The 57,671-nt window shown below is 31.1% G+C and carries 45 protein-coding genes (2 of these 45 cut by a window edge); 24 read left to right on the forward strand and 21 right to left on the reverse strand.

Features of this window, described 5'->3' with window-relative positions; translation table 11 throughout:
- Window positions 1-1,782, reverse strand: partial view of a SpoIIE family protein phosphatase gene (locus NH26_RS04565; RefSeq protein ID WP_044222188.1) — the 5' portion only. The gene continues 390 nt to the left of window position 1, outside the view; 1,782 of the gene's 2,172 nt are visible here — the first part of the coding sequence; it begins with the start codon at window positions 1,780-1,782; the stop codon falls past the left edge of the window.
- Window positions 1,783-1,904: 122 nt separating this feature from the next.
- On the opposite strand from NH26_RS04565, the gene NH26_RS04570 reads away from it, so the two are divergent.
- The 3 genes from NH26_RS04570 to NH26_RS04580 all read left to right on the forward strand — a co-directional run bounded on the left by NH26_RS04570 (window position 1,905) and on the right by NH26_RS04580 (window position 4,272).
- Window positions 1,905-2,813 (forward strand): ROK family protein, encoded by a 909-nt coding sequence (locus NH26_RS04570; protein WP_044222190.1) that lies wholly within the window; start codon window positions 1,905-1,907, stop codon window positions 2,811-2,813.
- 135 nt (window positions 2,814-2,948) lie between these two features.
- On the forward strand, window positions 2,949-3,530 hold the full coding sequence (gene purN, locus NH26_RS04575; protein ID WP_044222192.1) for a phosphoribosylglycinamide formyltransferase: 582 nt from the start codon (window positions 2,949-2,951) through the stop codon (window positions 3,528-3,530).
- A 25-nt stretch (window positions 3,531-3,555) separates the two neighbouring features.
- Window positions 3,556-4,272 (forward strand): YebC/PmpR family DNA-binding transcriptional regulator, encoded by a 717-nt coding sequence (locus NH26_RS04580; protein WP_044222195.1) that lies wholly within the window; start codon window positions 3,556-3,558, stop codon window positions 4,270-4,272.
- A gap of 50 nt (window positions 4,273-4,322) precedes the next feature.
- Here NH26_RS04580 and NH26_RS04585 read toward each other — a convergent pair whose 3' ends face one another.
- The 5 genes from NH26_RS04585 to NH26_RS04600 all read right to left on the reverse strand — a co-directional run bounded on the left by NH26_RS04585 (window position 4,323) and on the right by NH26_RS04600 (window position 10,708).
- On the reverse strand, window positions 4,323-6,944 hold the full coding sequence (locus NH26_RS04585; protein WP_044222197.1) for a hypothetical protein: 2,622 nt from the start codon (window positions 6,942-6,944) through the stop codon (window positions 4,323-4,325).
- Window positions 6,917-9,301, reverse strand: a complete 2,385-nt coding sequence (locus tag NH26_RS04590; RefSeq protein WP_044222199.1) for a hypothetical protein — start codon at window positions 9,299-9,301, stop codon at window positions 6,917-6,919. Before NH26_RS04590 ends, NH26_RS04585 begins: the two co-directional genes overlap by 28 nt.
- A gap of 9 nt (window positions 9,302-9,310) precedes the next feature.
- Window positions 9,311-9,481 (reverse strand): hypothetical protein, encoded by a 171-nt coding sequence (locus tag NH26_RS25605; RefSeq protein ID WP_174549702.1) that lies wholly within the window; start codon window positions 9,479-9,481, stop codon window positions 9,311-9,313.
- Between the two features lie 231 nt (window positions 9,482-9,712).
- Window positions 9,713-10,033 carry a thioredoxin gene (gene trxA, locus NH26_RS04595; protein WP_044222201.1) on the reverse strand — a complete coding sequence of 107 codons (321 nt, stop codon included), beginning with the start codon at window positions 10,031-10,033 and terminating at the stop codon, window positions 9,713-9,715.
- A 96-nt stretch (window positions 10,034-10,129) separates the two neighbouring features.
- Window positions 10,130-10,708 (reverse strand): nitroreductase family protein, encoded by a 579-nt coding sequence (locus tag NH26_RS04600; protein WP_044222203.1) that lies wholly within the window; start codon window positions 10,706-10,708, stop codon window positions 10,130-10,132.
- A gap of 157 nt (window positions 10,709-10,865) precedes the next feature.
- Between NH26_RS04600 and NH26_RS04605 the strand changes: the two genes are divergently transcribed.
- Together NH26_RS04605 and NH26_RS25365 are read left to right on the forward strand one after the other, a co-directional pair.
- The gene (locus NH26_RS04605; RefSeq protein WP_044222205.1) at window positions 10,866-12,044 is read left to right on the forward strand and encodes a proline dehydrogenase family protein; all 1,179 of its coding nucleotides are present in this window, start codon (window positions 10,866-10,868) and stop codon (window positions 12,042-12,044) included.
- A gap of 151 nt (window positions 12,045-12,195) precedes the next feature.
- Window positions 12,196-12,345: a hypothetical protein gene (locus tag NH26_RS25365; protein WP_158021885.1), complete on the forward strand. Its 150-nt coding sequence runs from the start codon at window positions 12,196-12,198 to the stop codon at window positions 12,343-12,345.
- A 2-nt stretch (window positions 12,346-12,347) separates the two neighbouring features.
- Here the strand turns inward: NH26_RS25365 and NH26_RS04610 are convergent, their stop codons facing one another.
- A complete protein-coding gene (locus NH26_RS04610) occupies window positions 12,348-14,873 on the reverse strand; it encodes an ABC transporter permease (RefSeq protein WP_044222208.1) in 2,526 nt (841 codons plus the stop codon).
- A gap of 102 nt (window positions 14,874-14,975) precedes the next feature.
- Between NH26_RS04610 and NH26_RS04615 the strand changes: the two genes are divergently transcribed.
- Window positions 14,976-16,409, forward strand: coding sequence for a voltage-gated chloride channel family protein (locus tag NH26_RS04615; RefSeq protein ID WP_044222211.1), 1,434 nt, complete (start codon window positions 14,976-14,978; stop codon window positions 16,407-16,409).
- Window positions 16,410-16,483: 74 nt separating this feature from the next.
- On the opposite strand, the gene NH26_RS04620 is transcribed toward NH26_RS04615, so the two are convergent.
- Together NH26_RS04620 and NH26_RS04625 are read right to left on the reverse strand one after the other, a co-directional pair.
- A complete protein-coding gene (locus NH26_RS04620) occupies window positions 16,484-17,326 on the reverse strand; it encodes a bifunctional methionine sulfoxide reductase B/A protein (RefSeq protein WP_044222214.1) in 843 nt (280 codons plus the stop codon).
- A 2-nt stretch (window positions 17,327-17,328) separates the two neighbouring features.
- Window positions 17,329-17,991: a hypothetical protein gene (locus tag NH26_RS04625; protein WP_044222217.1), complete on the reverse strand. Its 663-nt coding sequence runs from the start codon at window positions 17,989-17,991 to the stop codon at window positions 17,329-17,331.
- Window positions 17,992-18,161: 170 nt separating this feature from the next.
- Between NH26_RS04625 and dapA the strand changes: the two genes are divergently transcribed.
- On the forward strand, window positions 18,162-19,085 hold the full coding sequence (gene dapA / locus NH26_RS04630) for a 4-hydroxy-tetrahydrodipicolinate synthase (protein WP_044222220.1): 924 nt from the start codon (window positions 18,162-18,164) through the stop codon (window positions 19,083-19,085).
- Window positions 19,086-19,149: 64 nt separating this feature from the next.
- On the opposite strand, the gene NH26_RS04635 is transcribed toward dapA, so the two are convergent.
- Complete coding sequence (locus NH26_RS04635) at window positions 19,150-20,610, reverse strand: LysM peptidoglycan-binding domain-containing protein (protein WP_044222223.1); 1,461 nt, start codon at window positions 20,608-20,610, stop codon at window positions 19,150-19,152.
- 308 nt (window positions 20,611-20,918) lie between these two features.
- Between NH26_RS04635 and NH26_RS04640 the strand changes: the two genes are divergently transcribed.
- Complete coding sequence (locus NH26_RS04640) at window positions 20,919-21,836, forward strand: DMT family transporter (protein WP_044222227.1); 918 nt, start codon at window positions 20,919-20,921, stop codon at window positions 21,834-21,836.
- Here the strand turns inward: NH26_RS04640 and NH26_RS04645 are convergent.
- A complete protein-coding gene (locus NH26_RS04645) occupies window positions 21,814-22,482 on the reverse strand; it encodes a hypothetical protein (RefSeq protein ID WP_044222229.1) in 669 nt (222 codons plus the stop codon). The genes NH26_RS04640 and NH26_RS04645 overlap by 23 nt on opposite strands.
- Window positions 22,483-22,591: 109 nt before the next feature.
- Between NH26_RS04645 and NH26_RS04650 the strand changes: the two genes are divergently transcribed.
- Window positions 22,592-23,443 (forward strand): hypothetical protein, encoded by an 852-nt coding sequence (locus NH26_RS04650; RefSeq protein WP_158021886.1) that lies wholly within the window; start codon window positions 22,592-22,594, stop codon window positions 23,441-23,443.
- Window positions 23,444-23,481: 38 nt separating this feature from the next.
- Here NH26_RS04650 and NH26_RS04655 read toward each other — a convergent pair whose 3' ends face one another.
- The 5 genes from NH26_RS04655 to NH26_RS04675 form a co-directional block, all read right to left on the reverse strand.
- Window positions 23,482-26,001: a TonB-dependent receptor gene (locus NH26_RS04655; protein ID WP_044222235.1), complete on the reverse strand. Its 2,520-nt coding sequence runs from the start codon at window positions 25,999-26,001 to the stop codon at window positions 23,482-23,484.
- Between the two features lie 254 nt (window positions 26,002-26,255).
- Complete coding sequence (locus tag NH26_RS04660) at window positions 26,256-27,461, reverse strand: BaiN/RdsA family NAD(P)/FAD-dependent oxidoreductase (protein ID WP_044222238.1); 1,206 nt, start codon at window positions 27,459-27,461, stop codon at window positions 26,256-26,258.
- A 75-nt stretch (window positions 27,462-27,536) separates the two neighbouring features.
- Window positions 27,537-30,047 carry a YfhO family protein gene (locus NH26_RS04665; protein WP_052431949.1) on the reverse strand — a complete coding sequence of 837 codons (2,511 nt, stop codon included), beginning with the start codon at window positions 30,045-30,047 and terminating at the stop codon, window positions 27,537-27,539.
- A gap of 90 nt (window positions 30,048-30,137) precedes the next feature.
- On the reverse strand, window positions 30,138-31,322 hold the full coding sequence (locus NH26_RS04670) for a glycosyltransferase (protein ID WP_044222241.1): 1,185 nt from the start codon (window positions 31,320-31,322) through the stop codon (window positions 30,138-30,140).
- A complete protein-coding gene (locus NH26_RS04675; protein ID WP_044222243.1) occupies window positions 31,322-32,182 on the reverse strand; it encodes a hypothetical protein in 861 nt (286 codons plus the stop codon). Before NH26_RS04675 ends, NH26_RS04670 begins: the two co-directional genes overlap by 1 nt.
- A gap of 132 nt (window positions 32,183-32,314) precedes the next feature.
- Here NH26_RS04675 and NH26_RS04680 point away from each other — a divergent pair, with 132 nt between their 5' ends.
- Genes NH26_RS04680 through NH26_RS04690 form a run of 3 tightly spaced genes read left to right on the forward strand, consistent with a single transcriptional unit; the run spans window position 32,315 to window position 35,695 of the window.
- On the forward strand, window positions 32,315-33,193 hold the full coding sequence (locus NH26_RS04680; protein ID WP_044222246.1) for an N-acetylneuraminate synthase family protein: 879 nt from the start codon (window positions 32,315-32,317) through the stop codon (window positions 33,191-33,193).
- Between the two features lies 1 nt (window position 33,194).
- Window positions 33,195-34,355: an acylneuraminate cytidylyltransferase gene (locus tag NH26_RS04685; protein ID WP_044222249.1), complete on the forward strand. Its 1,161-nt coding sequence runs from the start codon at window positions 33,195-33,197 to the stop codon at window positions 34,353-34,355.
- A gap of 2 nt (window positions 34,356-34,357) precedes the next feature.
- Window positions 34,358-35,695, forward strand: a complete 1,338-nt coding sequence (locus NH26_RS04690) for a flippase (RefSeq protein ID WP_044222252.1) — start codon at window positions 34,358-34,360, stop codon at window positions 35,693-35,695.
- A 2-nt stretch (window positions 35,696-35,697) separates the two neighbouring features.
- Here the strand turns inward: NH26_RS04690 and gldG are convergent, their stop codons facing one another.
- Window positions 35,698-37,365 carry a gliding motility-associated ABC transporter substrate-binding protein GldG gene (gene gldG, locus NH26_RS04695; protein WP_044222256.1) on the reverse strand — a complete coding sequence of 556 codons (1,668 nt, stop codon included), beginning with the start codon at window positions 37,363-37,365 and terminating at the stop codon, window positions 35,698-35,700.
- 314 nt (window positions 37,366-37,679) lie between these two features.
- On the opposite strand from gldG, the gene NH26_RS04700 reads away from it, so the two are divergent.
- The 5 genes from NH26_RS04700 (at window position 37,680) to NH26_RS04720 (ending at window position 45,556) form a co-directional block, all read left to right on the forward strand.
- A complete protein-coding gene (locus tag NH26_RS04700; RefSeq protein ID WP_044222259.1) occupies window positions 37,680-39,107 on the forward strand; it encodes a CCA tRNA nucleotidyltransferase in 1,428 nt (475 codons plus the stop codon).
- 16 nt (window positions 39,108-39,123) lie between these two features.
- Window positions 39,124-40,149 carry a uroporphyrinogen decarboxylase gene (gene hemE / locus NH26_RS04705; protein WP_044222262.1) on the forward strand — a complete coding sequence of 342 codons (1,026 nt, stop codon included), beginning with the start codon at window positions 39,124-39,126 and terminating at the stop codon, window positions 40,147-40,149.
- A gap of 185 nt (window positions 40,150-40,334) precedes the next feature.
- Entirely contained in the window at window positions 40,335-41,360 is a 1,026-nt protein-coding gene (locus NH26_RS04710; protein ID WP_044222265.1) for a type I restriction enzyme HsdR N-terminal domain-containing protein, read from the forward strand.
- A gap of 71 nt (window positions 41,361-41,431) precedes the next feature.
- Complete coding sequence (locus tag NH26_RS04715; protein WP_044222268.1) at window positions 41,432-42,619, forward strand: thioredoxin family protein; 1,188 nt, start codon at window positions 41,432-41,434, stop codon at window positions 42,617-42,619.
- A gap of 315 nt (window positions 42,620-42,934) precedes the next feature.
- Window positions 42,935-45,556 (forward strand): Ig-like domain-containing protein, encoded by a 2,622-nt coding sequence (locus tag NH26_RS04720; protein WP_052431950.1) that lies wholly within the window; start codon window positions 42,935-42,937, stop codon window positions 45,554-45,556.
- Between the two features lie 32 nt (window positions 45,557-45,588).
- Here NH26_RS04720 and NH26_RS04725 read toward each other — a convergent pair whose 3' ends face one another.
- Both NH26_RS04725 and NH26_RS04730 read right to left on the reverse strand, forming a co-directional pair.
- The gene (locus tag NH26_RS04725) at window positions 45,589-47,106 is read right to left on the reverse strand and encodes a caspase family protein (protein ID WP_044222271.1); all 1,518 of its coding nucleotides are present in this window, start codon (window positions 47,104-47,106) and stop codon (window positions 45,589-45,591) included.
- Between the two features lie 181 nt (window positions 47,107-47,287).
- Window positions 47,288-48,205 carry a WD40 repeat domain-containing protein gene (locus NH26_RS04730; protein ID WP_044222580.1) on the reverse strand — a complete coding sequence of 306 codons (918 nt, stop codon included), beginning with the start codon at window positions 48,203-48,205 and terminating at the stop codon, window positions 47,288-47,290.
- Window positions 48,206-48,292: 87 nt separating this feature from the next.
- Here NH26_RS04730 and NH26_RS04735 point away from each other — a divergent pair, with 87 nt between their 5' ends.
- Entirely contained in the window at window positions 48,293-48,925 is a 633-nt protein-coding gene (locus NH26_RS04735; protein WP_044222274.1) for a 4'-phosphopantetheinyl transferase family protein, read from the forward strand.
- A gap of 2 nt (window positions 48,926-48,927) precedes the next feature.
- Here the strand turns inward: NH26_RS04735 and NH26_RS04740 are convergent, their stop codons facing one another.
- Window positions 48,928-49,929: a phosphatase domain-containing protein gene (locus NH26_RS04740; RefSeq protein ID WP_044222277.1), complete on the reverse strand. Its 1,002-nt coding sequence runs from the start codon at window positions 49,927-49,929 to the stop codon at window positions 48,928-48,930.
- A gap of 513 nt (window positions 49,930-50,442) precedes the next feature.
- On the opposite strand from NH26_RS04740, the gene NH26_RS04745 reads away from it, so the two are divergent.
- Both NH26_RS04745 and NH26_RS04750 read left to right on the forward strand, forming a co-directional pair.
- On the forward strand, window positions 50,443-51,579 hold the full coding sequence (locus NH26_RS04745; protein ID WP_044222280.1) for a DNA polymerase III subunit gamma/tau: 1,137 nt from the start codon (window positions 50,443-50,445) through the stop codon (window positions 51,577-51,579).
- 5 nt (window positions 51,580-51,584) lie between these two features.
- Complete coding sequence (locus NH26_RS04750) at window positions 51,585-52,259, forward strand: hypothetical protein (RefSeq protein WP_044222284.1); 675 nt, start codon at window positions 51,585-51,587, stop codon at window positions 52,257-52,259.
- 37 nt (window positions 52,260-52,296) lie between these two features.
- On the opposite strand, the gene NH26_RS04755 is transcribed toward NH26_RS04750, so the two are convergent.
- Complete coding sequence (locus tag NH26_RS04755) at window positions 52,297-52,782, reverse strand: glutathione peroxidase (protein ID WP_044222287.1); 486 nt, start codon at window positions 52,780-52,782, stop codon at window positions 52,297-52,299.
- A 264-nt stretch (window positions 52,783-53,046) separates the two neighbouring features.
- Between NH26_RS04755 and NH26_RS04760 the strand changes: the two genes are divergently transcribed.
- The 4 genes from NH26_RS04760 to NH26_RS04775 form a co-directional block, all read left to right on the forward strand.
- Window positions 53,047-53,700, forward strand: coding sequence for a hypothetical protein (locus NH26_RS04760; RefSeq protein ID WP_139262862.1), 654 nt, complete (start codon window positions 53,047-53,049; stop codon window positions 53,698-53,700).
- Between the two features lie 62 nt (window positions 53,701-53,762).
- On the forward strand, window positions 53,763-54,365 hold the full coding sequence (locus NH26_RS04765; RefSeq protein WP_044222290.1) for a hypothetical protein: 603 nt from the start codon (window positions 53,763-53,765) through the stop codon (window positions 54,363-54,365).
- Window positions 54,366-54,599: 234 nt separating this feature from the next.
- Window positions 54,600-55,445 (forward strand): hypothetical protein, encoded by an 846-nt coding sequence (locus NH26_RS04770; RefSeq protein ID WP_044222293.1) that lies wholly within the window; start codon window positions 54,600-54,602, stop codon window positions 55,443-55,445.
- A gap of 75 nt (window positions 55,446-55,520) precedes the next feature.
- Window positions 55,521-57,671: the 5' portion of a leucine-rich repeat domain-containing protein gene (locus NH26_RS04775; protein ID WP_084812061.1), read on the forward strand. The gene runs 438 nt beyond the window's last position; the window shows 2,151 of its 2,589 coding nt (coding positions 1-2,151); the start codon lies at window positions 55,521-55,523; the stop codon falls past the right edge of the window.

A 57,671-nucleotide genomic window follows, 5' to 3' on the forward strand; every position in this document is an offset into this window, starting at 1 on the left:
CATTCCATCGTTATTGTCGTTATCTTCTTGTTGAAGATTATGAACAACTAAGTTATTCAACTCCTCTAGAATTTTTGAAGGCTCAACAATTTTTCGACCTCTTACAATTTCATACAATAGACTATTACCCATCATAGACATCAGAGCTCCAGGAACTCCATGACCAGTACAATCCACACAAGCATAAATTTTCCATCCTTCTATTTCCACAAACCAGTAAAAATCTCCACTGATTATATCTTTAGGCTGGTTAAATATAAAATTTTCTGGGAACGCCTTTTCAATTCTCTGAGAAGAGGTTAAAATCGATTTTTGAATCAAATGAGCACTCTTAATGCTACTATTTATCTTATTATTTTGATAATTGAGTTGTTTACCTTGCTCTTTTGAATGGGCTAAAGTATCTCTAAGAATATCATTTTTAGCAATCAATTCTTTATTCATTGACTCCATCTCAATCTTCGTGATTTCCAATTGGTTATTAGAAAGAGAAAGTTGGTTATTAAGTTTCTTCGTTTTCTTTTGAGTAAGAAAAGTAACGTATATAAAAATCAGTAATAAAAATAGAATAGCTACCGCGAAGTATAATACTTGTGTCCTTTGCTGAAGTTTTAATGTTTGACTAAACTCTAATTCTTCTAGTTTTACATTTTCATTTTTTTGAGTTTCAACCTCATAAAAAGTTTGCATATCAACTACAGCTTCTAGTTTTTCCCTATTAAATAAGCTATCAGATAGTACCAAACTCTTATTATAAAAATAAATAGATTGATCTTTATTGATGTATTTTAAAGTATGTGCAAGTTTTATTGAAATGATATATTCCCTTTCAAGGTGCTTAATTTGTTTACTAATAATGTATGCTTTTTCATAGGCTTCATATGCCTTTTCATAAGAATTCTCTTTTTGATAATAATTCCCAAGGTCTGTATAAGCATTTAACTTAGCATATAATATTTCTTTTTTATTCGCTTCCTTAACCGCATGAAGTAAGATTTTCTTGGCCAACTTCATGTCTTTTAAAGCTATCGCTAGTTCACCTTTGAGCAATAATAATTGAATGTATCCTTCGAAATCATTTTCTGGAGTAACAAACCCTTCCCTATCAATTGTTTGTATTATTTTTCTTAGCTCATTATACTCTTGCAACTCAACATGAATCTTCCCTTTATTTAGTAGAGCTAAACTTTTTAAATAATTTATTTGATGGCTATTCTTTTTATCTTTAAGCTTTTTAAGCTGATCAAAATTATTGTAAGCTGTTACATACTTTTTGAATTGCATATTGATTTCTCCAATATCAATTAATATCGAACCCTTCTTAACTACATCATCATACTCACTCACAATCTTTAAAGCCACTTTTAAAAGATTTAAAGCAGAAACCAATTTATTTTGTCCTAAATAAATTCGAGCTAGATGAATATTTGATTCTGCTAACAATTGAAGATTATAGCTATCTTCTGCAATTGTATAGGCCTTTTTACCATAATACTCAGCAGAATCTAACATACCCTCTAATCTAAAGTAATGAGTATATTGAATATTTAACCAATGTTGATCTTCTACTTTCGATTTTTCAGTTATCAAAAGCTGGTATATATCTAAAGTCTTCTTGATACTATCTAAATTACTTTGTTCGAACAATCGTTCCACGTCCGAAGTTACCTTATTCGATAAATCAAAAGTATGAGGTCCCTTTTGAGCAAAAAGCTTTAAAGGCAACATCATCCCGAGGATGAAAACTAGAATTATATATTTAGCACAGCTATTTTGATTCATTTCAAAGATAAAAAAGTAATAATCGTCAAATAATTAAAAAATACTTCTGTTTTATATCAAAAAAAGAAAATGATTTAGTAAAATTATAAAAGAAATATATTTAACCCAATCTTAGGTAACATATGAAACAATATTTAGGAGTAGATATCGGTGGTACAAATGTGAAATTTGGTGTTGTTGACACCAATGGTAATATTATCAAGAAAAAAAAGTATCCCACGGTATCTGTATCAGAAGGTGGCGATTTTTGTGCCAAATTCTCTAAGTTGCTTGCAAAAAGGTTACAAAAATTCCCAGATATTCAATCTGTAGGAATTGGTATCCCTGGTACTATCTCATCTGATGGTTCTTCTACACTAGATTTACCTAATGTAAATGGACTTTCAAATAAGCCTCTTGTGTCAATTTTAAAAGAAGATTTTCCAGATCTTCCTATTGTCATGGATAACGATGCTAATGCTGCTGCTTTAGGAGAGTTAGAATTTGGAGGTGAAGAACTACCTGACACTTATATTTTCATCACATTAGGAACTGGTGTTGGCGGTGGTTGTGTTATCGATGGCGAAATTTTTAAAGGAGGTGATGGTAATGGACTAGAAATTGGTCACATCATGTCATCTACTGGTAAAACCATTGAAGAAAATATCGGTAAAGCTGGTATTATAGAAATGGCTCAAAAGTATAAAGAAGAAGGTATTCTATCCACAAACCTTCCTGATGAATTTGACGCTAAGATGGTTGCTACATTAGCACATGATGGTGACGAATTAGCTTTAAAAGTATTTGAAGAAATGGGGAAATCCGTTGGAGAGTTAATTGTTTCTCTTGTAAGAGTACTTGATATTAAAACTATCCTAATTGGAGGTGGTGTATCAGAAACCTTTGATTACTTAAAAGGCAACATGTACTCTGTTATAAATGAGTTCTTACCAAATTACTATACTGATAAATTAGATATCAAATTAGCTACATTAGGTAATAATGCAGGTATCATTGGAGCTGCATCTTTAGGAGTATCTGCTCTTAAATAAATCATCTAATTATAGAAAATAGTCTATTTACGAGAAATGAGAATCAAATTTAATTTGGTTCTCATTTTTTAATATAATTATATTGATTTGTAAGTAATCACTAAGGTTTTATCTTTGCATAAACTTAATATTACAATGATAAAAATTGCAATTTTTGCTTCGGGAACAGGTTCCAATGCGTTAAAAATAATTCAACATTTTGATCAAAGATCTGATATTGAATTTGTTGTATTAGCCAATAGAAAAGAAGCTGGTGTTTTAGAAAAAGCCAAACAACTAAATGTTGATGGACACTACTTTTCTAAATCTGCTTTTTCTGATGGTACTGTTCTTGATTTTTTAAAAAAAGAAGACGTTAACTTCATTATTCTTGCAGGTTTCTTATTACTTATCGATAAAAACATTTTAAATTATTTCGATCAAAAAGTAGTAAATATTCACCCAGCTTTACTTCCTAATTATGGTGGTAAAGGTATGTATGGAATAAATGTACATAAAGCGGTGGTTAAAAATAAAGAATCTGTTTCTGGTATTACAATTCACTATTGTAACCAAGAATACGACGAAGGTCAATATATATTACAAGCAACTACGGCAATTGAAGCTACTGATTCTCCTGAAGAAGTGGCTGCTAAAGTATTAAAATTGGAACATTTTTATTTTCCAAGAGTTATCGAACAATTAATTAGTGAGTTTTCTTTACAGGAAGCTAACTAAATGATCTTATATAAATATAATTACAATGGGAAGAGCATTTGAATTTAGAAAAGGCAGAAAATTAAAACGTTGGGCTCACATGGCAAAAACATTTACTCGTTTGGGTAAAGATATTGTTATTGCTATTAAAGAAGGTGGTTCTTCTGATCCTGATTCAAACTCAAGATTACGTGCAGTTTTACAAAACTGTAAGGCAGAAAATATGCCTAAAGATAATATTGATAGAGCCATCAAACGTGCACATGATAAAGATACATCAAATTATGATGAAAAGCTTTTTGAAGGATATGCACCTCATGGTATTGCAATATTAGTTGAAACGGCTACTGATAATAATAACAGAACTGTAGCTAATGTTCGTAGTTATTTCAACAAATGTAACGGTAGTTTAGGTACTTCTGGTTCTGTAGAGTTTATGTTCGATCACAAATGCCACTTTAAAATTGCTAAAGGGGAAATTGATGAGGAAGAATTAGAACTAGAACTAATTGACTTTGGTGCTGAAGAAGTTTTCGTTGACGATGAAGACGATACAATTATGATTTATGGAGAATTCTCAAGTTTTGGTTCTTTACAAAAATCTTTAGAAGAAGCTGGACACGAAATTGTAAAATCAGGATTAGACCGAATTCCTACAGTAACTAAAAAACTTACTCCAGAACAAGAAGAGGAAGTAGACAAGTTACTAGAGAAATTAGAAGACGATGATGATGTACAAAATGTATTTCATACAATGGAATAAAATAGGAAAGGCAGTGAATATTCACTGCCTTTTTTTATGTTATATAGTATTTACTGAAGGTTAAATGTGGAATGAAAATCATACTCCTCTCCTACGTATCTATTCCACTGCTCATGAGATAAAGCTTCCACCTTATTTTCTGATACTGTATTCAAAAGATTTTTTAGATGAAGTTCCCAAGTCCGAATTTCTCCATTCATTGCTGCAGTCAATAACTTATCTTCAAGAATTGTAGCCGTCAAAACCCAATGATTATGCCCCACTAAAGCAATTGGATCATTTTGAGCTTTATCCAAAGCCCATATTTTACAAGTCCCATCAAAACTCAAGCTTATAAACATCTCATTATTGATAGCGATAAGCTCTTTAATACGAGAACCATGCTGATGAAATTCTTTTATGAAAGAGTAATTATCATTTGGATCAAAAGATTGTATTGCTCCGTTCTCAAAACCTATCAATAAATAATTATTGATTCTATTTAAACATGATATAGAAGTTGAAAATTTTGTAATTACCTGCAATGAGTCTGAGTATTTTATCAAAGAACCTTTATCTGTGCTCACTAACAAAAACTTATCATAAGAAAGCATATCAGTAACTTTACCAAACCCATCTATACTCCCTAATTTATTCAATTGTTTAAAATCAAAACTATAAATTGTAGAATTTTCATCTGATAAAAATATCTGATGATCACCTTCAATAATTAGTGGTATAAACTTTATCTTATCAAAGTCATTTGCTATCATATTAAAATCTTTATCATATACTGATAAATTACCTCGATGATCTATTAATACGATATTGCCCTGAATAAATTTAGCTTCATTTATAATCTGATTTAAAGCAAATAACTTTTCATCATTTATTAATGAAAAAACATTCCCTACTCCATCAATCATTAGTACATCATTATCTACTTGAAGTAACTTTCTAATACTGTTTTCCTGATGTCCAATGACATTATAATGCTTACCTTCATTTCTTTCTAAAGATTTCAAAAGCGTACTATAATAAGAGGCATCTTGGTTTTCTCCTCCATTATTTAAATACCCTTTTACTGCATGTAAAGCTAGAGATAAACTAATTGTATCATCTGTAACATTATGGGCTGCAAATGCTAAAGCTTTTGACGTAGATAAATTCTGAAGTCTTTCGTTTTCTCGATTCGCTTTTAATGTTTTTCTCTGTTCTTCTTTCGCCACTAACAAAGCAGCATTTGCCATTTCCTTTTGAATAATTACCTCTTGATAAGCTTTCTCTGTATTCTTCTTAGCAACTAAAGCATTCTGCTTTTGAATTTTAGCTATTTGTGTGGCTTTTTCAGCAGTTTTCTGAGCTTTAAAAGCATTCTCTTTTTCTTTATTGGCTATGTTCTTTTGATTTTGAGCTATTTGTGTTTGTTCTTCAGCAATTGATAAAGCTTCTATTGCATTAAGCTTTTCTTTTTCTGCAATGAGTGACTTTTGAAATGAAAACACTAACAATCCGATTGAATAAAATAGTACGATTATTCCTGTAAAAAATAAAAACCTACGTAACCACAATGATTTCTTTTCCACTCGTTTATCTGCTTTATTATAGGCCTCCTGTTTCTTTACTTCCAGGTAATAATGTTCTTCTAATACAAACCACTCTTTCGGAAAAAAACATTTAATAGAGGCCTGATAAACATCACTTTCAATAAACTGTTTAATCTCTTTAAATAACTTACTATCAATTTTTTGTTGATGAATTTCATTATAATTCCTTAAAATTGTTCTTGCCATATCATTACATTTCTGGTATTGTTTTGTAATGATTTGTATTTCATCAGAGTATTTGAAAACTTCTTTATTATTTAAAAGAATAATATAATTGTCATCCTTATTTATTATCGAAAAAAGAGACTTATAGAATGGGATCTGCTCTATAAATTTTAATACCTCATTATTTGATATATTAATACTGTCTTTTTGTATAAAATCATTGAAAGAACATTGAGAAAACCTAGTGACTAAATCAATACAATAGTGTTTATCGTTATTAAAAAGGACTTTATACAATACCTTTTCAATTACATCATCTCTTTGATTACTGTCTAAAAGCATCTCTAAAAAAAGAGGCAGTTTATTTTCATAAAAGATATAATCTAATAGAAATTTAATCTGATAAGTAGCATAAAAAGATAATGCTTTCGACAATTTAGAAATAAATGAAGGGGACACATCTAATCTCAAGTGCTGTAATCGGTCATTAATCTCTTCAATAGTATATGCATATTCTTTTATCTGAATAACTTTATAATCCTCTTTTAAAACTAAAGTAGTGTAATCCTGATTTAAGGTACTATACACTATTTTTTTTATATGATCACCAGAGATAGATTGAATCTTTTTAGATTTAATATTTTTAAAATTGACAAACAAAAGATATTGAATGGTATCATCCGAAATCAGTTTCTCTACTTCTATATTTTGATTATTACTATCTACAAAAATTTCAACATCAGGGATAAAGTAAATCACCTTTCCATCTTGTTGTTTTTGAGTAAGTTTTAAATTTTCATTATGCAAATGAATATCTATTTCACTGGGGTATAAAAATAGAAAAGATTCTTCCTGATTTTTTAAAATATAGTCTTGAATATAATGATGATATGTTATTTGTTTTGAAGCAGTAAGTTCCATTGTATTAAAAGATTCGTTAAGCGGTTTTTGAGTTGATTTAAAAGAACTTTTTCGGAAGTAGTAAGCATTTCTATAAGTTCTCTTTTTAAGAGTGTTTTTAGTTTTTTCAATAAATCTTCCAGTAATATCATTTCTTGTAAGGATAGATAATAGATATCTATTTTTTGATGAACACCTTTAATATTTGATACCTCTCCCTCAATTTTGTTTCTAAAACTTTCTTTTTGAAATCTTGGTAAAAAGGCGGGAAAAATTAATGACAACCTATGGTCAAAAAAATCTAATGGCAAATGATCTTCAAACCCATTTATTTGATGATATGCCATTACTTTATCATCGATTTTTTTTACTTCTCTGTAGTTTAGAAAATACTCAACCCATAGCTCCTTAATTTTATAAGTTTTCCTAACTTCTTTCCATGATTCTAAAGAGGTAAAAGTGATATTTGAAGATGGTATTTTGAAACAAATCCAATTATTCAGATTTTCATCTTGAGTTACATAAAAATTATCTTCTGAGTTAAAATGTTCCTCTATTAGATGTTTTATCGAATTAAGTGATTCTATCTTAAAATATTGATCACTTTTCATGATTGGTTTAGCATTCGAATCTGTTAAGTACCAACCAAAATTGGGTTCATGAAATAACGATAATAAATTTTGATGTTCTATTAAAAACCCTCCTTCTAATGAAGAGAGCTCATTAACGATTTTCTTTTCAAAAGACTGCCCCAAACTGATCGCCTCATCTTCTGATGATACTGTTGCTAAAACTTTACCTTCTAGTTCTAATTGAAAACATTGATCTACTTGCTGATAATAAATTGAAATGCGATCATTTAATTGATGAAGTAAGACTTCATCAATTATTACTGAACATGAATCAGGGAATGAATTATTTGAACTTGGTCCAACCCATTCTGATACCTCAGTATCAATTGGTAATAAATGCGGTATTATTTCGATCCTTTCACTTTCAAATGTGGAAACAAAAGTATCAGACACCAGAGATTGTATGCCTAAACGACTACCTAATTGTTTTAATAAAGGAACGTTTGAATCTCCTAAAAAAATATTTTCACCTCTACACCTATCCAAGATATATTGAGAAAGGTCTTTTAAAACTCTTCTTTTAAAGGATAGTATTTTATGCTGTTTTTCCTGGTTTGATTGATAAAAAAAATCATCTTCAATTAATCTATCTTCTAAAAAGATATTATACAAAGAAAGGTAAAAGTTGAGTTGATCATTCGTCTCTTCAAAAGTATCAATCCAATAATTTGATGTTTGATATGAAAAATAATCTGATAAGCTTAATAAATGATTAATCTGATCATCATATACTTTTTGAAAACTTTGAAGCAGTACATCAAAGGCCTTATTCTCTACTATCTTATCATATAACACCGAGGGTAATAGCTCTTTTATATTCTTTTTATCAATATTAAAATTTAAAGGAGGTCTTTGAATAAACTCTTCTTTCTTCTCTTTCTTAAAAGAAAAATCAATAGAAGAAAATGAATCTAAGAGTTTATCGTTAAAGGAATTAATAAACTGAATCCTGATGTTTTCATTTTTAATAATTGGGAAATATGTTTTGACATTTAGTAACTCAATCACTTGATTATTAACTGTAATCTCATCAAGGTGTACATTATTTATCCCCTTAATACTTAATAAAGAAGTCTTTAATTCATTTATATCATACCCTTTTGTCATTTGAATAAAATTTGGGTAATCATTTATCTGTTTTGTTTTATAAATGAATTGATATAAACGCTTTCCAAATTCTTCGCTAATATATTCTAGTTGAAATGTATCATTTAGATATATGGTCAGATCAACTGTTACATCAGATTCCTTAATAAATTGAATTTGATTTATTCTTTCAGAGAGGTTTCGATATTCTTGGTATTTAATGATGACCTCTTTTTCAATTGCTGTATCATTATAGAAAGGTAAAATGTATACATCAAACCAGCCATTAATAAAGTGGTTCTCTTTCTTAAGAGGTAAGAAAAATAATTTATCAATAGCTTGTAGATCATTAAGCATCAACCTCTGTAAATTTTCAACAGAAAAAGAGGATAGATTTTTAAAATAGTGTTTAGGGTATATAACAGAACTATTATCTTCTGAAATTAGAGAGTCCCAAAAAGATGCATTAGAACGAATAATTAAGTCAGAGAATAACGCTGACATACCTTCTATTAAGGTTATTCCTGTATCATGTAGCTCGTAGTTATTCCATTGAGTAGTTAAGTTTTTAAGACTATCAATGGCTTCTTTAAAGCAATGGTATGGATTTGAAATGTTCTTAATGACATCCTCTTGAGTAATCTGAGGATGATATAACATGAGAGTAGTTTACTTGTGATTTTTGGATTTTTTTGAACAGTTACAATCTTTTTCCGGCTGAATTAATTGCTTGTTGATTTTACCAATTAATTCATAGACTTCATAAAAGGGACGTTGACCTAATACCTCAATAATTAGTTGCACTTCGTTTTCTGTAAACGAAAAAGAATTAGTTTTCATAGTTAGATTAATTTGTTAAGCAATGTCGAAAACCAAATATATTAAAGAAGATAGAATCGTTTTAAGTCTAAGTTGTTTGTTCTTTAATCTATTCAGTAAGAATCGTGATGTAAAATTGAAAAAATAATAAGTAAGATCATAAAAAATTAATATTCAACATTTTGCACACCCAAAAAATTACATAAAAAAAGGCCTAAACATTAATGTTTAGGCCTTTTTTCTGTGATTTAATTACAGTTGTGCTGTGATTTTATCAGCGATTTCAGCTTTAGAACCTGCACCAATGTGCTTGTCTACTGCTTCACCGTTTTTAAATACCAACATTGTTGGAATAGAACGGATACCGAATTTAGCTGCTGCTTGCGGGTTAGCATCAACGTCTAACTTTCCGATTACTGCATCTGTTAATTCTGTTGCCAATTCTTCAATAATTGGAGACATCATTAAACATGGTCCACACCATGTTGCCCAAAAGTCTACTAAAACTGGCTTATCTGATTTTAATACTACTTCGTCGAAGTTAGCATCTGTAATTTCTACTGCTTTTCCCATAATGATATTTTTACTACATATGAACAAATTGTCATCTATTCAACTATCTTAAATAACGTCACAGATTACATTTGGTTGCACAAATGTAGTAAATTATCATTCATTTACCCAAGTAACTTTGTCAGATATATTATCTCTATTACCAAGTTTTTCATTATTAGAAATAGTTCCAATATAAAATAAACCCATTAGCTCATCTTCAGAATTTAATCCAAAATATTCTTGAGATTGAGGAAATTTTATTAAACCACCTGTAGACCAATAACCTCCATAACCTTTAGCCGAAACTCCTAGTGCTAAATTTTGAACTGCACATGCTACGGCTAACATTTCTTCTTGCTTTGGAATTTTGGGGTTATCCCCCCTTTTCATGATGATGGCAATTACATAGTTTGACAGCAGTGGTAGTTTTTTTAATTTTTCATACCTCTTTTCTTCAAACAGTTCTTTTGGTGTATTATCCTTATACACTTCGCCTTGAACGTTAGAAAGTTGTTTCAAACCTTCTTCAGCAAAAACAACAAATCTCCAAGGTTGTGTTAAGCCATGGTTAGGAGCCCAATTGGCATCTTCTAAAATGTCTAAAATATCTTCTTTAGGTAAATGCTCTTGTGTATATTCTAATGGATAGAAAGACCTCCTATTTCTAATAATTTGTGAAATTTGTTTGTACATAGTGTTATTAAATTTTATTATCCAAAAATAAATAAGTTGAATAAATTTTTCCGAAAATAAACTTATTATTTACAACAAGTTCATATACATTTGTGTTATATTAAGGTTAAACCCACCTTTCTAATTACTAACTCACATATAAACATAAATTATAACTATGGTTGACACAAACACAGTTAATTTTCAAGATACGAAAACTGCCTTTGAGTGGAGAAATGACATTGAATTAAAACAAACTTATGCCCTATTTGCTATGATGGGATCTCCCAGTTTAGTAAAAGTTGGGACGGCTTGTTTAAATTTTGCATTTAATATTAACTTACCAATTAAATCTTTAGTTAAAGAAACACTATTCAAACAATTTTGTGGTGGTGAAACTATTGAAGATAGTACCCAAACTATTGGATTACTAGGTAAGTACAGTATTGGATCAATTCTAGACTACTCAGTGGAAGGGGCAGAAACAGATGAAAGTTTTGATCATACAGTGGCTGAAATAATTCAAACCATTGAAAAATCAGCAGAGGATAATAATATTCCTTTTTCAGTATTTAAACTAACTGGTATTGCCAAAATAAGTTTATTAGAAAAAATTAATGATGGAATTACGTTATCTGTAGAAGAAAAAGATCAATGGGAAAAAGTGGTTCAAAGAGTTGAATTACTTTGTAAAACCGCTTTCGAGAAAGATGTTCGAATTTTTATTGATGCAGAAGAAACATGGATGCAAGGTCCTGTAGACCAATTAGCCCTTGATATGATGCGTAAATACAACAAAGATAAAGCTATTGTTTACAATACTTATCAAATGTATTTACACGCAAAATTAAAACAGCTAAAAAATGATCTTGACATTGCTCAAAAAGACGGTTTTATCTTAGGGGTAAAATTAGTTCGTGGTGCATACATGGAAAAAGAAGCAGAAAGAGCGGAGAAGTTGAACTATATTAATCCTGTTCAACCGTCAAAAGAAGCAACAGATAAAGATTACGACAGTGCACTTGAGTTCATAATGGAAAATCATAATGCTTTTGCTCTATGTGCAGGTTCTCATAATGAACAATCAAACCATCTTTTAGTCGAGTTATTAAATAGATATGGAATAAAGGAGAATCATCCAAATTTCTTTTTTGCTCAGTTATTTGGAATGAGTGATCATATTTCTTTTAACCTTTCAAAAAGTGGTTACAATGTCGCTAAATATCTTCCTTATGGTCCTGTAAAAGAAGCATTACCCTACCTCTTTAGAAGAGCTGAAGAAAATACTTCTGTTGCAGGTCAAGCAAGTAGAGAATTAACTCTTGTAGGAGAAGAAATTGCAAGAAGACGAAAATAAATTATACATTATTTCATTCTTATAAAACTCATTTATTCATCATTTGATGATAAATGAGTTTTATTTTTTATGGAATTGTACTATAAATAACAAAAATATTTATAAATTGGAATCAAATAAACTACTATAAATTAATCTTATACGAAATACAATGAAAGCAAGACTGTTATTTTTTGTAATAGGCTTATTCTTTTTAGTTGGTGTACATCATTATTTAACTGAAAAACAAGAAGTCTCAAATAAGGAAGCCAAAATAAATTATTCTAGTACTTATAAGAGTAATCAAAGTACCGTTGAATAACACTATTCATCCCTAAGTACTGTAAGAGGACTTACTCTTGTAATATTTCTCATATAGATAATTCCAACTAGAATAGTCAAGACAACTATTGCTAATGTTATTACAATGCTTTCTGATAAAGCAATGTAAAATGGTATATCAAATACGAAATAGGCTAATAGCCAGCTTCCTATCCATCCGAGTAGCATACCAGTAATAGAAGATAATAAGCCGATGAAACTATATTCAACTAAGCTTATTATGATCAAATTTTTTCTCTTTGCACCCAAACTTCTTAAAATACCTGCATCATTTTTACGTTGGTATTTACTAATTGACAAACTACTCCACAAAACGAGGAACCCTGAGAAAATGCATATTCCTCCTAGCCACTGAAATACAAAACTCACTCTATCTAGAATATCATTTATAGATTGAAAGATAACTGCTAAATCTATGGTAGAAATATTTGGAAAAGACTTCAACACTTTCGATTGAATGATACTCACTTTTTTCTTATTTTTCACATTGGCTCCTATCACATGAAATGCCGGAGCAGCTTCTAACACACCTGCAGGAAATAAAACTACAAAGTTAGCTTCCATACGAGCAAAATCTACTTCTCGAATATGGTTAATGTAAGTCTTCATTTTAAAACCTTGTACATCAAATATTAAAGTATCTCCTAATGTAAGTCCAGCTGATTCTAAATAAGAATTGGAAATCGATATAGGAATTACCTCATTTATTGAAGCTTGACCAATCCATTCACCCTCAAAGGTCTTTTCATTTTCTTTTAAATGATCACGGTAGGTTACACGATATTCTCTATCGAAAACCCATCGTTTAATTTTTCTTGTAGAATCGCTTAAAGCTTCCTTCTTTTCTTGATTATTAAGTGAAATCAAGTTCATTGTAACCACTGCTGCATCTTGTTCTACTGTAACAGAATCTTTACTTAACAAATGAGACAATTGCTCGACTTGATTTTTTTGTACATCATAAAAAATAAGGTTTGTATCTCCTTCCTTACCTACATTTTGTACTTTATCAATCAGAATTCCACGAATAGATACCATACAAATAATTAAGAAAACCCCTAATCCTATGGTAATACCAAGGATTAAAGTTTGATTGTTGGGGCGGAACAATTGAGATAATCCAAATTTAAAATTAAAGGATAGATGAGATATTCTTGTATTCTTTAAAAAAGTAATAAATAGCTTACTAATTAAGGCTAGTAAAGCGATTACAATAATAATGACCGATAAAAAGAGAATTGCCTTAATTACATCATCTAACTGCCAATAGGCAAAACCAAAGATAAATACTCCAATTAAGATACTCAGTATTACTTTTTGCACTAAGTTTTTGGTGTTTTGAAGTTGGTTTAAATTCCTTAATACAAACACAGGAGTAACATTAAGTATTTGTAATAATGGATACCATCCAAATAAAACAGAGATCACAACACTTAATAATACCCCATAAATACATGCTGATAAAGAAAAATCATTACTGACATCTACCATCAGTAAATCTGAAAACAAAATTGGAAAATATAGTTGAAGTGCAGAACCTATTATTGCTCCAATAATTCCACCTACTAAGCCAAGAAATCTTATTTGTAAAGAATAAATTAAAAAAGCTTCTCTAGTAGTTGCTCCTAAACATCTTAAAATTGCTACTGATTTCAATTTACCTTTGATATAAATAAATATACCACTAGAAACCCCTAAGCAGCCTAATAGTAAGGAAACAAAGGCAACTAATTTTAAAAAGGAATCGATATCATTAAAAAATCGTCCTATACGAGCTGTATTGTTTTCTGTAGTGGCCACACGAATTTTATTATTTTCGAGTAGCTTATCTTTAGATGACAAAAATGACTGAATATCAAAGTCTTGAGGATATTTAAAGAAATAACGATAATTTACTCTGCTACCTCTTTGAATTAATGCAGTTTCATTCAAATATTTGAAAGGGAAATATACAATAGGCACTGTAGCAGCCATAATACTACTTTGTCCAACCCCTTTGGTGATTGTACCTGCTACTTCAAATTTAGTTTGACCAAATTGTATGGAATCACCTACTTTAGCTTGTAACTGATACAATACCATACTATCAACTAAAACAATTTTCTCCTCATTTTCCCATCTTGACCAAGCATTTTGTGGTGAAACCTGCAACTTTCCGTAATAAGGAAAACCTAATTCTAAAGCTCTTAAGTCAACTAATCTATTTTTATCTGTATTTTCATTATAAGCTATTGATGCAAAATTAAATTGCTTAGTATACTGGCTTTCAAGGGTATCAAAATTAATTAAAATAGAATCATTAATAAGGTAATTAGTTCTAACTTCAAGGTCAGCACCTAATATTTCTTTCGATTGATTATCAAGGTCTTTTTTTACATTTTCTGAAAAAGTCATCATTGCAACCAAACTTGCAATACCTACAATTATAGAGGTAATAAATGGGCCAATTTTAGAAATACTTTGTTTAAGATCTCTATATGCATTGTTTACAACAAATTTTATCCTCATAATTCTTTAATGAACTATTATAAGTTCACTTTGTTTGTTTATAATCTCGTAAATAATTTTAACTTTACTTGTTAAGTTCATTATCTAAATTAAATAACTTTTATGGCATTTTTAGGTTATACCCATGATCAATTTCCAAAGTGGGTAAAAAAAGTCGAACAATTCCCAGTATTACTTTACATTTTAAAATGGGTTCTTATTGGAACTTTAGTTGGTGGGTTAACCGGCATAGGTTCTGCTTTATTTTTATGGGGACTACATTGGGCTACTTCATGGAGAGGTGATCATCAATGGATAATTTTTGCTTTACCAATAGGTGGTTTCTTAATAGGTGCTTGTTATTATTATTTAGGACAAAATGTAGTGAAGGGTAACAATCAGTTATTGGATGAAATCACTCGTCCAAATAAGATTATACCATTAAAAATGGCCCCTCTAGTTACAATAGCAACTATTGCCACTCATCTTTTTGGTGGATCTGCAGGACGAGAGGGTACAGCTGTTCAAATGGGTGGAGCCATTGCTGATCAGTTTACTAAAATCTTTAAACTCGATAAATATGACAGAAAGATTCTTATCATTTCTGGTATTGCAGCTGGTTTTTCATCGGTATTTGGTACTCCTTTAGCAGGTGCTATTTTTGGTCTTGAAGTTTACATCATAGGTAGAATGCGTTATGAAGCTATCTTTCCTAGTTTTTTTACTGCAATTGTTGCCAACTATGCTACACATCACTTAGGACATGAATTAGGTATTCATCATACCGATTACTTCGCATTGTTCTTTGATGGAATCACTATTCCTGAAATGACCATACAAAATTTATTAATATGTGTGACGGCTGGTGTTGCATTTGGTTTAACAGGTATGTTATTCTCAAAAGCTAATCATTTTTGGGGCAATTTATTTAAATCAAACATAAAATATGCTCCTGCCCGACCTATGATTGGCGGTGTAGTTTTAGCTATTGCCATTGTGTTGTTGAATATAAATCATGGTTTTGATTATGCGAACTATGATATGAAATACTTCGGTTTAGGTGTTCCTGTTATTAAAGAATCATTTACTGTACAAATGCATTGGTATGATTTCTTGATGAAGACATTAACAACATCATTTACCTTAGGCGCTGGCTTTAAAGGTGGAGAGGTTACTCCTTTATTCTATATCGGATCCACATTAGGTAGTTATTTATCTACTTTTGATTTCTACAATGCTATACCAGTTGCATTACTTGCAGGTATGGGGTTTGTTGGTGTTTTTAGTGGTGCTACAAATACTCCAATGGCATGTACCGTAATGGGTATCGAATTATTTGGGCATGAATCGGCAGTATTTATTGCCGTGGCTTGTATTACTGCTTATATGTTCTCAGGACATACTAGTATATATAGTTCTCAAATCTTAGGTAGTCCTAAACATGTCGGACAAGAAAACGAAAAAGGAAATACGTTATCTGAAATTGAAGTGATTAGAGAGAATGAAAAAAAACATATTGAAAATCACCACAAAAAAGATCAGGATAAAAAACAATAAATTTTAGAGCTATTCTTTTCATTGAAAAGTTGACAATAAAAAAGGGATTGAATTTAATTTTCAATCCCTTTTTCTTAGAATTTTTTTTCATAAATATGACAATAAGGCTTGCCTGCTGTCTTTTCATAATAGTCTTGATGAAAATCCTCTGCTATATAAAAGGTGGTTGCTTCTGTTACTTTTGTAACTACATCCACTCCTTTTGCCTTTAGTTGAGCGATTAAAATGAATGCTGTACTTTTTTGGTTTTCGTCTAAGAAAAATATCTCTGAACGATATTGAGTTCCAATATCTGGCCCTTGTTTATTTAGTTGAGTTGGATCGTGAGTTTCAAAAAATAATTTAGCCAACGATTCATAGCTTATTCGGTTTGCATCAAATACTACTCTACAAGCTTCTGCATGTCCTGTTTTTCCTGAACATACCTCTTCGTAAGTTGGGTTTTCATTTACTCCTCCTATATAGCCTACCTCACATGAAATCACACCTTTAGTTCTCAAAAAATAATATTCTGTTCCCCAAAAGCATCCGGAAGCAAAAATGGCTGTAGATAATTTTTCAGCTTTTTTCGCCTCAAAATTCAAAGAAACGGAATTCACACAGTGACGTACATTTTTTGAGGTAAAACCCTCACCTTTAAAAACATGTCCGAGATGACCATCACAATTACTACAAAGAATTTCTATTCTCTGTCCATCCTCATCTTCCACCTTTTTTATTGCTCCTTCTATTTCATCATCAAAAGCAGGCCAACCACAATCAGCATTAAATTTATCTTTAGAATTATACAATGGAGCATCACACCTTTTACAAGTGTAAACTCCATCCTCGGAATGATAATAGTATTTACCTGTATATGGTTGTTCTGTACCCTTGTTCTTGATCACCCATTCCTCAAAAGGAGTTAATTTATTCATAATTAATCATTTACTAAGTTATGCAAAAGACCAAAGGTTCTATTTACATCATTTTTGTCTAAGATTAAAGTAAACTCATTGGTAGTAGAAATCACCTCGACAATGTTGATCCCTTCCCAAGCAATTTTCTTCAATAAGTAGTAATAAATACCCGGTACTGAAGTGTTATCCTGTGGAAGTCTCATTGTTAATGAAGCAAGATTATCTTTCTTACTAATTATTTCTTCACCATGAAAAATATGAATCAATTGATCCAACATTTTTTTACTTGTGACAAGGTTTGTTTCATAAACACCTTTTGATGAAGCTTGAAAAACATCCTTCTCACCTTGTATAACTTTTAAAAGCTCTTGTTGTTTGCTTAATAAGGTTGGAGAATTTTTAAAAGTATAATCTATCAAATCAGATCTAACTATAATTTCTCCCATTTTCTTTAGGTAATCTAATACTTCATGCTCTATATCTAGCTTAGAAAGCTTGGGTCTTAACCTTTGAATTGCCATTACAACACCACCGATTTGGACGTCTTTCATCAACTTTTCCTCCACTTCTGGCATTATTTGTCTTGCTAATCCTGTGTAGTTCACAATACCATCTACGATTGCCTCTTCTAAGAAAGGTGACTTGCGAACAATTTCTTCTACAGCCTCTGCTATTGTTATCATATTTTTATATATTATATATTGAAGTTATAAATATAACAACTTGTTACGAAAAGGTTTTCTTTTTACTGAATATTTGTTCAATTTTGTCGAACTGTTTATTTTTATATCCGTATTTAGTATTATACCACATACAAGGTTAGAACATATATCAATTTATTTATAAATAAAACATGGAATCATTTATTGGACAAGGTATCGCACTGGTAACTCCGTTTACAAAAGAGAGAGAGGTTGATTTCCCTGCTTTAAAAAAGCTATTAGATCACACAAAAGACGCAGAATACTGGGTAGTGAATGGTACAACAGCTGAAAGTGCTACTTTAACAAAAAATGAAAAGAAACAAGTTTTAGAATTTGTAAAACAAAATAACCCGACAAATAAGCCAATCATGTTTGGTAACGGGAGTAATAACACAGCCGAGGTAATAGAGAACTTTAAAGAGTTTGATTTATCTGGTGTTGATGCTATTCTATCTGTTTGTCCTTATTATGTAAAACCTTCTCAACAAGGAATTATTGCTCATTACACAGCAATTGCAGATGCTTCACCTCTACCTGTATTATTATACAATGTACCTGGTAGAACTGGAGTAAACATGAATGTAGATACCATTGTTGAATTATCTAAGCATAAAAATATTTTTGGTGTAAAAGACGCTTCTGCTGATTTAACTCAAGCAATGAGAGTCATTAGTGCTACACCAGATAATTTCTTATATATATCAGGAGATGATGCGATGACTGTTCCAATCATATCAATTGGTGGTTCAGGTGTTATCACTGTATTGGGTAACGTTGTTCCTCAAGAATTTGGTAGTACTGTTCAACAAGCTTTAAATGGCAATTCGAAACAGGCAACTATGCAAATGTCTCAATTACTAGATTATACTGATGCTTTATTTGAAGAAGGTAATCCAGTTGGAGTAAAAACAGCTTTAGAGATTGCTGGAATTTGTAATAAAACAGTTCGTCTTCCATTAATGGAAGGATCTGAATTACTACAATCGAAAATGTCTGTGATGTATGATCAAATAAAGATTTCTTCTAAAAAATCTATGTTTGTTTCAAACTTTGACGCAAGACATGCGATCTAATCAAGATACCATAAAAAAAATCCCCTCATTATTAAATGAGGGGATTTTTTTATGTCTAATATTTTTATTGTCTGATATAAACTCTTATCGTTTGACCTGGATGAATTACATCTGACTTTAACTCACTTAACTTTTTAATATCTTCTGGCTGGATATCATATTTATTTGAAATTGAACCCAAACTTTCTCCTACTAATATTTTGTGATTAAAGAAAAAAGCTGGAACCTTCAATTTTACCTTTTCCCCTGTTTTAAAAGAATAATCAATTAAATAATTTTCTCCTTTTTCATTCAAGAGATTCTTTTCTGGTATTTTATATCTATTGGCAATCGCTGTAACAGATTCACCTGCTTGTGCAACATACCATGTGGTAAAATTCCCTTTTTCGTTATCTTTTATATTAGAGATCTGGCCCATCACGTTTGTCTTAATTTGATCTAACCTTTTTGTCTGTTCAGGACTAAAAGTATGTACTCTTAAAGACTGATCAATTTGAGAAACAACACCATCTAGCGTTTTAATAGCATGATCATAATTTTTTAAATCCCCTATATTTTTTAATACATCTGATTCAATTTTATTGAAAAGCTCGTTATTGGTATTTTCTACAACATCTTCGTCAATCACTTCAGTAGGTGTTGTAATGTCATCTGTTCCATCAGAAGATATATTTGATAAACCACCTATGATTACAGTAAACAATACCCCTAAAACAAAAGAAAATGAACCAATAATAGAGTAACGTATTTTGTTCTTTTTCGACAATCCCTTTTTACGGTTCTGTGATGGTTTTTTTCTAATTAATCGGCTTTTATCTTCAGAAGATATGGGAGTTTCATTAGTCTCATTTACTGTTTGTATTACTTCCTCTTTATTTCGTTTATCGAGTTCTTCTTGAAGCATACTCACTCTTTTCTCAGCATTAGTAATCCCAATTTCTTCTGCTCTTTGGAAAAACTTTAATGCTTGTCTTTTATTTTCAAAAGTACCCATACCTTTTTCACACATATCTCCTAAAAGATAAAGCATATCACCATCCAATAATATATCATCGGCATAGTCATAAGCTATTGCTTTAAAGGTTTCATCATATAAACCTTGTTTGTAAAGGTTTTTGATATCTAATAGTTTTTGGGTTCTATCTAAAGATGGCAATTTTAAAACTTTAAGTAATTTCACTTCAAGTTCCTTCAATTGATCTTCATCCTTTTCTTCTATAATCTGATGAACTGTCTCAACAACCTCTTCTCTGAAATTATCAAGCATTCTAACTTTATATTGAACAGACCCAAAAACATATGTATCTGGAGTACTTTCCTCTTCTTCATCTTCAAAAGACAAGGTAGCCCCTACTTCATAATCATCAGAAGGATCTTCCTGAACTACTCTTGGAGATAAGTCAGATATTATGACTACTTCATCTTCATCATTTAATTTACCAAAATATACTTTGCAACGATCGCCTATTACTATAGGAGTTTCTCTGTTAAATTGGTAGTGATCTTGAAGTTCTTGTATCGTCATTGTAATTAGAGATAAAAGTTGTTCTTTAGAGATTTGCTTCTCTTTTCTATATGAAATAAAAAATAATTAATATTCTAATTTAAACATTAATCATAAAGAAAGAAATAATAAATCAGCATTAAAATAATTTAATTTAATCTATATATAACTAAGAGATATCATTAAGTCTTGTCTATCAAATTTGTAAGATTAAAAACGTAAGGAAATCGAATAGATTTAAACCTATTTAATAAAAAAATGAAGAAACAGAATATTACAATCTAAAAACTACTAGCTTTGCTCAACATTCAATTTATAACTTTCAGAAAATGCTATCTAGCAAATCAAAATATTACTTCTTTCTTATTTTCACCACATTTATTTGGGGAATTAATTTTCATGTATCTCAAATAGCTTTGGCTCATGTTAGTGCAATGCTAGCGGGTACTTATCGATATATTTTAGGAGCACTTCTCCTTGGGGCTTTTATGTTGATAAAAAAACCAAAGAAAGAGGACATTATCAATAGTACTAAATATTGGAAACACATTATATTTTTGGGCATCACCGGTGCTTTTTTATATAACATCCTTTTCTTAGAAGGATTAAAACATACTACTGCTTTTAATGGTGTATTAATTATTGGTTTAACTCCCTTAAACACTGCCTTGATTTCAATTCCTATGTTGGGACATCGATTAAAAAGAAAAGAAGGCATCAGTATCCTCTTAGGTTTTGTGGGTATTCTATTTGTTATTTCTAAAGGAAATTTAGAAACGATCCAATCGTTATCCTTCTCAAAAGGAGATGTATTGATTTTAGGAGCCAATCTTAGCTTTTCTTTTGGAAATGTATTTATTAAAAAATATCTAGGTCACATCTCTCCACTATGGTTAACCAACCTTGTAACGTGGGTAGCTTGTATCAGTTTCTGTATTTATAGCGTTGGCTTTGAAACTTTTGTATTCCCTTTAGAAAGAGATTTCTTGCTTGCTGTATTTTTCATGGGGGCCTTATCCACAGCTATTTGTGGTGCCTTTTGGTTTATTTCAATTAAAGAATTAGGTGCTGAAACGAGCACTCTATTTACTAATTTAGTTCCTGTTTTTGGTACAACAGCTTCTTTTCTATTGGGAGAAGATATCACCGTTGGTCAAGTATTCGGTGGTATTTTAGTCATCACTGCACTTCTTATAAATAGTGTTCAGTGGAAGAAAAAGAAAACTATAGGGGCTGCTTCTTTGTAAGAGCAATCTTTTCCTCTTCTTGAATAAGTATATTTTCGGGTAATTGTTGGATAAAATCTTGTACAATCATTTGATAACATTCATCATATGAATAACGTGCAGAAAGAACCAACAACACCTCTTCCTCATTATTTTTCATTAATAGTGCTATAGGTGATGGCCGACCTAGTTTAAAAGAATCAGCATTGAATTGATAATTTTGAATACGAGTCTGTATTTCTATGTTCTTAATAATTGAGTCGTTTTGAACATTAAATTTAAAACTCTTCGTCACTATGGAATCCATTTGATAAAGAATATCATCATAAATTAACTGATAAGCCTTTCGTTTAGCTGCTGAAAAAGACATATCATTTACTTCCAGAATACTAACTAAATATTTTGGGTAACTTTTTTCATCAATTTCATATTTTGATATATACGTTTCAATCACTTGTTCTGATAGAGTTTGATCGCCAGGCAGTTCCAAGTACCCTACTTTATTAAGTATTTTAATGTACTTTTTAGCTTCTTTGATTGCTTTCGATCTTAGTTCTTTATTGGTCAGCTTCTTTTCTTTCTTTTTAAATTGAGCTATTGATGTAGTACTAATACATAGTAATAAAATAAAAAAACTAACAAGAATAGATTTGAAATAAAGTGTCATGAAAATATTTTTATAATTTTCTCTAAATTAGTGAATCAAATATTTTTTATACTATACTCTAAGCTAAATGATGGCAAATAGACATAAACTATTCCTTTCTTTAATTTTCATGGCTATACCTTTTTTTAATGTCTGTCAAGCACAAAAGTTAAAAAAAATTAGTGGTAAGGTGACTGAACCTATCAATGAAAATATAAGTATCAAAGAATTTAAACAAGAATTAAAAATGAAAGCCCAGATTCAAGCATTGGCAGATGAATTTGGAACTCTTATTAATTCTAATTCTGATCTGACTTTAAATAACCAAGGTACCACTGTAAATATGCTTAGTTCTTCGAATGTAAAAGGAGAATGGGTCAAAACGACTGAAATTAGCTTCAAATGGTTTCTTGAGGAAGTAGAAGAAAAACAAAAAGTTTATCTTTCTTGTGAAATAAAAGGTAAAGCAAGAGAAATCACGAAAAGTAAAGTTGATTTAGATGCTCAGCTATTAAAGTGTTCAAATACCAATTTATGTATCACTCAAAAATTTAAAGAAGGTGAGAGTTTGTACTTATCTGTAAAGACACCAATAGATGGGTATTTAAGTATTTTCATGAGAGAAGAAGGAACAGTATATCGTCTTCTACCTTATTCAAACTTAAGTGGTAATCAAAATAGTTGTATTAAAATAGAAGCCGATAAAGAATACGTTTTATTTGATGATGATAATGAAAAAGCCATTAATACTATACAAAAAAGATACATTGATGAGCTCCAATTATCAACAATGGGGAAAGACAAATTATTTAATCGTTTATATGTTGTTTTTAGTACTTCAAAGTACGATAAACCAATATTAAATACTGATAATGGTATTAAAACTCTTTCACCAGAAAGTTTTCAAGAGTGGATTTCAAATAATAAACTTTCTGATGAAAACTTTCAAGATCAAGTGATATACTTTACTGTAGAACAATAAAAAAAGCCTCCTCAAAAAGGAGACTTTTACATGAATCGTTAAAAGTTGATACCAAATTTTGTATAAAAGTATGCACCATTAAATCCCATTTGAACAGGGTCCCAATACCCACCTGTTTCAGTTGACAAGGGGTCTTGTTTAGATGGATACACATTAAATATATTGTTTCCTCCTAGGGTCCATTTTAACTTAGGAGTAAAAGAGTAAGTCATTGCAATATCAGTTGTCATTCTGCTTCCATAATGATCAATACCGCCATCCCAATCCATTAATTCTACAGAAGAAAAATGATTTAGACGAATCATTGATGAAAGCTTTTTATAACTATGATTTAAAGAGAAATTAAATTTTGTATTTGGTGCTGAAGCAAGCAAAAACATTTGTTCTCTTTCTCCAAAGTAAATATCTTCTTTTCCAGCTAGTTTTTCATTGGTAGTAATATCTCCCAATTCCATTCTATTGATATTACCCGCAATAGAAGTAGTGAAAGTATGTAAGTTTATATGATGTGTATAAGCCAATACTACATCTAAACCTACAGTTCTCGTATCTAAAGCATTTGTAAAGAATTGTGCTGCACTAACATTTAGTTTCTTCAGCTCATCTCCAATATCAGGATCGTCGTCAGTAAATGCTCCTGTTAAAACAATTCTGTCGTCAATGGCTACATAATAACCGTCCACCGTTAAAGATAACCCATCTAGTAAATTAGCTGTAAAACCTAAACTTGCATTAAATGCTTTCTCTTGTTTTAATTCAGGCATTCCTAATGCTTTTGCTAATTCACTATCATTTGGAGCAATTACTTTTTCCATCGTTTCCCCACCAACTACATCAGTAAAAATTGAACTGTAATGCTTTTGAGCTAAAGAAGGTGCTCTAAAACCTGTACTTACTGCACCTCTAATCGCAAAAGCCTTAGAAAACTCATATCTTGAAGCAATTTTACCATTAAAAGTTCCACCAAAATCAGAATAGTTTTCATATCTACCAGCTACAGCAATCATCCACTTATCCGTAATATCAGTTTCTACATCTAAATAGAATGCGATATTCGTTCTATGTGCATCTATTTCATTTTTTGGTCTAAAACCTGGAAAACCTTGAGCACCTCCAGGTACTTGTCCGTTAGAATAGTCTTTATAAGATCCTTCTTCACCTGCTCCAATACCATAAGTGTCTATTCTAAATTCTGATCCAAAAGCAACGTTTAATCCATTAAGAAAACCACTATAGAATTTAGAGGCACCTAATCCTGTTACATTTTGAGATAAATAATGTTTACCAGAATAAAATGATGTTGGTGAATTAACTCCAAGAGACGCATTTAATGTTTGATCTACAGAATACTTAAACTCATTATGACCAAATGTATTGTTAAGATCAACCTTCCACCCTTTCAATTCAGTTTTAACACCAGCACTTAAAGAGTAATCAGTTATATCAGAGATAATATTCGGATCAAAACCATTAGGATAAATTTCCGGAATATTTCTATCATCATCCGCTTCACGCGTCCATGCATATGATTCTCCATGTCTGAAACTTGCTCCACCAAAAGCATATACTTCTGTCTTATCCGCAATTGGCATGGCCGCGTTTACAAATCCTCCATAACCAGTTGATAATGCATCTCCAACATACGTTCTAAACACTTCTTGATTCTGAGGAACTCTGTTTGTTCTTCCTCTATGTTGATATTGACCTGTTACGTTAATAAAACCGCCCTCACCTAATTCAGTTCCGTAGTTTACATCAACGTTAGCTGTTTCGCCATCTCCTTCTGAATTGATACCAGTTCCAAGGTTTACTGCTACTCCATCTGTATTCTTTTTAAGTACTAAATTGATCACACCTGCAATAGCATCTGAACCATATTGAGCGGAGGCTCCATCTCTAAGAATTTCGATTCTTTCAATGGCTGCCATAGGAATAGCATTTAAATCTGTACCTGTATTTCCTCTACCTCTTGTTCCAATTAAGTTAACTAAAGAAGATTGATGTCTTCTTTTTCCATTGATAAGCACCAAAGTTTGATCTGGTCCTAAACCTCTTAAAGTGGCAGGATCTACGTGATCTGACCCATCTGCACCTGACTGTCTTTGAGCGTTAAATGATGGAGCAACATATTGTAATAGTTGGTTCATATCTAATTGACCTGTTGCAGAGGTCACATTTTCTAAGTCAATTACATCAATCGCTACAGGAGTTTCAGTCACGGTTCTATTTTGAGATCTTGTACCCACAATTTCAATCGCTTCTAATTCTTGTGCTTCTAACTCAAGCTTTATTGAAGAAGGTAAATCTTTTGCTTTCATTTCTATTGTTTGATATCCTATATATCGGATAACCACTATAGACTCTTCATCAACAGAGAATTGGTATTTCCCTGAAAATGTAGTAGTTGTACCATGTGATGAATTTGCTTTTTCAAATATCATCACTCCAGGGATCCCTTCACCGCTTTCATCGGTGATCAACCCTGAAATATTTATCTCTTTAGCATATACAACGCTATTTAATAAAAGAATAGATAATAGTGTGATTAGATGTCTCATTAATAAAATTGTACTTTAGGTATATTCATCTGATGATGATAGTAAAGATGTAGTGATGATTTTTAGATTTACAAGTACCGAGACATCAAAGTTTAAAAATTAAGAAGCATTTGCAATACCACCTAATTATAGTGTATTTATAAAAAACAAGGTGTTCAAAAATTAACACTCTAATAAAAGCGTTAATTTTTGAACACCCACATTAAAATACAACTACTTGTTAAATAATAACTAAAATTGCACTATTCCAATATTTAACTTAAACCTGATAAATATCCTGTAGTCCAAGCAGCTTGAAAATTGAATCCACCTGTTATACCATCAATGTCTAAAACTTCTCCAGCGAAATGTAAGTTTTTGACTTTTTTACTTTCCATAGTCTTAACATCGACATCAGTTAGTGCTATTCCACCACAGGTCACAAATTCTTCTTTGAATTTAGTCGTCCCATTTACTTGATATTTATCTGCTAAAAGAACTTCCACAATTCTATTCAATTCTTTTTTACTAAGATCTAACCAAAGCTTAGTTTCTGGAATCTCTAATCTTTGGATAATATAATCCCATAATCTTTGAGGTAATTCAAATGGGTTATTATTCTTAATTTGCTTTTTCTTCAAAGCTACCTTTTGATCTGCAACAAATACCCTCAACTCTTGATCCGATTTCTTATTATACCAAGAAACTAGGATTTCAAATTGATAATTTCTTTCATAAAGCATTCTTGCTCCCCATGCAGAAGTTCTTAGAATAGCAGGACCACTTAATCCCCAATGGGTAATTAGTAACGGACCTTCCTCACTAAGTTTTTTTTCTCCAACTACTCTAACTTTTGCATTATTAACCGACAACCCCATTAATTTAGTTAATGGCTTATGATTGATTTTAAAAGTAAATAGTGAAGGAACAGGATCTTCTATGGCATGACCTAACTTTTTCAGCCAATCAAAGCTTTCTTTTTTAGGTAACCCACCTACAGTTACAATTACCTTATCAAATATTTCTTCTTGATCTTTAAATGATAACTCTATTCTACCATCTTCTAGCGGGGATAGTTTTAAGACTTCTCGACTAAGGTGTAGACTGACATTGTTTTTCTTAGCTTCTGCTGTAAGACAATCTATGATGGTCTGAGAATCGTCGGTTTCTGGAAACATTCTTCCATCATCTTCCGCCTTAATTTTCACCCCTCTTTCTTTAAACCATTCTACAGTATGTTCTCCATTGAAACGTCCGAACGCTTTTTTTAGAAATCTTTCACCTCGCGGATAATTTTTTGATAATTTCACCGGATTAAATACCACGTTAGTGACATTACATCGACCACCACCCGATATTTTCACCTTGCCTAACACCTTAGATGTTTTTTCGAAAAGGTGAACTTCATTGTCATTATTATTTGCAGCAGTAATTGCAGAAAAATAACCTGCAGCTCCGCCTCCTATTACAGCAATCTTCATAATTTAAATATAAAAAATAAGAGCATGTTTACTTCGTTTTTGTAAACATGCTCTTAAAATATCATCTATTTTTATTTAATCTTTCTTAGATCTAACCGTCATAAATACAGCAACACCTAATAGAATCCAACATAAGTAACCTGCAATTCTAGAGATACCTCCACCAATTACATACGATTGAGGATCAAAATCGAAAGTAATTTCATGTGTACCAGCAGGAACTTGAAGTCCTCTTAAAACATAATTAGCACACACTATGTCTACTTTCTCCCCATCAATTTTGGCTACCCAACCTGCAGGATAATATACTTCTGAGAATACCGCAAAACCACCGTTTTGACTAGTAGATGTATATTTCAATCTTCTTTGATTAAATTCTACTAACTCTACTTTATCAGATCCACTTGCAGAAGTTTTTATTTCTTGCGGGAATCTTGACACATTCACCACTGCCTGCTTAGAAGGATCAATAGTTGATAAAGCTTCCATTTCTTCATTAGGAGAATTTACTTTTTCAATATGTTCTATAAACCATGCATGACCTAAGGCATTTTGATTTCTCACAACTGCTTGTTTAGTATCACCTAGTATAGCATATTTCATGTTCAACATATTCAATGCAGGAGTCTCTCTAATTTGTAAAGTATCTCCTTTTTGAACTGAATTAGCAAAAACTTGAATCTCTTTCGTCAATTCTCTCTCTACCAAATCTTGATATCTCCTCAATTTCGCAGGATAGTACCCACCAATCGATTTGTGGAAATAAGATGTTTGTGCTTCATTAAATATATTTCCTGTAAGATTAAGTACTCTGTAATCAGGATCTTTATCCGTCAAAATATATTTATCTGCAGCTGTTGGAATATGAGTTTGTTTATTGGTAGCTACTTTAAAAGAATCATTATTGATATATCTTTTTGCAACACTCCAAACATCACCTAAGGTAAGTACCCCTACTATAGTTAGTGCTAACCATAGTTTTATTTTGTTTTTAGAATAGAGGTAAAAAGCGGCACAGGCCAATACAATTAAGAACAAAGATCTAATAACATCATCTCTTATGATAGATATCCTCTCTGCTTCTAAAGCTTTTGTTAGTCCACCTATAACATTGGCATCATTTGTACCAAACATTTGTTGGAATATCATTGCATCTCTTTCTCCAGAAACATCCATAAAACCAGCTCCTAACCACATTAGTAGTAACAAACCACCTGTTACGCCTGTAGCTTTAAGGGCAGATTTTTGAGTTTTTTCATCCCATCCATCCTTAATAATTTTATTAAAACCTAAAGCGGCTCCCAATGCCATTACAACACATCCAATACCTAAGGCCATTGCAGGTGTTCTAAATTTATTCATTCCTGGAAGGATATCGAATAAAGTATAATTGAACCATTGCAAATGTTTACCCCATGCAAAGAATAATGCCATTAATAAACTACTAATTAACCATATTCTATCTCTTCTATCTAAGACAAATAAAGCCAATATAAACAGGAAAGAAAGGATTGCACCTTGATAGATTGGACCTCCTGTGAATGGCTGTTCTCCAAAATACAACGGCAACTTAAAGTTTTTATCTGCGACTATTCTATCTGCTTGTGCTTTACCTGCCAAGCGCGTTAATTCTTTGGCTAATGGACCGTCCTTAGAAATATTTTCTTGACTACTACCTCCATAAAAATTAGGAGCCATTAAAGTCAAAGATTCCATTTTACCTTCAGACCAACTGAAAGCATAATCTTTATCTAAGCCTTCTTCTGTATAGTTTTTTTCTTGCCCTGGAGCAGCAGACAATTCTTTTTTACCTCTAATTGAATATTCAGAATATTCTTTAGTGGTCCAAACTCTCCATAACTGTGTCGAAGCACCTAAAGAAGCTGCCAATAAACCAATTGGAACAACTCTAGTTAAAAAGACTTTAATTTCTCCATTCTTGAATGAATAATATAGCTCTGAAATACCATACATTAGACAAACAAAAATAAGGTAATATGTGATTTGATAATGTGATGCTCTTAACTCAACACACACACCAAAAGCTAATAATGCTGCACCAAGCCACCATTTTTTATCAAAAAGCAACCTCATTCCCCCTAATACAAGAGCGGAGTAAGCAATAGCATTTAATTTTGTGATATGCCCTGCCTCTAATGAAGTCACGAAAAACGTATTGAACGCAAAAGCAGCTGACACAAAGAAACCTACCCAAGGATTCACCCTAAAACACATCAATCCTATCCATAAGCAAAGCATTAATGAAAATACTACCATTGGACTTTCGTAAGAAGAATACAAACCAAGGTTAGTCAGTAAATACATGTAATGCGTTGAATCACCACTTAAACTTGAAAAAAGTAATTCGGGCATACCAGAAAACATAGCTGTATTCCAAAGAGCAGGTTCACCAGTTTTCTTTACTTCTTCTTGAGAAGCATGCGACATTCCTTCGAAATGAATTAAATCACTTTGATTAAGAGATTTCCCGTCAAAAAATTCGGGACTAAAATAGATGAGTGTAAGAATAAAAAAACAAGGAATTATTAGAGCCCAGTTATATTTCTTTAAGATGTTCTTGTCCATTAATTTTTTAGTTTTGCTTAGGATTCGGCAGTAATATCACTTTCGATTCTTCAATTTTGAAAAATCTCACTTTAATTTTTAGCATCCAAACTAAGCTATCATAATTTTTTCTAATTCTTTCAATAGTTGGTTAGCTTGGTGTTTTTCTTCGAAAAGTTCCACGGCCTCTTTTCGAATCTTTTCTCTATCAAATTGTTTAGGGTAATCCAACCAATTTTGAATTGCACTAGCTAATGCTTGATGTGATAGCTCGTCAATCAGATAACCATTCTTGTCATTAATAACTTCTTGCATTCCACCTCTTCTATAGGACATAACAGGTGTACCACAATAAAGGCTTTCCAACATCACATTTGGTAAATTATCCTCACGACTAGGTAAAATAAAAAGATCTGAGGCTGAGTAAGCATATGACATCTCTTCGACAGTATTTAATCTACCCACTGCTTTTAATTTATCAGACTTAAACAAATCTTTATCATAATCACCTACAACTAATATACTTACATCATTAGGGAGGTTACATATTTTTAAGGCATCAATTAATAAAGTAGCTCCTTTTCTAGTATTAGAAATCCTTTCACTCACAAACAATAATACTTTATTATTTTCGGGCAATCCAAATCTAGATCTAGCCTCTTTCTGCTGGTGAATTTGTACTTTATCTGTCGATAAACCATATCTCATTAGCTTATGAGGTTGATTTCCCAACAACTCTGATTTTTTAGAAAGATCAAGTAACCATTGAGAAGGAGCCATCACAGTTAAGTTAGTATGTGATAACGCCTTTTTCTTCAAATCATAAAATACCTTATCTACTTTTGTAAATTTTTTAAACCTATCATGATCTTCAAAATAATGGAAACCACCCTGAAATGGATTCATATCATGAAGAAACCAAACCACCTTTTTATTTATATTTTTAAAAAATGTAGGATAATCTATAAAATTGGCTACCCAATGGAGAATAACAATATCAGCTTCTTGAACTATTGGATGATTTTCTAAACGATATAAACTTAATGGAGATGAAAAACCTTCACAATTATCATCCTCATTATAATAATGAGGAAGTATTCTTAAGTTTTTATACAGTGTAGATACTCTTCTAAAATGAATGGATTTCCCATAGGGAAAAATAAGGTTTGATTCATTTCCCTCGTCTCTACATAGTACTTTTGAATCAATATTTAATTTTAATAAGCCTTCATGAAATCTTATGGCTGCATTGGCTGCCCCTCCTCTAGGATACGTTGATATATGAACTACTTTCATTATTTCTTTTCGAGATTTATTACGTTTTCTAAAGTATCAAAAGGATAACAATCGATCCATGAGTCTTTTGATAAATTTATTATTGTTTGATTCCCCCCTTTCAATTGTTTAGCAAAATACTCGTATAATTTGAATTGATTTAATTGTGATTCAAATTGTTCAACAGAATTCCCCCAAGAATTTTTGTCAGAAGCATTCTTTCTTATATCCTCTTTTTTTGTATCATAAAAGTGATTTATAGACGCTTTTTTAAAGTCCCTCATTATAGTTGAATCACATCCCAATAAATATATTTTCTCATATCCCAAATAAAGTAAATAAGGAATCATCATTTGTGGCCCAGTTACTGGTGGAATAATTGGTTTTGTAATATCAAGGAACTTATCAGTATGTCTTGAAAAGTATAAATACTTTATATCCCTATTTGGAAATACTTCAAAAGGGCTAAAGTATTCCAAGTTTTTATGACCGGTGACAATGATGGTATTTTCAGGTAGAATTTCATCTGATTTCTTTAACCAATCTTTATAGTTTTCTAAAACTAAAGGTTTATGATATGGTGCAAAAAAATGGGCAATAGGATTAATTTCCTTTATACTTTTATGTAGAAACGCATTACTAATTGTATAACAATCTTCTCCTTTTAAAAGATTTAAATCTTCTAACTTTAGGGATGGCCCTGTCGCTATTAAAAAACATCTTTTACCTTTTTTTGTGTTCTTTAACAAACTATTCTCCTCTATTAAATCTTTTTGTTTGAACTTTTTAAATTGATAAGAAGAAAAATGTTCAAAAAACTTGTTTGAAAACACCGGTGGAAGGAGGTCCTTTAAGGTTTTCTCTAACCCTACTTTATCCATTATTGATAAGATCTATCTGAATTTCAATCACTTCACTACACTTAATAATCATCACTTTTTTTGTAGATTAAAAATCCTTTTAAAAGTCATAAAGATAGTGTAGTTTTGATTACTAATTTATCCCGTAAAAATATGGTAAATAATTACAAGAAACCACAAGTAATCGCTGAAATTGGTTGTAACCATAAGGGCGATATGAATATCGCTAAGGAATTAATTCAACTAGCAAAATTTTGTAATGCTGATGTTGCAAAGTTTCAGAAAAGAAATAATAAAGAACTTCTTACAGAAGAACAATATAATGCCCCTCATCCAAATCCTCATAATTCTTATGGAGACACATACGGTGCTCATAGAGAATATTTAGAGTTAGATTTAGATCAACATAGAGAATTAAAGAACTACTGTGAGAATTTAGATATCATCTATTCAACTTCTGTTTGGGATGTTACTTCTGCTGAAGAGATAATACAACTTGAACCAGTTTTGATTAAAGTACCTTCTGCCTGCAATAATAATTTTGATATGCTAAAAGTACTAAGAGATGAATATAATGGTGAAGTACATTTATCTTTTGGCATGACTAACCAAGCTGAAGAGAAAGAAATCATTTCTTTTTTTGAAGAAAAAAACCAAGCTAAAGACCGACTTGTTATTTATTCTTGTACTTCAGGCTATCCTGTTCCTTTTGAAGATGTTTGCTTATTGGAAATTAGCCGATTAAAAGACAATTATCAAGATAGAGTTAAAGAAATTGGTTTTTCTGGCCATCATTTGGGGATTGCTATTGATAATGCGGCCTATGCGATTGGTGCTACATGGGTAGAAAGACATTTCACAAAAGATCGTACTTGGAAAGGGACTGATCATGCTGCTTCTTTAGAACCTACAGGTCTTCAAAAGTTATGTAGAGATTTAAAAGCCACTTATAAAGCTTTAAACTACAAATCTTCTGAAATATTGGAAATTGAGCAAGTTCAAAGAGATAAATTAAAATATAGAAAGGCTTAGAATGTCAAAGACTATTGCATTTATTCCGGTAAGAGGTGGCAGTAAATCAATACCTCTTAAAAACATTAAACCCTTTTGCGGTAAACCTTTGGTTTATTGGACAGTAAAAGCTGCTCAAGATTGTAAATATATTGATGAAGTAATTGTTGCAACAGATTCTAAAGAAATAGAAGACACTGTACTTTCTTTTCGTTTAAATAAGGTCAAAGTATATGAACGATCAACTGAAAATGCTCAGGATCATTCTAGTACAGAAAGTGTTGTTTTAGAATATATCACTAATAAAAAAGTTAATACTGAAGACACTTTTGTTTTAGTTCAGGCAACCTCACCTCTTCTTACTTCTTTTGATATTGAAAACGGCATCAATATTTATAATAATCAAGACTTTGATTCTCTTCTATCATGTGTTAGAGAAAAAAGGTTTTACTGGAATAATGATGGCACTCCAAATAACTACGACTTTACAAAAAGACCTAGAAGACAAGATTTCAATGGTATCTTAATGGAAAATGGTGCTTTTTATATTCAATCAGTAAAAGGCATCATTAAAAACCAAAATCGATTAGGTGGAAATATTGGTATTACTGAACTACCATATTATACAAGTGTTGAAATTGATGAAGAAGACGATTGGATAATTGCTGAAAAGCTAATGCACAAGCACATTCTGTCATCCAATGATTCCAAAAAGAAGATTAAACTCATTTTATCTGATGTTGATGGAGTACTTACTGATGCCGGAATGTACTATTCAGAAAATGGAGATGAACTTAAAAAATTCAATACTCGTGATGGTATGGCTTTTCAACTATGTAGAGAAGCTGGACTTAAAACTGGAATCATCACCTCAGAAAACACAGAGCTTGTTACAAGAAGAGGAAAGAAAATGAAATTAGATTTTGTTGTGCAAGGTAAAGCTCATGGAGGAAAACTCAACACTGCTATTTCAATTTGTAAAGAATTAAATATTTCACTAGATGAAGTGGCTTATATAGGTGACGACATAAATTGTAAGGAACTATTAAGTAAAGTAGGTTTAGCTGCTTGTCCAAATGACGCAATGAAAAGTATTCAATCTATTCACAATATTATAATTCTTGAAAAACAAGGTGGAGAAGGCTGCGTAAGAGAATTTGTTGAAAACTACATCTTAATCTAACAATGGCTTCATTTTTCCAACAAGTTCGAAATTGGTTACAAAAAGATGGGGTTGTCAGTATCATTAAAAACATGAACTGGCTCGCATTCGATAAGATATCTCGCATCCTTGTTGGACTGTTTATTAATGCTTGGGTAAGAAGATACCTGGGAGTAGAAACTGTAGGCCTATGGGACTACGTAATTGCTTTAGGAATGATGTTTTACAATCTTTCTACTTTTGGTATGGAAAGAATTGTTATAAGAGATTTAGTTTCAAAGAAATTTGATCAAACTGCTATTTTAGGTACTACTTTCTTTTTTAGAGCATTTTCATCTATTATTTCCGCTGCAGCTGTTTTTGTTTACGTTTCCTATTTTTCTGACAAATCCTCAGGGTTACTAATAACTCTAGGGGCAATAGTTGCTTCCGGCATTCTATTTCAAACATCTGATATAGTTCAATATTATTATCAATCTATTTTAAAATCGAAGAGAGCTGTTATAGCTAAAAACATTTCTTTCTTAAGTTTATCATTGATAAAGATCTTATTAATTGTCAATAACCAAAGTGTAGAAATGTTCGCATTAGTTAATACTATTGATTTAATGATTGGTTGTTTACTTATGTTCTTCTTCTATTTCAGAGACACCCACCTTCTTAGTAAATGGTATTTAAACAAAAAATATTTAAAACAATTAATTAAAGATTCTTGGCCCTTAGCAGTTTCATCACTAGCCTTTGTTCTATACAGTAAGATAGATCAACTTATGTTAGGCGAAATGAAAGAAACAACATATGATATAGGTATTTATGCTACTGCAAGTAAACTTTATGATATCCCAATTTCAGTAATAGGTGTTATAATAGCATCAGTCTACCCACCTTTCATACAGCTATTTAATCGTCAAGATAAAAGTATGTTTTTTGATAGGTATAAAAAAACAACTGCAGGACTAACATTATTAGGCTATTTAGGCTTTTTATTTAATCTATTTTTTGGAGAATATATAATCTTGTTTCTTTTTGGAGAAGACTTTCTTCCTGCACATAAGATTTTTTCAATACAATGCTTAAGTGCAATACTAATGTTCAATGCAGCTTTAAGATCTAATTATTTATCATTGACAGACCAACAGAAAGTAATTATGTATAGTACTATTTTTGGAGCAACTGCTAACATAGTTTTAAATCTATACTTGATACCTGATTATGGTGCGGTAGGTGCTGCTTATGCCACACTTATCACACAACTCATTTCATTATATGTTGTATCTATCTTTTTTAAAGAGGCTCGATCAATCACCTATATTCAATTAAGAAATCTCTTTTTATTAGATCTTAGGAGATTCTTAAAATAACCCTACCTTTCAAATCTCTTTTTCCTTAAATAGACAAACAGAACACCTAGGATAGCTGTAATCAAAACAGGTATTCCAACATTTAACCATTGCCAAAAAGCTTTTTCTTCTCTAATCTTAAAAGAATCTAGTGGTCGAAGAGTTACTTTTTTATTCCTTGCCATTATTAACCCATCCTGATCAGTCAAATATTCTAAAGCATTCATTACAAATTCTAAGTTCGATAATGATTGTCCTCTGTGTCTATCAAACTCTATTGACTCTACCCCACCAGTGATTGGATTAAATTCATTCTTCACTATATCACCATCTCCGATAACAATCACTTTTGTGGGTTTAGTAGATTGCTTCAATAAAGATTTCAATTCAATTCCTTTAGGTGGAAAACGATTGGCATATAATGATTTGAAGGTTCCTTCTAAAAGATAAGCCACAGGTAAATTTGGCTTATTAAAAAGTTCTTTCTGATTTACTTCTTTTATCTCATCCAAAGAGATGAGACTTGGCATTGGTCTAATTCTTGAATAACTTGATGTATAAAGTAAAGGCGTTTTCTTAATCCCCACAGATTTAACGGTATCTAATGTTGATATGAATTTACCATACACCACATCCATATTTCTTACGATGGGATGCTCAGAAAAAGTATTCATGTAAACATAATAAGGCCAAGGTAATTTTTTAATATTGGCTTTATCACCAAAATTACCCGCAACTACTTCGATTAAACCTGCTTGTTGATCTTGAATCAAATCAACATTTGTTCTTACTCCTAATCTAAAAATAAGATCTTCTATCCCTAAATCATATCCAAAAGCATAAGTACCTCCTAAAGGAATAGAATCCTTATTCATTTGTACTTTATCTAACAAAAACATGGCATTGCCCCCTTGTATTAGATACTGATCTAAGTAATATTTATCTCTATTTCTAAATGTATTTTTAGGCTGGGCAATAATAGCAGCATCATAATTATTTAATTGTGATAGATCTGTTAGCCAATTTAATTGATATTTATCTGAAATTGCTTTACTGAGCTCTTGTAATTCATTTGGATTTAACTCTGAGTGCCCCTGAACAATGGCTACTCTTTTATTGTTTTGATTTGACAATCCTTTAATTGCAGATGCCAATTCAAATTCAACGCCTTCTATAGATTGATTGATTTGTTCTTGTGCTGAACGAGCCTTGTTTCCTTTCAGTAATAAAACTCCTTTTTGTTTATTCTTATAAGTAATTAATGCTCCCGGATAAATAAGACGTTGTGTTTGTTCTCCATTTGCACCAACATCATATAAAGTAGTTTGAGGAATACCTTTTTCAATTAAAGACTTCTGGAATTGTTGTTTTTGTCTAGGGTCAGAAAAATCATTGGGATCAATAAATCTAAATTCCAATTGACCATTTGATTGTACTTTAAACTCTTCTAGGTTTTCTAATATTGCAGTTTTCAGATGCTCAAATTCAGCATTTAAAGGTCCATCCAAATAAACGTCTATGTTCACTCTTCCGTCTAAATCATTTAGTAACCTTTTTGTAGCAGGATTAATACTAAACCTCTTCTCTTCTGTTAAATCCCATCGAAAGAAAAGTTTATCAGAATGAATATTAAATAAAATCAATAATAAAGCTATTGATGAAAAAGTTAAAAGGTCTTCCCACTTACGCATAGAACAACTCTCAGATAATTAAAAAATTTAGCTACAAAAATGAGTTATTATCTAATGAAATCAAATTACAAGGGGTTCGATCAATTGATTGTTGCCTATTTTTTCATTTTTTTAATGGAAAAGTCGTTTAACAAGATCATATCTACTGATAAAAACAGGAGGCTACACTCGAAAAGTAAGATGATAAAGACGTAGTAGGCTCAACATCACATAAAAATATCCACCTTTATTAATAATTAAGCGACATTCACATCATAAAATTATTTTTTAATGTACTTTTGCATATTCAATAGGAATATAGATCATTTTAAATAGTGAATTTTAAAGATACATTAGATCAAAACTCAATTTTTGGTATTGTTGCGAAGAGTGCAAAGCAAGTTGGTTTTGATACTTATTTAGTTGGTGGTTTTGTAAGAGATCTCTTATTAGAACGCCCCTCTAAAGATATAGATATTGTTTGTGTAGGAAGCGGAATAGTATTAGCTGAAGAAGTGGCCAAACAAGGAGGTAATTTACCTTGTAACACTTTTAAAAGTTTTGGTACTGCTATGGTGAAATTCCATGAATACGAAGTAGAATTCGTTGGCGCTAGAAGAGAATCTTACCGTAGAGAATCAAGAAAACCAATTGTAGAAGATGGTACTTTAGAAGATGATCAGAACCGTAGAGATTTCACAATAAATGCGCTTGCTATTTCTCTTAATGAGGATAACTACGGCGATTTAGTGGATCCTTTTGGAGGAGTTGAAGATCTAAATAAAAAGAACATAATCACTCCACTTGAACCAAATATAACTTTCTCTGATGATCCTCTAAGAATGATGAGAGCGATCCGTTTTGCTTCTCAATTAACATTTGATATCGATCCTGATACTTTTGAGGCTATCTCTGAGAATAAAGAGAGAATTTCTATAGTTTCTAAAGAAAGAATTACTGATGAGTTAAACAAAATCATTCTTTCTCCTCTTCCCTCTTATGGTTTTAAACTACTTTTCACCTCTGGTTTATTAGAAATAATTTTCCCAGAGATGTATAATTTACATGGTGTAGAACGTCGTGATGGAAAAGGGCATAAAGACAACTTTTACCATACATTAAAAGTATTGGATAATGTCTCAGAGAAGTCAACGGATTTATGGCTGAGATGGGCTGCCATTTTACATGATATTGCAAAACCCCCTACCAAAAGATTTAACAATCGTGTAGGTTGGACTTTCCATGGTCATGAAGACAAAGGTGCTAGAATGACTCCTGGTATTTTTAAGAGATTAAAACTACCACTAAACGATAAGATGAAATTTGTCCAAAAATTAGTCAAACTTCACCTAAGACCTATCGCTTTAGTTAAAAAAGAAGTTACTGATTCTGCTGTTAGGCGACTTTTATTTGAAGCAGGCGACGATATTGATGCATTAATGATGCTGTGTCGTGCTGACATTACATCAAAAGATGGAAATAAAGTTAAAAAATACCTTTCCAATTTCGATTATGTCGAAACAAGGTTAGAAGCAGTAGAAGAAAGTGATAAAGTACGTAACTTTCAACCTGTAATTACAGGAGAATTAATCATGAAAACTTTTGGTATTAAACCATCTAGAGAAGTTGGACAGATTAAAGATCATGTTAGAGAAGCTATTTTAGATGGCAAAATCAAAAATATTTTAGAAGAAGCTCATCCCTTCATGATTAATATTGGAATTGAATTAGGGCTTACACCTGTTAAAACTGAAAACGAATAAACGAAGTCATAGATTTATGAATGATTTAATACTAAGAACTGCAAGAGGAGAAAAAACAGAAAGAACACCCGTTTGGTTAATGCGTCAAGCAGGTAGAATTTTACCAGAATACAGAGCTGTAAGAGCAAGTGTTTCTGGATTTGTAGAATTATGTCAAACACCAGAATTAGCATGCGAGGTTACTATTCAGCCCGTTGATTTATTAGGTGTGGATGCTGCGATTATTTTCTCAGACATCTTAGTTATTCCTGAAGCTATGGGCCTACCCTACGAAATGGTAGAAAAACGAGGTCCTTTCTTCCCAAATACTATTCAAACAGAAAAAGATTTAGGTAAGATTCGTGTAGCTGATGTTCAATCAGATCTTGGTTACGTATTAGATGCTATCAAGCTAACAAAAAAGGAATTAAATGGTAGAGTACCATTAATAGGTTTTGCCGGTGCTCCTTTCACCATTTTTTGTTATATGATAGAAGGTCAAGGTTCAAAAACATTTTCTAACGCAAAGAAAATGTTTTATACAGAACCAGAGTTCTCTCATAAATTATTGCAAATGATTACTGATTCGACAATTGCTTATTTAAAAGCTCAAATCGAAGCAGGTGCTGATATGATTCAAATTTTCGATTCTTGGGCTGGTATTCTTTCTCCTGAGCAATACGAAATATTTGCTATGCCTTACATCAATCAAATTTGTGACGCAATAGATGAAGTTCCTAAAACTGTATTTGCTAAAGGTGCTTACTTTGCTAGAGAGGCTATCGGTAAAGCAAATTGTAATACTATTGGATTAGACTGGAATATGAACGTAGCTGAATCTAGAAAATTAGCCAACGGTAAAGTTCTTCAAGGTAATCTTGACCCATGTGCTTTATATGGTTCTGATAAAGATATTGAAAAGGCAACAATTAAAATGCTAGATCAATTTGGACCTGATCATCATATTGCCAACTTAGGACATGGTGTTTATCCTGACATTAACCCTGAGAAAGTAAAAGTATTCATCAATACAGTAAAAGAATATTCTGAAAAAATGAGATAATAATCTCTTTTTCTAGTACCATAAATTAAAGGTCTTGTTTAAACAAGACCTTTTTTTGTTTAAATTTAAAACACTAAAAATCAACCCAATTAACATTTAAACAAACTTTTGTTGAAATAATAACCAATATAAATATTAAATTCTACTATATTTAACATAAATATAATACAGTAAAACCAAATATTATGAAGTGGCTTTCCAAAGGATTAAAAGATAAAGTCATCAAGATCAACAAACAACATAATGAGGTAACTTACCTCCCATACAACAAAACAAGATCATTGAACAATCCTGAAGAAAAAGTACAATTAGCTACTTATCTAAAAGTGATATATGAGCTTAAATACCCTGCAAGCCATGTAAGGGTTTGCGTTCCTGTTAAAATGGGATCATCCACTAAAGAAGCTGATATTATTGCCTACAATGATGACAAAGGACTCGAACCAAATATTATTATAGAATGTAAAAAGAAAGGAATTAGTAGTAGAGTTTTTAAAGAAGCTATTCATCAAGGCTTTTCTTATGCTGCTGCACTTTTAGGTAAGTTTGTCTGGACAACTGATGGAGAGCACAATAGCTATCATGAAGTTATTCCTGATCGAATAGGAGAAAGAACAAAAAATGAATTACCTATTTTACCTGAATTTAAATCAGAAAAATCATTTTTTTTCAATTGTAGAAAATGGTTTTTCAGAAATACAAAATCTTTCTTTCAAGTAATTGGTAGATCTATCAAACAACCTTTATTTATCCATTCTTTCATTCATGTCTTCTTTTTCTTCTTAGTCTTTTTAGGATGTTCAAAGCTTCTTTTTATCAATATTCATGATATACTAAATATACCTTTAGTACAACAATCATGGTATTCTTTAAAAATGGATTTTTCGTGGTTTTACATGCTTCTGTCTTTTATTTCATTATTGATAGTTATATCATTAAGTAATATAGTGAGCTTCATCCCCTCTTTAGGAAAGTCAAGATTATCCTTTAAACAAAAAGTATTCATTAGTTTTTTTATGTGTATCCCAATTTGGATCACTGTTAAACTTTATACCAAGTCTTGGTGGAATTGGGAACATTTCACCAAATTAATTGATAATAAATCATGGATGTTTATCCAACCCCACTTACTTATCTTACCAATACAGTTTTTAATCATTGCTAGTATTTTATCATTACCGAAGAATGGTAAGAGAAAAAAGAAAAAATGATTTCTTAGTATGCGTAAATCTGTAATATTTTTTATAACTTAATTATATATTACACCTAAACGCATATTCCCATGTGGAAAAAGACCCTTATTATTTTATTCTTTCCAATTCTAACCTATGCTCAAAATATTAATTTTGAGATGACAGACTTAGAAAAAGCGCAACAAAAAGCCAAAAATCAAAACAAAGATATTTTTATTGATTTATATACAAATTGGTGTATAAACTGTGAGTGGATGCAAGAAGAAGTGTTTAAGACGAAAAAAATTGCTTCTTATTACAATGAAAACTATATCAACCTATCAATTGATGCAGAATCAAAACTAGGTAAGCAATTTGTAGAAAAATATAAATTAAGTATCTACCCTACTTATTTGTATTTAAATAGTTCAGGTGAAGCTTTACACTTAGTCACTGGCTTAAAAACAAAGGAAGAATTTATTGAAGGTTCAAAAGAAGCTAAAGACCCATCTCAACAGCTTTTTTCTCTCCAAAAAAATATAAAACAAAACGCACATTCAGATATTAATGTACTCTCTAATTACATTTATGCTACTTATAAAGCGGCTTATGAAGATAAAAGTGTATTAGATGAATTTCTTTTAAAACTTAATGATGAGTTATTAAAAGAAAAATATATTTGGAGAGCATTAAAAGAAGCTTCTATGCACTCAGGTCTTCATTCTGAATGCTTAAATTATTTAGTAAAACATTCTTCTATCATTGAAGAAAACCATGGTATAAAAGAAATCATCCAAACTATAAATGCTGCAACTTCTCGTTCTATGCAACCTTATGTCTCAAAAAAAGACATCAAAGGCTGGGAAGAATTGATGGATTATCTAAAAAAATCTATGGGTAAACAAGGTGAAACACTCATGCTTGCTTATAATCCCACTTTTTATATTCAAATACAAAACTTTGATAAGGCTTATTCTTTAATGAAAGAAGGCGTTGCTAAACTACATAATAGAACACCTGATGTAAAAGCATATCTATATAGAAATTGGGCTTGGGATGTTTATCACTATTATAATGAGGAAACGAAACTTTCTAATGCATTAGAGTGGATCGATAATTCATTAGACATCCATTACAATTCAATTAATTTAGAAACAAAATCAGGTATTCTACTAAAATTAAAAAAATTCGAACAGGCTAAACTTACAGCATTAGAAGCTATCGAGTTAGCTAAAAAAGAAAAAGTTCATCCTACTTTAGCTTATAATGTTTTAGAAAAAATAAATGCAATGAAATAAAATATTTCATAACTATGTCAATGAAAATGTGATAGCATAAAGTCCAAATTTTGTCATCACTTTTTAATGACACATTCTTACAAAACCTCAATATTTATATCAATATTGAGGTTTTTCACTTTACAAGTGCTTAAATTAGCAACTTGAAAACTGTTTTAATTATTTTATAATTTATAGTACTAAATTCAGTTTTAATCTAGGCCCATTTCTTTACAAACACTTCTTTATACGTTAATTTTACAATAAATAAATCGTGAATCAATCTTCACATATCGTTTATACTTTTTTGACTTATATCTGTAATTAGCAATAATAATGAAAAGATTACTTACAATTCTAATTTTACTTACTTACCAACTTCAAGCTCAAGATTGGGCACAAATTCCTGTTCCAGCAAATGCAGGTGAAGGAAATGTTTGGGAACTACAGGACAACGTTTCTGACGATTTTAATTATTCTTTTGAGTCTACCAATTCAAAAGTAAATTTTGGCGATGATAAATGGTATAACTTTTATCATAACCATTGGGATGGCCCAGGTTATACTTACTGGAAACATGGTAATGTAACCGTTGAAGGTGGTAACTTGGTGATTGAAGCTGGGTACACTTCTGAAACAAATAAAGGAGGAACTTATGGTGTTGCATCTGGATGCGTTACGTCTAATGCAAAAGTTGTTTATCCTGTTTATGTTGAATCTGCAATTTCCGTTGCCAATATTAGTTTGGCTTCTTGTTTTTGGTTGCTTAGTCCAGATGATACAGAAGAAATTGACATCATCGAAAATTATGGCAATGTCAACTTTTATAAGCAATATACTCACATTAGCCATCACTCTTTTATTAGACAACCATTCACAGATTACCAACCAAGAGATTGGAATTCTTGGTACCCTGATAGTAGAGTGAATAATAATTATGGATGGGGTGATTGGTGTTGGAATGAAGGTCAAGGAAGACGTTATATGAGAATGGGTGTTTATTGGAAAAGCCCAAAGCATTTCGAATACTATATTGATGGCGAACTTATTCGTGTGATGTATTACAACGCTATTGCTACAAATTATAATGGTACTTGGGAGTATACCTACTTTAAATCTTTAGAATGGGAGGTTAATGGTTATAAACTACCAACAAATATTTCAAGCGGAGCACAAAATGGTTACACAGATGTCATTGTACACTCTACTTCTTCTTCTTTTGATTTTGATAAACTAAAAGAAGCTTCTAATGCCTCAAATGGTCATAGTGTTATTGATCCTGCTTGGTTTCAAGGTGGTGATGATAATGATGATGACAACAATGGGGTAACTGTTGAAGCAAGAGGTTTTACTAAAGAAATGGATATAATAATTAATGTTGAATCACAAGGTTGGTTATTAGATCAAACTCCATCAGAATCTGATTTAAATAATAAAAATAAGAATCAGATGAGGGTCGATTGGGTTCGAGTATACAAACCTGTCACAGATAATGGAGGTGTACGCCCTGTATTAGGAATTGAACTTCAACCATCAGAAAAAACATTAGGTAAAGGAAATAAACTTAATTTATCCCCTATTTTTTCACCCTCTAACGCCACTAATCAAAACGTAACATTTACCTCTAATAATGAAAATGTTGCAACGGTTAATGATAAAGGTGTGGTAAGTGGAGTAGATTTAGGAGAAGCATTAATTACAGTAACAAGTGAAGATGGTGGGTTTACTTCTACCTCAAAAATTATTGTTATTGAAAATGGTAAAGGTTCAGAATTTATTATTGAAGCTGAAGATTTCACAAGTACGGGAGGTACTTTTGATGATGGTGAAGTTCCCTTTGGAATGTTTTCTAATGATATAGGTGTCAATTTTGTTAATAAAGAAGATTGGGCTGAATATACTGTTACGGTACCTGAAGCTGGAAATTATTCTATCACCTATTTGATATCCACCCCGATGGATAATGCCAATATTAGTATTTTTGATAATGATACACAGATTGGTGAATCAACTAGAGTTGAAAAAACAGGTGGATGGGAAACATATGAGAATCAAACAGCTAGTTTTATAGCTCAATTAGAGGCTGGTGAAACAACTTTTAAAATTTTAGCTTCTGGAAGTGATTGGCAATGGAACTTAGATAAAATTGTATTTTCACCATATGTTGATAATACTATTGCCGTAGAAGATATTAATATAGATCAAACTAGTGCGTCAATTGAACGTTATACAACACTTCAATTAACAGCTACGATTGTCCCTGAAGACGCGACTAATAAAAAATTTACATGGTCGTCTTCAAATGCTTTTGTAGCATCAATTGATGAAAATGGTCTTGTTACTGCTAATAGTGAGGGTGAAGTGGAAATATTTGCTACAACAGAAGAAGGAAATATTAGAGCTATTTCAAAAATTATGGTCACATCTGCTAGTAATATTCCTGTAAGCGGATTAACCCTTAGTTCTTATTCTGAAGATATTAAAATAAATTCAAGTAAGACAATTACTGCTACAGTCCTACCGTCTGATGCAAGTAACAAAAATGTATCTTGGTTATCATCTGATGAAAGTGTTGCAACGGTAGAAAATGGTAAAATCAAAGGTGTAAGTGTCGGAAGTTGTACTATTACATCAAAAACGGAAGAAGGTGAATTTACTCAAACAATTTCAGTAAACATTACTGCTGACACCCCTACTTCTATTCACGACTTAAACAATAACTCTCTTGTGATTTACCCAAATCCTAATGTTGGGAAATTTAAAATAAAGGGTCTAGAAGTTGGTGTATATTCTATAAAGGTTTTAAATATATATGGCTCTAATGTAAGATCATTAGATAAAGTAAGAATTGAAAATGAAATAGAAATAGATCTAACGAATGTTCCTGTTGGAATCTATATTATTCAAGTAACTGATGGTAAAGACAAAAAATTTATACAGAGGATTATCAAAGAATAATTAAAAAAAGGCACTTTTAAAAGTGCCTTTTTTTAATCCTTATGTTTATTGATAAAAACAAACTCTCCTCCTTCGTCACCTACTCCATACAACACTCCAAATTGCGGTGCATTATTACTGTTATTAGCCACAATTTTATTAAAGCTATGAAACAAATTTGAGGCTGTCATGTACTTGTTATTATTATCTATTAAAGTTTGAAATAAATATTTTGAAAACACTGATTCATCCGGTACCGTTTTCAATGTCCCACTAGTCATGCCTTTCCTACTTTTCTTAAAATAATAATTAGTAATTGATTGAGATGGCTCTGTATTTATTGACCTACTTGTCTTAAAAATACTACCACTGAAACAGGCATCAGAAATTAAAAGCGTATGCTGTGCTTTAATACCTTTCAATTTTGTACTCAGATTAGAATTTGCAATCCATTGTGAATCATCCGTTTTGTGAGCGTCTGCGGGTAACCAATACCCCTCTGCGACCTCTTCGTCATAAACGCCATGTCCTGCAAAGTATATTATTAAATTATCATTTTCTGAAATTTGATTTCTTAAGGTGTTAAAAGCCTTCAGTACCTCTTCCCTGTTAGGGTCATTAAGGTGTAAGACTTTATCAGCATCAAAGCCGTATTTATTTTTAAGTATTTTAGTGAAGCTTTGGGCATCTCTATGTGGATATTTTAAATCTTGAATATTTTCATCAATATAATTTTGTACACTTATTACTAAAGCGTAAAAATGACCAATGGATTCTTCAAACGACCCTTTAGTTTCTTTTTTATTAACTACCAATCCTCTTGATGTAAATACTGGGCTAGAAAGGGAATTTGTAGTAGCCATTAAATTACCCTGATTAGAATAATTTTCAAGAATCTTAATATTGATATTCTTGATTGTAATGTTTTCTATTTGTATTGAAGTACCCTCCGCAACGAAACCCGTTACATCTTCTTTTTTTGTTAGAGGTTTGAACGGAAATCTTTTTACAAAATGCTCATTGATAAATAAGTAATAGGATAAGTTAATTTTCCTTACGGTTAATTTATTAAATCCGTTTACTTTAATGGATTTATGGTATTCCCATTCTACTATAGGAATTTCTTGTCCATTATTTAGTTCTTGGATGTGAAACCTGCCATCACCACTAAATACGAAACTATAACCATTATTTCCTTTGGGGGACATTCCCCAAATTAATCCATTTGCGTGAGTTTTGTTATCCGAATCATGTTTTATTTCAGTCTCTATCTCAAAATTATCTAAATTGGTATATTGAAATCCTGACTTTAATTCGATAACTGTTTCGCCAACATCATTCGAGGCTAGCTCATAAACACCATCAGATAAACTACTATGTCTAAATAAATCTTCACCATGTTCAACTATCTCCCACTTATGATTATTATTTTCAAATTCTTCTTTAAAAATTGTATTCAAAGAATGAGGAAGCACAGATTGGTATTGGGTGTAATCAATTTGAGCAGTTGAAATGATAGATGCTAATATAAATATTATACAAAGACAATATTTAATTGTAAATTTTGTCATATTCGATTAATGCTAATGATGTGGAGTAAGTTTTGGGCTGGTTTTTCACTTGCTGTACATCATTAAAAACTATTCACGAATACATAACGTTCATATTATCAATATAATACAATGATAATGTTGATAAAATACAATTACCCCGCTAAAACAAAAAGATCGTATGTGTAATAAATAAGCCTAATTACAATCCTTTTATTTCCCAAGCAGAAGCAGAATGATCATCAGAAACTGAGATAATTATATTTTCATTTAACCATAATAATCTATTCACCGAGGTTCCGTGTCCTGCATGTCTAGCTTTATCAATCACTTTAAGTAATCTAAAGTCCTCTCTTCTCCACACTTTTATAGATTTATCTTTAGAACATGTTGCAAAGTAATTTCCACTTGGATTAAAAGATATATCATTAATAGTATACATGTGTGCTACTATATCTTGTTGTGTTTCTACAAACCCATCTAAATTCCATACTCTCATATGTGCATCTCGACTACCTGAAAGCAAAAATTGGTTATCTCTTGAAATGGTTAAACTAAATACAGAATTTTCATGTCCCAATAATTCTCTAATTTCCATACAATTTTCAATGGCATACCCTCTGATTAAATGATCACTAGCACCCACCCAAAATTGTTGCCTCTCATGGTCAACAGCAATACTTCTGACTGACTTATCTGACACTTTTACTTTAGCAGTAATATTCCATTCATCAATAGATATCACAAACACCCATCCATCACCTGTACCTACAAACAGTTGATCTTTAGATTTTTCGATAGCAAATACCGCTTGATCTGTTAGTTTCATCGACTTCAATTCTTTTCCCGAATTCAAGTCTAATAGATGTATTCCTTCATTATTCTGACCTACTACCAATTGGTTTCTATCTTCTAAAGCCTCCATAGAATAAACCGTATTGGGTACTTTGGCAATCATTTTTCCTTCCTCTGGCGTATCAATATTCCATTCTACTACATATCCATCCGCTCCTGCGGTATAAAATAATTTAGGGTGAGAAGTTTTCACCACGCTATATAAACCATCTTTATGCCCACCAAATTGAGCTAATTTTTCTACCTCTAATTTTTGTCTATTCATCATATAGTTTTAATTGTTGAAACAAATATGACAATTAATTAAATAAAGTAAAAAATGAATTCTTGTAATATTTGAGTAATTTTGAAAATGCCTGAAATAATATCAAATAATATAAATCAAAAGATCTATTATAGTCTTTGGCGAATTGATGAATCAGAATCAGAGTTATTATCTGATATTTTTGAAGAAAAATCTGAATTTGAAACGATAAAAAATCAAAATAGTCGATTACAAACTATTGCTTCAAGAGTTGCTTTAAAAAGACTGTTAGAAAAACATTCATATAAATATTCTGGTATTCTAAAAAATGCTATTGGTAAGCCTGAATTAAAATACCTACCTCTATCTTGTTCCATCTCCCATTCAAAAAAATATGTATTAGTTTGTTTTTCAGACAGTAACCAATTGAATACACTGGGGTGTGATATTGAAAAAATTCAAAGTAGGATATTAAGACTATTACCAAGAGTTGCCACAAATAATGAAGTAAATTATGCTACTGATGATGCAATAAAAGCAACACAAATTTGGACAGTTAAAGAAGCCACCTACAAAGCATTTGGAAAATTAAACATTGAATTTAATAGTCAGATAAAAAGTCAAATTGAAGAGGATGAAATAAAAAAAGTTGAAATAAATGAAATTGATAAAGCAGCTTTAACCTATCAATTATTTTTTGATAAACACGAGGAAATGGTATTCTGTATTGCTTATAAATAAAATTATAAGACTCTTGTCTTGTACCACCTTCTTTCTTGTCTCATTGCTTCCTTAGGATCATGAAATAGAAAAAAAGGAACATCAATTTTAGACAGGTCATTTTCTATTTCTTTCATTTCTTGATCTCGCTTTCCTTTATTGACATCCCTAATCATTATTCCTGATATATTATTAGGAAATGCTTCTGCTATAGCCTTATAAGTATATGGATCTTTCTGACCTGAATCGCCCACTAATAAAAACTTTTGTTCTGGGAAATTATCAATCAAATAGCTGATTCTATTTATTTTATGAACATTCTTAAGTTGATCAATATTTGCCTTTGGTGTTCGAATAAAATCTCTCCAATTTTTTTGATAGCGTAAATAAATTGGACCAAGGGGAAATTTCCTTGTGATTAAAAATAGCTTAATTATCCAAAAAAGATTCATTTCAGAATTAGAAACATAAAATATCTCAGCACCCTGATGTTTCATTTCTTTATAAAACTTACTCATATCCTCAACCTCCTTTCTTTTGAAAGCATGTTTTACAATAGTTTGAGGTATGCGCTTTAGAAATGAAGTAGCGTGTGTAATTAAAATGGTATCATCTACATCAGATATGACAATATATTTAGGATTGCCTACATTATAAATACTTGATTTTGTAATCGTTGGAATTGTTACTTCCCGAGTAAAGTTTTTATCTAGAGCAAATTTTAAAGAATTATCTAGAAAATTTTCTGAAAAAGTCTCTGTTATTGATGTTTCAAATCTAAAAAATCCATTTTCGTCTACATCAATTTCAAATAGTTGACTACCTAATTTACCATATAGCTTATTCCCCACTTTATGGTTGTGACGATATAACTTCCATAATCTAGACACGTGTCTCCTAAAACCTTCTGGTTTCTTTGTTAGATCTAGTAACCCCGATTTGAAAGAAAGTAATTGCCCTTCAATCGACAACTTGTCTTTTGTTGTAAAACCTACTAATGGAAGTAAAACGCTTTTTAAACTCAAATTTTTGGTATTATATCAAATTAAAAAAGTAAGAACTCAAAAAAGAGATCCTCTATTGTGTGATTAATTTTATATATATGATTTTAATCTCACATTTAAATTAGATATTTAATACTAAATAAAAAAGATCGGTACACTTTAAATGTGCACCGATCTAATGTTTAGTTGAAAGTTTGTCTTAAATTCAGATTAGTCTGATAAATTATATTAGTTGGAAGATTGTAGTGTTAATTGTCTATTAAATATATTTTGATATCAGATTGTCAATTTGTAGACACAATCAATTTATTGTCTTTGTTTATGTTACAAATTTAATAATATTTTCATTTATTTCTATGCTATTACTATAAGATATAAGAATAATACTACGTAATTTATCTTTCTACTTTGATTTAGTTTAATTTTCATCGAAATGTTATAATTAATTTTGAAAATAAATTACCGCAAGAGGTTTTTTAGGCAACCGTTTTTTTTATCTTTGCTAAGAATTTACTCTAAATAAGAGATCATTACATGGAGAACTTTGTTGTTTCGGCTAGAAAATACCGTCCCAATACCTTTCAAACAGTTGTAGGACAAGAACATATCACAAACACATTAAAGAATGCAGTGTTGAGTAATCATCTTGCACAAGCATTTCTATTTTGTGGTCCAAGGGGTGTTGGTAAAACAACAAATGCTAGAATTCTTGCAAAAACAATTAATTGCGACAATCTCACTGAAGAAGGTGACCCATGTAATACATGTTCTTCTTGTTCTAGCTTTAATCAAAACTCTTCAATTAATATTGTGGAGTTAGATGCGGCATCAAATAACTCTGTTGAAGATATTAGGAACCTAATAGAACAAGTTAGATATGCCCCTCAGCCTGGCAAGAAGAAAGTTTATATCATTGATGAGGTACACATGTTATCCACTGCTGCCTTCAATGCTTTCTTAAAAACTTTAGAGGAACCTCCTTCTTATGCTATCTTTATTTTAGCTACTACAGAGAAACATAAGATATTACCTACTATATTATCAAGATGTCAAATCTTTGATTTTAATAGAATTAGTGTAAACGACATTGTCAATCAATTACAAAAAATTGCTGATGATGAAGGAATAAAAACAGATCAGGATGCCTTACACCTTATTGCTCAAAAAGCAGACGGTGGTATGCGTGATGCCTTATCTATGTTTGATATGATTGGTACATTTTCAAACAATAAAGAAATTGACTATCAAACAACTGTAGATAATCTTCATATCCTTGATTATGATTATTATTTCAAACTGACAGATTACCTTAACAAAGGAGAAGCTGCTCAGGCAATGTTAATTTTTGATGAGATTCTTAGAAAAGGCTTTGATGGTCATAATTTCATTAATGGATTATGTGAACACTTCAGAAATATTTTAGTCTGTAAAGATGACGTTACTCTAACTCTTTTAGATGTATCTGATAGTGTAAAACAAAGGTATAAACAACAAGCACAAGAAGCACCACAATCATTTATTATGAGTGCACTGCATCTTGGTGGTGAATGTGATACTAAATATAAGGAAAGCAAAAATCAAAGATTACACGTTGAATTGACTTTAATGAAGATGTCTCACATCAATAGAGCCATTCAACTTGCACAAATTGAAATAAAAAAAAAAGACTAGCTGAGTTGAAAGCAAAGCAAGCTAAGCTTGCAAAAAAAGAAGCTCCTTCCACATCAACTCAGCAATTTAATCTGGAAGAACACTTTAAGAAAGAGAGTGCTCAAGAATCGATGAAATCTACTACTCAGATTTCTGGAAATCTTGAAATGCTTAAAAGTGGTCTGAGCAGACAAGCCAAACAAATAAAAGAGGAGGAATTACAACAGGTTCCAAAACAAGCATCCGTTGTTTCGAGTATACCACCACCTCCTCCATCTTCTTATAATAGACATTCAAATGCTACTTCTCCTACAAAACAAGTAGCAACGTTTACCTTAGAACAGGCTGAAAAAGTATGGAAAGTCTTTTCAGATCAATATAAAAGAAAAGGTAAAAGTAAGTTTGCTTCTATATTACTAGAGGAATCTACAATAGATTTAGACAGTCAACTTAATATCATTATCCACATCACTAACTCTGTTCAAACTGAACATTTGAATGTGGTTAAACCCGATTTATTAAGACATCTAAGGTCAGAATTAAAAAATGACTCTGTAGAACTTCTTACAAAGGTGACAATGGTAGAAAATACCAATGAACCTAAGAAAATTTACAGTGGTATTGATAAATTAAAATATCTCAAAGATAAATATCCATCATTAACAAAATTACAACAAAAGTTAGGGTTGGAACTGGAATAAAAAAAGCTATAGTACATGTACTATAGCTTTTTTTGTTTTAAGCATTTAATGCTTTCAGAATATCATTTTCAATACTTTCAGGCTTGGTGGTTGGCGAATACCTTTTTAGAGGAGTACCATCTTTACCTATTAAAAATTTTGTGAAATTCCATTTTATAGAATTTACTAAAGTACCCGGTAAAGCTTTTTTCAAGTAAGAGAATAAAGGATGTGCATCTCCCCCGTTAACATCTATCTTTTTCATCAATGGAAAAGTCACTCCATGATTTAATTTACATGTCGCTTCCATATCATCATTACTTAAAGGTTCTTGCCCTGCAAATTGATTACAAGGAAAACCAAGAACAATAAAATCCTTCTCTTTGTACTTTTGAAATAAACCTTCCAATCCATCAAACTGTGGAGTTAAGCCACATTGTGTTGCTGTATTGACTACTAATATTACTTTACCTTCAAAGTCTGACATTTGTATATCATTACCTTGTGGATTTTGAGCTGTAAATGAATAAAATTGAGCTGACATATTTTTATTATTTTAATTTTACGTGAATTTATATCGTTCGCGATATAAATAAAAGTTTTTATTATACTTTTTTATATTTTTTATACGTTTGACTTAAAATATTTCATCAAACGGTCTTAATTTTTGCTAATGCATGATTATTGTTCATTGAAATCAGTAAGAATGATTAAATTGAACAAAATTTTATTTTTTAAGTTCCAACATAATTCCATAACCTAACAATCTTTTTAAAGGGAAATGGTTTTAAACAGAATGACAAATAGTATGAACAAAACATCAATCTTTACAGCACTGTTTTTGTCTATGATCATGGCAATTTCATTTACAGGTTGTAAAAGTCAAAAAAAGATTGCTGCTGAAAAGGCACAACAAGAGTTACTAGCAAAAACAAACAAGGCAATTCAAGATCTTGAGGCAATGGCCAATAAGGAGTACTCTTCTTTAGATGAATTAGCTCAAGATGAAGCACGTTTAAATGAGATTAAATCATATAACTTAGAAGATGCTACCGCAAATGATTTAATTACTAAAGTGGAAGCAAATTTAGCTTCACAAAGAACTGCTTTAGAAGAAAAATTAGCTGCAGAACAAAAAGCTAAAGAAGAAGCTGCAAAAGCACAAGCGCAAGAAGCACAGAAACGTGACATCTATTATTTAATGGATAACATCCAAGGTTCTGGTGATACTCAAGACTCTAATTTAATGATTACTGAGGCTTTAGCATTATTCTCTTCTCCAGATGTACCTGTTTTAATCGAAATATACAACGATGGTGATATTGTAGATTATGACAGACCTACAACTGCAGTTAAATATTTGAATAAATTGAAAGATGTTCAGAGAAATCCTGATAAAATCAAAGAATTCAAAACTGATGCAAATGGTAAAATCACTGAGCTGATTTTAACTAAAAAGTAATAATTAAATTGATTTCTATGATAACAGCTTCATTAAAGCTACTTATTATATGAATAAAATTAATGACAAACATGAAATCTATTAAAACATTAAGCATATTATTTCTTTGCCTACTAGGACTTCAAGTTTTTGGTCAAGATACACCAAAAGAAGAGCCTCCAATGCCTCCGGCAAGAAAAGCGGCAATCGATTCATTAGCTTTAGAAAAAGTTCACGATTTAAGTAAATATATTTCTAAAATTGGTGATAAAGAAACTTCTTTTTCTGAAGCAAGTAGAGTGATTGAAAGAGCTTTAGAATTATTCGTAGATGACGCACAAATTGGTGTTTCTACTTTAGGTAAAAGCCAAATTCGTTACTTTGCGATCAAGAAATATCTAGAGCGTTTAAATAAATTAAACTATAAATCTGTAAATATTGAGTGGTTCGACATTCAATATATTTCTGATCTAGAAAAACAACCTGATGGTAAATATGTAGGTGTTATCACTATCTACCAAAAGTTCACAGGTGTTACAGAAGATGGTATGGTTTATAAAGATATTACTAAGAAAGATATCACAATTTATGTAGAGCGTAAGACTACACAAATTGGTGGTAGAGAAATTGGTTTCTGGGATGTCTTATTAGGAGACATTAAAGTATCTGAAACTAAGAAAGGTTAATCTTCAAAAGATCTAAAATAAACTTGGTGATGAATTTGTATAAAGATTTATCATCAAGTTTTTTTTTACAAAAAAATAAGTCGTTTGACCAATTAAATAATTTGAAAAAGGGCAGTTAACACTTAACTTTACTCTTTGTGATTTATCAAGTTTTTTAATTTTCAGGACTTATACTTAAATGTAAACCCTGTTCAATACAAAAACGTATTTTTTTATTTATCTTCTAACAACAGAATGATTCAGAAAATTCACAAGGTAATTATACTTCTAGTACTTTCAGTCTTCCTTTTTGAAGGAAATTGTTATGCTCAAGGGATTGGTCATTATAAGGGTGATGAATCTAAGTTATATGCCGAAACTAAACAGTTTACTCAATTTGTGAAGCGCTTCAATAATGAAGAAGACATGAATGGGCAGCCCTATCCTACTGGCTCTTATAAATTTAGAGAATTAAGTATGCGTAAAAAATACTTAGAAGTTCTATTTGATAGTGAGAATGCCAGCCTTACAAAAAAACTTAAGAAAGATTTTATTGATGATGTAACCAACTCCAAAGCTCCTAAGTTTATAGAAAAACGTCAAGGAGGGTATTTTGCTCAAGTTGAAACAAGGTATTTATACAAGGGTAAAAACATCAATGTTACTTTATATTTAAGACTACAAGCAGATAGCCTAGGATACAAATGGGCTATTTTTGATGTCTATTCAGATGTACTACAAGGAATTCATAAAAACGACACCTCAAAAAAGAATTTTTTACACCCTATGAGTCATGAAATTGACTTCATGAATTTACATAGAGCATTTAGAGATCCGAATGAAATAGAAGATTATGGTGTGAATGGCTATAAAATGGACTATCTCTCTGTCTTATTTTATTTAGCTAAAAGTGGCGATCTTACTTTTGTAACTGTCAATAAAGTGAAATTCCATATATTTCAAATTTCAGGTTGGTATTTTTCTGTTGAAAAATTTGAAAGAGATTCTTATAATTCCGGATGGATGATATCTCAATTAATGCCTCTAAAAAATGAAGATATGGAAGTTTGGACACAACATATCCTTCAAAAAGACAAATAAATTAATATCAATAAGTACTGAACAATCTTATCTGTTCAGTTATTTTAAAGAAATAGAATCTAAATATATACAGTAATGAAAAAACTGTTTACATATTATCTAACACTATCGATGTTTTTTGCTCATGTATCTTATGGTCAAGAGAACAACGAAATATCTGCAGAGCGTTTAGCTAATTACAAAGATGAAGCTAAAAACCTTGTCATGTTTATAGAAAGTATTCTAAATGACATAGCAGGTGATGATTATACAAAACAAGAAAAGAATATCATTATTAATGATACTTATCTTAAGGCTTTTGAATCTGATAAAACTCAAATAGAGGATGATTTAGACCCTAACCGTCAGGTAGTTTCTAACAAAGATGTACAAGCTTACCTTAAAGACATTGATTTTTTCTTCGAAGAAGCCAACTTTGAATTTATTATTGAAAACATTGGGCATAGTGTGAACAATGATGGAAACTTATACTTCACTGTACAACTAACTCGTAAGCTGAAGGCGATTACAGTAATGAATGATACCATTGATAATTCATTAGAACGTTTTATCGAAATCAACTTAGATCCCGATGCTCAAGAATTAAAAATTGCTTCTATTTATACTACCAAGCTTTCTCAAAAAGAAGATATGGCACTTTGGTGGAATAAATTAGATGGTGTTTGGAGAGAAATTGTAGGTGGTGATATTGTCCTTGAAAATGATCTACCTTTAGGTGATGTCATTTCAATTATTGATTCGGTAATGATTACTAAAAATGATAGTACCACTGCTTTAGATGATAACATTTTTAATCACATTGAACACTTCCTTCAAAAGAAAGAACTTGATGTTTCTCTAAACCCAGAAATAGTATCTCTTGCTCCTTTAAGTAAGCTAAGAAATTTAGAAGACTTGAATATTTCTGGTACTGGTATCAATGATTTGTCTGCAATTAGAACTTTAACCAACCTTAAGACACTAAGATGTGAGATGACAGGGATCAATTCTCTAGACCCTCTTGTTTATTGTACAAATATTAAGGTCTTAATGATTAATGACACACAAATTGAAGATTTATCGGTTGTTGAGAATTTTGAACAACTTAAAGAACTATATATCTTCAATACTAATATTTCAGATCTTTCTGCATTGAATGGTTTAGAAGAATTGAGTGTATTATGGGCTAATGACACCAAAATATCAAATATTAAGTCTTTAAACTCTACAAAGCAATTACGCTCTTTAGACATATCATCTACGGATGTCACTTCTATCGATGCATTGTATGGACTTAAAAATCTTGAACAATTAAGCATTGATAATACACAGGTAAGTGACCTTTCTTCTTTAGCAACTACAACAGCTTTAAAGAATTTATCAGCGGATCAAACAGGTATTTCCAATCTTACTCCTTTAAGTAAGTTAGAACATATTGAAAGAATCTATTGTGATGGAACTAATATCAATACTTCTATCGCACAAAGTTATATGAGATCTCATCCTAAAACTTTAGTGATTTATGGATCTGATCAACTAAAAAATTGGTGGGAAAGTTTAAGTGATGCTTGGAAGCAAAAATTAATGGCTACTGCAGGGTTAACCACTAATCCTGAAAAAGAGCAATTACAAATTATAGCCAATATCAAAGAAATTGATATTCATAATGAAAGTGGTATTCAGAACTTAGAACCACTTAACTTTTTGATCAACTTAGAAAAATTAAATGCAGCAAATACAAACATCAATAGTATTGAAGCATTAAAAAGTTGCCCAAAAATTACAGAGTTAAATTTGAAAAGTACAAATGTGACAGATATTTCAACATTAGAAAATCATAAGTTACTTTCAAAACTAAATATTAGAGGAACTCAAATTTCTGATTTATCTCCACTGAAAAATGCTGAGAAATTATCAAAGATTGATATCTCAAATTCTAAAGTAAGTTCAATAACACCTCTTCAATCTATAGAATCTTTAAAAGTGATTGAAGCAGACAACACTCCTACTGGAGAAGGTGCATTTATTCAATTTGCTATTCATTCACAAGCTTTAGTAGTCTTTAGAACGGCAAAACTTCAAATGTGGTGGGAAGGTCTTTCAGATCAATGGAAAGAAATTTTTAGTACGGAAGCTAAAATTGGTAATAAACAGCCCGATAAGTTTGATTTACATCAAATAAGTAAGATTTCAGAAATTAATATCAGTAATCATAAAAGCATTAAAGATCTTAAGCCACTTCAAATG

The organism is Flammeovirga pacifica, from assembly GCF_000807855.2.
Lineage (GTDB): Bacteria > Bacteroidota > Bacteroidia > Cytophagales > Flammeovirgaceae > Flammeovirga > Flammeovirga pacifica.

Excerpts from the sequence above, each read along its gene's own strand:
- NH26_RS04570 (WP_044222190.1), top strand. The coding sequence starts at position 1,905 with ATGAAACAATATTTAGGAGTAGATATCGGTGGTACAAATGTGAAATTT.
- purN (WP_044222192.1), top strand. The coding sequence starts at position 2,949 with ATGATAAAAATTGCAATTTTTGCTTCGGGAACAGGTTCCAATGCGTTA.
- NH26_RS04580 (WP_044222195.1), top strand. The coding sequence starts at position 3,556 with ATGGGAAGAGCATTTGAATTTAGAAAAGGCAGAAAATTAAAACGTTGG.
- NH26_RS04585 (WP_044222197.1), bottom strand. The coding sequence starts at position 6,944 with ATGGAACTTACTGCTTCAAAACAAATAACATATCATCATTATATTCAA.
- NH26_RS04590 (WP_044222199.1), bottom strand. The coding sequence starts at position 9,301 with ATGTTATATCATCCTCAGATTACTCAAGAGGATGTCATTAAGAACATT.
- NH26_RS25605 (WP_174549702.1), bottom strand. The coding sequence starts at position 9,481 with ATGAAAACTAATTCTTTTTCGTTTACAGAAAACGAAGTGCAACTAATT.
- trxA (WP_044222201.1), bottom strand. The coding sequence starts at position 10,033 with ATGGGAAAAGCAGTAGAAATTACAGATGCTAACTTCGACGAAGTAGTA.
- NH26_RS04600 (WP_044222203.1), bottom strand. The coding sequence starts at position 10,708 with ATGTACAAACAAATTTCACAAATTATTAGAAATAGGAGGTCTTTCTAT.
- NH26_RS04605 (WP_044222205.1), top strand. The coding sequence starts at position 10,866 with ATGGTTGACACAAACACAGTTAATTTTCAAGATACGAAAACTGCCTTT.
- NH26_RS25365 (WP_158021885.1), top strand. The coding sequence starts at position 12,196 with ATGAAAGCAAGACTGTTATTTTTTGTAATAGGCTTATTCTTTTTAGTT.
- NH26_RS04610 (WP_044222208.1), bottom strand. The coding sequence starts at position 14,873 with ATGAGGATAAAATTTGTTGTAAACAATGCATATAGAGATCTTAAACAA.
- NH26_RS04615 (WP_044222211.1), top strand. The coding sequence starts at position 14,976 with ATGGCATTTTTAGGTTATACCCATGATCAATTTCCAAAGTGGGTAAAA.
- NH26_RS04620 (WP_044222214.1), bottom strand. The coding sequence starts at position 17,326 with ATGAATAAATTAACTCCTTTTGAGGAATGGGTGATCAAGAACAAGGGT.
- NH26_RS04625 (WP_044222217.1), bottom strand. The coding sequence starts at position 17,991 with ATGATAACAATAGCAGAGGCTGTAGAAGAAATTGTTCGCAAGTCACCT.
- dapA (WP_044222220.1), top strand. The coding sequence starts at position 18,162 with ATGGAATCATTTATTGGACAAGGTATCGCACTGGTAACTCCGTTTACA.
- NH26_RS04635 (WP_044222223.1), bottom strand. The coding sequence starts at position 20,610 with ATGACGATACAAGAACTTCAAGATCACTACCAATTTAACAGAGAAACT.
- NH26_RS04640 (WP_044222227.1), top strand. The coding sequence starts at position 20,919 with ATGCTATCTAGCAAATCAAAATATTACTTCTTTCTTATTTTCACCACA.
- NH26_RS04645 (WP_044222229.1), bottom strand. The coding sequence starts at position 22,482 with ATGACACTTTATTTCAAATCTATTCTTGTTAGTTTTTTTATTTTATTA.
- NH26_RS04650 (WP_158021886.1), top strand. The coding sequence starts at position 22,592 with ATGGCTATACCTTTTTTTAATGTCTGTCAAGCACAAAAGTTAAAAAAA.
- NH26_RS04655 (WP_044222235.1), bottom strand. The coding sequence starts at position 26,001 with ATGAGACATCTAATCACACTATTATCTATTCTTTTATTAAATAGCGTT.
- NH26_RS04660 (WP_044222238.1), bottom strand. The coding sequence starts at position 27,461 with ATGAAGATTGCTGTAATAGGAGGCGGAGCTGCAGGTTATTTTTCTGCA.
- NH26_RS04665 (WP_052431949.1), bottom strand. The coding sequence starts at position 30,047 with ATGGACAAGAACATCTTAAAGAAATATAACTGGGCTCTAATAATTCCT.
- NH26_RS04670 (WP_044222241.1), bottom strand. The coding sequence starts at position 31,322 with ATGAAAGTAGTTCATATATCAACGTATCCTAGAGGAGGGGCAGCCAAT.
- NH26_RS04675 (WP_044222243.1), bottom strand. The coding sequence starts at position 32,182 with ATGGATAAAGTAGGGTTAGAGAAAACCTTAAAGGACCTCCTTCCACCG.
- NH26_RS04680 (WP_044222246.1), top strand. The coding sequence starts at position 32,315 with ATGGTAAATAATTACAAGAAACCACAAGTAATCGCTGAAATTGGTTGT.
- NH26_RS04685 (WP_044222249.1), top strand. The coding sequence starts at position 33,195 with ATGTCAAAGACTATTGCATTTATTCCGGTAAGAGGTGGCAGTAAATCA.
- NH26_RS04690 (WP_044222252.1), top strand. The coding sequence starts at position 34,358 with ATGGCTTCATTTTTCCAACAAGTTCGAAATTGGTTACAAAAAGATGGG.
- gldG (WP_044222256.1), bottom strand. The coding sequence starts at position 37,365 with ATGCGTAAGTGGGAAGACCTTTTAACTTTTTCATCAATAGCTTTATTA.
- hemE (WP_044222262.1), top strand. The coding sequence starts at position 39,124 with ATGAATGATTTAATACTAAGAACTGCAAGAGGAGAAAAAACAGAAAGA.
- NH26_RS04710 (WP_044222265.1), top strand. The coding sequence starts at position 40,335 with ATGAAGTGGCTTTCCAAAGGATTAAAAGATAAAGTCATCAAGATCAAC.
- NH26_RS04715 (WP_044222268.1), top strand. The coding sequence starts at position 41,432 with ATGTGGAAAAAGACCCTTATTATTTTATTCTTTCCAATTCTAACCTAT.
- NH26_RS04720 (WP_052431950.1), top strand. The coding sequence starts at position 42,935 with ATGAAAAGATTACTTACAATTCTAATTTTACTTACTTACCAACTTCAA.
- NH26_RS04725 (WP_044222271.1), bottom strand. The coding sequence starts at position 47,106 with ATGACAAAATTTACAATTAAATATTGTCTTTGTATAATATTTATATTA.
- NH26_RS04730 (WP_044222580.1), bottom strand. The coding sequence starts at position 48,205 with ATGAATAGACAAAAATTAGAGGTAGAAAAATTAGCTCAATTTGGTGGG.
- NH26_RS04735 (WP_044222274.1), top strand. The coding sequence starts at position 48,293 with ATGCCTGAAATAATATCAAATAATATAAATCAAAAGATCTATTATAGT.
- NH26_RS04745 (WP_044222280.1), top strand. The coding sequence starts at position 50,443 with ATGGAGAACTTTGTTGTTTCGGCTAGAAAATACCGTCCCAATACCTTT.
- NH26_RS04755 (WP_044222287.1), bottom strand. The coding sequence starts at position 52,782 with ATGTCAGCTCAATTTTATTCATTTACAGCTCAAAATCCACAAGGTAAT.
- NH26_RS04760 (WP_139262862.1), top strand. The coding sequence starts at position 53,047 with ATGAACAAAACATCAATCTTTACAGCACTGTTTTTGTCTATGATCATG.
- NH26_RS04765 (WP_044222290.1), top strand. The coding sequence starts at position 53,763 with ATGACAAACATGAAATCTATTAAAACATTAAGCATATTATTTCTTTGC.
- NH26_RS04770 (WP_044222293.1), top strand. The coding sequence starts at position 54,600 with ATGATTCAGAAAATTCACAAGGTAATTATACTTCTAGTACTTTCAGTC.